The 57282-nt window shown below is 67.8% G+C and carries 43 protein-coding genes, 1 tRNA gene and 1 pseudogene (1 of these 45 running past the window's edge); 18 read left to right on the top strand and 27 right to left on the bottom strand.

Annotation, left to right across the window (positions count from 1 at the left end; all coding sequences use genetic code 11):
- The 5 genes from ligA to ugpC all read right to left on the bottom strand — a co-directional run.
- On the bottom strand, window positions 1-777 hold the 5' end (the start) of the coding sequence (gene ligA / locus ABE487_RS08270) for an NAD-dependent DNA ligase LigA (RefSeq protein ID WP_346451478.1). It extends 1728 nt beyond the left edge of the window; only the first 777 of its 2505 coding nucleotides appear in the window; the start codon lies at window positions 775-777; its stop codon lies beyond the left edge, outside the window.
- A 131-nt stretch (window positions 778-908) separates the two neighbouring features.
- Window positions 909-1331 (bottom strand): FosX/FosE/FosI family fosfomycin resistance hydrolase, encoded by a 423-nt coding sequence (gene fosX / locus ABE487_RS08275; protein ID WP_346451479.1) that lies wholly within the window; start codon window positions 1329-1331, stop codon window positions 909-911.
- A 10-nt stretch (window positions 1332-1341) separates the two neighbouring features.
- The gene (gene zipA, locus ABE487_RS08280) at window positions 1342-2088 is read right to left on the bottom strand and encodes a cell division protein ZipA (protein ID WP_346445455.1); all 747 of its coding nucleotides are present in this window, start codon (window positions 2086-2088) and stop codon (window positions 1342-1344) included.
- Window positions 2089-2101: 13 nt separating this feature from the next.
- Window positions 2102-5614, bottom strand: coding sequence for a chromosome segregation protein SMC (gene smc, locus ABE487_RS08285; RefSeq protein WP_346451480.1), 3513 nt, complete (start codon window positions 5612-5614; stop codon window positions 2102-2104).
- A gap of 215 nt (window positions 5615-5829) precedes the next feature.
- Window positions 5830-6918 carry a sn-glycerol-3-phosphate ABC transporter ATP-binding protein UgpC gene (ugpC, locus tag ABE487_RS08290; protein ID WP_346451481.1) on the bottom strand — a complete coding sequence of 363 codons (1089 nt, stop codon included), beginning with the start codon at window positions 6916-6918 and terminating at the stop codon, window positions 5830-5832.
- Between the two features lie 262 nt (window positions 6919-7180).
- Here ugpC and zwf point away from each other — a divergent pair, with 262 nt between their 5' ends.
- The 6 genes from zwf (at window position 7181) to ABE487_RS08320 (ending at window position 14428) form a co-directional block, all read left to right on the top strand.
- Complete coding sequence (zwf, locus tag ABE487_RS08295) at window positions 7181-8596, top strand: glucose-6-phosphate dehydrogenase (protein ID WP_346451482.1); 1416 nt, start codon at window positions 7181-7183, stop codon at window positions 8594-8596.
- The gene (gene glk / locus ABE487_RS08300; RefSeq protein WP_346447757.1) at window positions 8593-9594 is read left to right on the top strand and encodes a glucokinase; all 1002 of its coding nucleotides are present in this window, start codon (window positions 8593-8595) and stop codon (window positions 9592-9594) included. Before zwf ends, glk begins: the two co-directional genes overlap by 4 nt.
- A gap of 56 nt (window positions 9595-9650) precedes the next feature.
- Window positions 9651-10343, top strand: a complete 693-nt coding sequence (gene pgl, locus ABE487_RS08305) for a 6-phosphogluconolactonase (protein ID WP_346445460.1) — start codon at window positions 9651-9653, stop codon at window positions 10341-10343.
- Window positions 10344-10416: 73 nt separating this feature from the next.
- Window positions 10417-12333: a phosphogluconate dehydratase gene (edd, locus tag ABE487_RS08310; RefSeq protein WP_346447759.1), complete on the top strand. Its 1917-nt coding sequence runs from the start codon at window positions 10417-10419 to the stop codon at window positions 12331-12333.
- A 22-nt stretch (window positions 12334-12355) separates the two neighbouring features.
- Window positions 12356-13009, top strand: coding sequence for a bifunctional 4-hydroxy-2-oxoglutarate aldolase/2-dehydro-3-deoxy-phosphogluconate aldolase (eda, locus tag ABE487_RS08315; protein ID WP_346447771.1), 654 nt, complete (start codon window positions 12356-12358; stop codon window positions 13007-13009).
- Window positions 13010-13195: 186 nt separating this feature from the next.
- A complete protein-coding gene (locus ABE487_RS08320) occupies window positions 13196-14428 on the top strand; it encodes a hypothetical protein (protein ID WP_346451483.1) in 1233 nt (410 codons plus the stop codon).
- Window positions 14429-14541: 113 nt separating this feature from the next.
- Here the strand turns inward: ABE487_RS08320 and ABE487_RS08325 are convergent, their stop codons facing one another.
- On the bottom strand, window positions 14542-16443 hold the full coding sequence (locus ABE487_RS08325) for a hypothetical protein (protein ID WP_346451484.1): 1902 nt from the start codon (window positions 16441-16443) through the stop codon (window positions 14542-14544).
- Here ABE487_RS08325 and ABE487_RS08330 point away from each other — a divergent pair.
- A complete protein-coding gene (locus tag ABE487_RS08330) occupies window positions 16381-17253 on the top strand; it encodes a hypothetical protein (protein WP_346451485.1) in 873 nt (290 codons plus the stop codon). The genes ABE487_RS08325 and ABE487_RS08330 overlap by 63 nt on opposite strands.
- Window positions 17254-17268: 15 nt before the next feature.
- On the opposite strand, the gene ABE487_RS08335 is transcribed toward ABE487_RS08330, so the two are convergent.
- The 8 genes from ABE487_RS08335 to ABE487_RS08370 all read right to left on the bottom strand — a co-directional run bounded on the left by ABE487_RS08335 (window position 17269) and on the right by ABE487_RS08370 (window position 32196).
- A complete protein-coding gene (locus ABE487_RS08335) occupies window positions 17269-19398 on the bottom strand; it encodes a glycoside hydrolase family 3 C-terminal domain-containing protein (protein ID WP_346451496.1) in 2130 nt (709 codons plus the stop codon).
- Between the two features lie 173 nt (window positions 19399-19571).
- On the bottom strand, window positions 19572-22847 hold the full coding sequence (locus ABE487_RS08340) for a discoidin domain-containing protein (protein WP_346451486.1): 3276 nt from the start codon (window positions 22845-22847) through the stop codon (window positions 19572-19574).
- Between the two features lie 365 nt (window positions 22848-23212).
- Entirely contained in the window at window positions 23213-24049 is an 837-nt protein-coding gene (locus ABE487_RS08345) for a carbohydrate ABC transporter permease (RefSeq protein WP_337245540.1), read from the bottom strand.
- Between the two features lie 5 nt (window positions 24050-24054).
- Window positions 24055-24933, bottom strand: coding sequence for a sugar ABC transporter permease (locus tag ABE487_RS08350; protein WP_183426405.1), 879 nt, complete (start codon window positions 24931-24933; stop codon window positions 24055-24057).
- Complete coding sequence (locus ABE487_RS08355) at window positions 24923-26239, bottom strand: sugar ABC transporter substrate-binding protein (RefSeq protein WP_346451487.1); 1317 nt, start codon at window positions 26237-26239, stop codon at window positions 24923-24925. The genes ABE487_RS08350 and ABE487_RS08355 overlap by 11 nt, the downstream gene beginning before the upstream one ends.
- 43 nt (window positions 26240-26282) lie before the next feature.
- Window positions 26283-27944 (bottom strand): glucoamylase family protein, encoded by a 1662-nt coding sequence (locus tag ABE487_RS08360; protein WP_346445466.1) that lies wholly within the window; start codon window positions 27942-27944, stop codon window positions 26283-26285.
- Window positions 27945-28030: 86 nt separating this feature from the next.
- On the bottom strand, window positions 28031-30922 hold the full coding sequence (locus ABE487_RS08365) for a TonB-dependent receptor (RefSeq protein WP_346451488.1): 2892 nt from the start codon (window positions 30920-30922) through the stop codon (window positions 28031-28033).
- A gap of 263 nt (window positions 30923-31185) precedes the next feature.
- Window positions 31186-32196 (bottom strand): LacI family DNA-binding transcriptional regulator, encoded by a 1011-nt coding sequence (locus ABE487_RS08370; protein WP_346445468.1) that lies wholly within the window; start codon window positions 32194-32196, stop codon window positions 31186-31188.
- Between the two features lie 528 nt (window positions 32197-32724).
- Here ABE487_RS08370 and ABE487_RS08375 point away from each other — a divergent pair.
- The 3 genes and pseudogenes from ABE487_RS08375 (at window position 32725) to ABE487_RS08385 (ending at window position 36083) form a co-directional block, all read left to right on the top strand.
- The gene (locus ABE487_RS08375) at window positions 32725-33624 is read left to right on the top strand and encodes a ScpA family protein (RefSeq protein ID WP_346445469.1); all 900 of its coding nucleotides are present in this window, start codon (window positions 32725-32727) and stop codon (window positions 33622-33624) included.
- A 27-nt stretch (window positions 33625-33651) separates the two neighbouring features.
- A pseudogene (gene scpB, locus ABE487_RS08380) lies at window positions 33652-34197 on the top strand (SMC-Scp complex subunit ScpB); the annotation flags it as partial.
- A gap of 290 nt (window positions 34198-34487) precedes the next feature.
- Window positions 34488-36083 (top strand): pseudouridine synthase, encoded by a 1596-nt coding sequence (locus tag ABE487_RS08385; RefSeq protein ID WP_346451489.1) that lies wholly within the window; start codon window positions 34488-34490, stop codon window positions 36081-36083.
- A gap of 633 nt (window positions 36084-36716) precedes the next feature.
- Here ABE487_RS08385 and ABE487_RS08390 read toward each other — a convergent pair.
- Both ABE487_RS08390 and ABE487_RS08395 read right to left on the bottom strand, forming a co-directional pair.
- A complete protein-coding gene (locus ABE487_RS08390) occupies window positions 36717-37520 on the bottom strand; it encodes an amidohydrolase (protein WP_346445717.1) in 804 nt (267 codons plus the stop codon).
- 94 nt (window positions 37521-37614) lie between these two features.
- Window positions 37615-39465, bottom strand: a complete 1851-nt coding sequence (locus ABE487_RS08395) for a glycosyltransferase family 39 protein (protein WP_346451490.1) — start codon at window positions 39463-39465, stop codon at window positions 37615-37617.
- A gap of 51 nt (window positions 39466-39516) precedes the next feature.
- Here ABE487_RS08395 and ABE487_RS08400 point away from each other — a divergent pair, with 51 nt between their 5' ends.
- Genes ABE487_RS08400 through ABE487_RS08415 form a run of 4 tightly spaced genes read left to right on the top strand, consistent with a single transcriptional unit; the run spans window position 39517 to window position 43865 of the window.
- Window positions 39517-40467: an AAA family ATPase gene (locus ABE487_RS08400; protein WP_346445721.1), complete on the top strand. Its 951-nt coding sequence runs from the start codon at window positions 39517-39519 to the stop codon at window positions 40465-40467.
- Window positions 40468-40471: 4 nt separating this feature from the next.
- A complete protein-coding gene (locus ABE487_RS08405) occupies window positions 40472-41425 on the top strand; it encodes a DUF58 domain-containing protein (protein WP_346445723.1) in 954 nt (317 codons plus the stop codon).
- Window positions 41422-43374, top strand: a complete 1953-nt coding sequence (locus ABE487_RS08410) for a DUF3488 and transglutaminase-like domain-containing protein (RefSeq protein ID WP_346451491.1) — start codon at window positions 41422-41424, stop codon at window positions 43372-43374. The genes ABE487_RS08405 and ABE487_RS08410 overlap by 4 nt, the downstream gene beginning before the upstream one ends.
- Complete coding sequence (locus ABE487_RS08415) at window positions 43374-43865, top strand: Slp family lipoprotein (protein ID WP_346449320.1); 492 nt, start codon at window positions 43374-43376, stop codon at window positions 43863-43865. Before ABE487_RS08410 ends, ABE487_RS08415 begins: the two co-directional genes overlap by 1 nt.
- Window positions 43866-43881: 16 nt before the next feature.
- Here ABE487_RS08415 and ABE487_RS08420 read toward each other — a convergent pair whose 3' ends face one another.
- The 4 genes from ABE487_RS08420 to dnaX all read right to left on the bottom strand — a co-directional run bounded on the left by ABE487_RS08420 (window position 43882) and on the right by dnaX (window position 47176).
- Window positions 43882-44226 (bottom strand): histidine triad nucleotide-binding protein, encoded by a 345-nt coding sequence (locus tag ABE487_RS08420; protein ID WP_337245526.1) that lies wholly within the window; start codon window positions 44224-44226, stop codon window positions 43882-43884.
- An 85-nt stretch (window positions 44227-44311) separates the two neighbouring features.
- Window positions 44312-44911 (bottom strand): recombination mediator RecR, encoded by a 600-nt coding sequence (recR, locus tag ABE487_RS08425; protein ID WP_346445727.1) that lies wholly within the window; start codon window positions 44909-44911, stop codon window positions 44312-44314.
- A 109-nt stretch (window positions 44912-45020) separates the two neighbouring features.
- A complete protein-coding gene (locus ABE487_RS08430) occupies window positions 45021-45341 on the bottom strand; it encodes a YbaB/EbfC family nucleoid-associated protein (protein WP_047136330.1) in 321 nt (106 codons plus the stop codon).
- 2 nt (window positions 45342-45343) lie between these two features.
- A complete protein-coding gene (gene dnaX / locus ABE487_RS08435; protein WP_346452888.1) occupies window positions 45344-47176 on the bottom strand; it encodes a DNA polymerase III subunit gamma/tau in 1833 nt (610 codons plus the stop codon).
- Between the two features lie 123 nt (window positions 47177-47299).
- Here dnaX and ABE487_RS08440 point away from each other — a divergent pair.
- Window positions 47300-47392 (top strand) — tRNA-Ser (locus ABE487_RS08440).
- Between the two features lie 82 nt (window positions 47393-47474).
- Window positions 47475-48899, top strand: coding sequence for a DUF6538 domain-containing protein (locus ABE487_RS08445; RefSeq protein ID WP_071228017.1), 1425 nt, complete (start codon window positions 47475-47477; stop codon window positions 48897-48899).
- Window positions 48900-49392: 493 nt separating this feature from the next.
- Here the strand turns inward: ABE487_RS08445 and ABE487_RS08450 are convergent, their stop codons facing one another.
- The 6 genes from ABE487_RS08450 to ABE487_RS08475 all read right to left on the bottom strand — a co-directional run bounded on the left by ABE487_RS08450 (window position 49393) and on the right by ABE487_RS08475 (window position 55100).
- Window positions 49393-50961 carry a MobA/MobL family protein gene (locus ABE487_RS08450; protein WP_346452789.1) on the bottom strand — a complete coding sequence of 523 codons (1569 nt, stop codon included), beginning with the start codon at window positions 50959-50961 and terminating at the stop codon, window positions 49393-49395.
- Between the two features lie 175 nt (window positions 50962-51136).
- A complete protein-coding gene (locus ABE487_RS08455; protein ID WP_346452790.1) occupies window positions 51137-52369 on the bottom strand; it encodes a hypothetical protein in 1233 nt (410 codons plus the stop codon).
- Between the two features lie 2 nt (window positions 52370-52371).
- Entirely contained in the window at window positions 52372-53490 is a 1119-nt protein-coding gene (locus ABE487_RS08460; RefSeq protein ID WP_322535654.1) for a nucleoid-associated protein, read from the bottom strand.
- Between the two features lie 276 nt (window positions 53491-53766).
- Window positions 53767-54297, bottom strand: a complete 531-nt coding sequence (locus ABE487_RS08465) for a hypothetical protein (RefSeq protein ID WP_346445733.1) — start codon at window positions 54295-54297, stop codon at window positions 53767-53769.
- Window positions 54298-54331: 34 nt separating this feature from the next.
- Window positions 54332-54631, bottom strand: a complete 300-nt coding sequence (locus tag ABE487_RS08470; protein WP_346445734.1) for a hypothetical protein — start codon at window positions 54629-54631, stop codon at window positions 54332-54334.
- 10 nt (window positions 54632-54641) lie between these two features.
- Entirely contained in the window at window positions 54642-55100 is a 459-nt protein-coding gene (locus ABE487_RS08475) for a hypothetical protein (RefSeq protein WP_346445735.1), read from the bottom strand.
- Between the two features lie 117 nt (window positions 55101-55217).
- Between ABE487_RS08475 and ABE487_RS08480 the strand changes: the two genes are divergently transcribed.
- Together ABE487_RS08480 and ABE487_RS08485 are read left to right on the top strand one after the other, a co-directional pair.
- Window positions 55218-55553 (top strand): helix-turn-helix transcriptional regulator, encoded by a 336-nt coding sequence (locus ABE487_RS08480; RefSeq protein WP_171953929.1) that lies wholly within the window; start codon window positions 55218-55220, stop codon window positions 55551-55553.
- A 101-nt stretch (window positions 55554-55654) separates the two neighbouring features.
- Window positions 55655-56752: a hypothetical protein gene (locus ABE487_RS08485; RefSeq protein ID WP_346445736.1), complete on the top strand. Its 1098-nt coding sequence runs from the start codon at window positions 55655-55657 to the stop codon at window positions 56750-56752.
- On the opposite strand, the gene ABE487_RS08490 is transcribed toward ABE487_RS08485, so the two are convergent.
- Entirely contained in the window at window positions 56726-57112 is a 387-nt protein-coding gene (locus tag ABE487_RS08490) for a hypothetical protein (protein WP_346452791.1), read from the bottom strand. The genes ABE487_RS08485 and ABE487_RS08490 overlap by 27 nt on opposite strands.
- Window positions 57113-57282: the final 170 nt, after the last annotated feature.

Raw genomic sequence — 57282 nt, forward strand, 5'->3', positions numbered from 1 at the left:
CAGGGTCTGCGAATGGGTCTCGGGCAGTTCCAGCCCGCGCACCTCGCCGATCGAATAGGCGAAGAACGCCAGCGGCCGGCGGCGCGTGACCGCCGGGTCGAGCTGGCGCAGCGAACCGGCCGCGCCATTGCGCGGGTTGGCGAGCAGTTTCTCGTTGTTGTCCAGCGCCCTGGCATTCCAGTCCGCGAACGCCTTGCGCGGCATGTAGATCTCGCCGCGCACCTCCAGCACCGCGGGCGCAGGCGCCCCGTCGAGGCGGAGCCGGAGCGGCACCGCGCGCACCTGGCGCAGGTTCGCGGTGACGTTCTCGCCCGTGGTCCCGTCGCCGCGCGTCGCGCCCTGCACGAACACCCCGTCCTCGTAGCGCAGGCTGATCGCCAGGCCGTCGAGCTTGGGCTCGACCGAGAACACCGGGGCTGCGATGTCGAGCTTCTGCTCGATCCGACGCTCGAAGTCGGCGACCTCGGAAAACCGCGTGCGGTCGTCGGCGTCGTCGGGCAGGCCCGCGGTCTCGAACGCGTTGGCCAGCGACAGCATCGGGATCGCGTGCTGGACTTCGGGAAATCCGCCATCGGGCCGCGCGCCGACCGTGCGCGTCGGCGAATCCTCGCTGGCGAGCTCGGGGTGCGCCGTCTCCAGCGCCTCGAGCTCGCGCATCAGCGCGTCGTAGTCGGCATCCGGGATCGACGGGTCGTCGAGCACGTAGTAGCGATGGTTGGCATCTTCGATGCGTGCACGCAGCTCGGCGACGCGCTCGGCAGGAGAGGACTTGGGCATGCCCGGAATTGTAGGACGACGGGGTTGGCGCGCGAGTCGCGATCGGGTCTGCTCGGCCGACACAGCGCTCCCCCGTTCACGAGGGAAGGCGCTGGTCCCCGGCGCCGTCGAATCGATCGATCACATCGGCGTCAGCGCGTCGGCTCGGCCCCCTCGCGATAGGCACTGAGCCGCGCATCCAGTGTGCCCGTGTGCAACTCGAAGAGATGATCGTCGAAGTCGTGGAAGTACAGCGAGTCGCCCTCGCCTGCGATCCGGGGCCGTGAAGGCCGGATCTCCACACCCAGCGCTTCGAGCCGGACGCGGTAACCCGGCAGATCGTCGGCATTCACCGAAAACGCGACATGCCCATAGCTGCGTTCGGCCGGCGGCTCGCCTTCCATCACCGCAATCCAGACGCCGCCGGGCACGAAGAACTTTTCGCGCGACAACGCGTGCGGGCGGTCGCCACTGTCGTAGACCTCCGTCGCGCCCAGCCCCTCGACCAGCAGTCGCGCTGTGCGCGCGAGGTCGCGGACGACGAAGGTCAGGTGACTGATGCCGCGGATCGACATCCGCGCGTCATCACCAGCGCGGGCTGCGGGTCACCGGCGGCGCGTCGCGTTCGCGGTCCCAGGCGCGCAGTTCGTCGCGCAGGCCGGCGATGCGCTGCCGGCCCAGGGCATTGCGCTGCTCGTCGAGCAACACGCCGTCGAGCAGTTCGGCCATGCGCTCGGCGGTCGGCAGCATCGTGTCCCAGGCATCGAGCGCACGGACCGGCGCGGGCAGCGTCAGGAAGAAGGCGATCGCCGGCGTCTCCAGGGTCTGGATCTCGGCCATCTCGAAACTGCCGGGGCTGCGGATATTGGCGACGCTGAAGATCGGGCCGCGCTCGGGGTGACCGTCGACGAGGCGATGGAACACGTTCATATGGCCGTAGGTCAGGCCGGTCTTCTCGGCCGCAACGACGATGTCCGGCCCGCGCAGCACGCTGCCCGCACGCGCGGCGATGTACAGCGTGACGATCTTGTCGAAGTCGTCGGTGTTGCGCTTGCCCAGCTCACTGTTGGGCGAGACCGTGCCGACCGTGCGGTCGAGCAGGTCCATCTCCGCCTGCACCGCGTCACCGTCGCCCGGCGCCTGCGCCTGCTCACCCTCGCCCAGTTCGCGCTCGAGCTGCGCGCCGAGCGTCGGCTCGCGTCGTGCGTCCTCGGCGGGCGCGATGCGCCGCCCCTGTCCGCCGCGCGGGCGCGTCCCGAAGTACCAGATCGCCGCCATCAGCAGCGCGCCGGCGACGATGATTCCGATACGCAGCATCCACTCATCGGTCATTGGCGGTGTTCTCCTAGGCGGCGCCGGCCAGTCGCGTGGCTTCGGCAAGATCGACGGACACCAGACGGCTGACGCCCGGCTCGCGCATGGTAACGCCACTGAGTTGGGATGCGGCTTCCATCGTCGCCTTGTTGTGGCTGACGAACAGGAACTGCACCTGCTCGCTCATCTCACGGACCATCGCCGTGAAGCGGCCGACGTTGGCCTCGTCGAGCGGCGCGTCGACCTCGTCGAGCAGACAGAACGGCGCCGGATTGAGCTGGAAGATCGAGAACACCAGGGCGACGGCGGTCATCGCCTTCTCGCCGCCCGACAGCAGCGAAATGTTGGACACACGCTTGCCGGGCGGGCGGGCCATGATCGCCACACCGGTGTCGAGCAGGTCGTCGCCGGTCAGCTCCAGGTAAGCGTGGCCGCCGCCGAACAGACGCGGATACAACGCCTGCACGCCGGCATTGACCCGGTCGAAGGTGTCCTTGAACCGGCCGCGAGTCTCGCGGTCGATCTTGCGAATCGCCTCCTCCAGCGTTTCGAGCGCGGCGGTGAGGTCGGCATCCTGGGCGTCGAGGTAGTCCTTGCGCTGCGCGGCCTCGGCATGCTCGGCGATCGCCGCCAGGTTGACCGGCTCCAGGCGCCGCAAGCGCGCATCGAAGTCGACGACCATCTTTTCCCAGTCCTTGGCATTGGCCGCATCGTCGAGGCCATTGAGCACATCGTCGACGACGAAGCCCGCCTCCACCACCTGGGCGGCAAGCTGATCGGCGGCGATCACCAGCGCCTGCTGGTCGAGCCGGCGCTGGCCGATCGCCTCGCGCTGGGTCAGCGCCTGCGCATCGCGCTGCTGGCGGATCTGCTCGTAGGTGCGCAGTTCGTTGTCGATGCCTTCGACCGCCGAGCGCGCCTGCGCCAGCGCCTGCTCGGTGCGCACGCGCGCCTCCAGCGCGACCTGGCGCTGGTCCTCGAGCGCCTCGACCGGCGAGTCGCCGCCGGCCAGTTGCGCCGACAGCTCGCCCAGACGATTGTCGAGCTGACCGCGCTGGCCGCCCATGCGCGCCAGCGCTTGGGTCAGCGAAGCGACCTGCGCGCGCTGCGACTCGAGCGTCAGCGCCAGCGCATGCGCGGTATCGCGGGACTCGCGCGCGGCCGCGCGGGCGGCATCGCGGGCATCGGTCAGGCTGCGGCGCTCGGCTTCGAGCGCGGCGCGCGCCGTTTCCAGGTCGCCCATGCTGCCGACCGCGTCCTCGAGCCGGGCGCGCGCCTCGCGTGCCTGCTGCGCGGACTGGGCCAGGGTCTCGTCGAGCTGCGCGAGCTCGGCATCGATGCGGGCGATGCGGGTGCGCGCGGCCTCGACCCGGCCCTGCTGGCTCTGTACCTGGCCGGCGAGTTCGGACACGCCGCGGTGGGCCAGGTACAGCGCACGCTGCGCCTCCTCGCGCTGCTGCTCGGCGGCGAGCAGGCGGTCGCGGCCGCTGGCGAGGCTGCGCTCCAGGTCGTGTTCCTGGTCCTGCAGCGCGGCGATTTCTTCGCGCAGCGCCTGGATCTCGCGCTCGCGCAGCAGCGCGCCCTGCTTGGCCGCGCCCGAGCGCGACACCCGCACCCAGCCCGCGCCCAGGCGCTCGCCGCTGCGGGTGATGACCGAATCGTGTTCGCCCAGCCCGGCTTGCAGCGCGCGTGCCTGGTCCAGGGTGACGGCGACATGCAGACGCGCGAGCAACCGCCGGATCGCCAGCGGGCCCTGCACCCGGGCCGCGAGCGAGGTCGGCGCGAACTGCGCCGGCCCCTCGTCGGCGGCCACCAGCGCCAGGCGGCTCTCGCCCAGTTCGCCCAGTGCGTCGACCAATTCGGCGGGCACGCCATCGCCGTCGACCAGCACGCCTTCGATCAGTTGGCCCAGCGCGCTCTCGACCGCGAACTCCCAGCCGGCCTCCACGCGCAGCCGCTCGCCCACGCGCGCGGCCGAATCGAGCCCGCGCTGACGCAGCCACTCGACCGCCGCGCCCTGCTCCTGGCCGAGCGCCGCGTGCTGCAGCGTCTCCAGCGACGCCAGCCGGCCGCGGGCTTCCTGCGCGCGCTTGCGCACGCCCGACAGGTCCTCTTGCGCGACGCGCTGGCCGTCCTGCAGCTCGACAGCCGCGGCCTTGCGCGCCTCTACCGAGTCGCCGAGCGCGTCGAGGGCGGCCTTCTGCTCTTCGTGCCGGAGCTGGATATCCTCGAAGGCCTCGTTCAGCGCGTCGAGGTCGAGGCCATCGCGCTCGGCCTGCAACTGCTCGCGCCGGCGCCCGGCTTCCAGCGCCTGGCGGTCGAGATAGTCGACGCGCGTGCGCTCCACATCACCGGCGCGCGCGGCCTCGCCCTGTTCGCGGTTGTGCGCCTCCCAGCGGGCCTGCCAGTCGGCGAGCGCAGTCTCGGCATCGCGCAGCGCGTCCTGGCGGATCGCGTCCTCGTCCTGCAGTTGCGCCAGCTGCGGCTCGGCCTCGGCGATGTGCTCGTGCAGGGTGTCGAGCCGCACCTGGTCCTGGTCGATATGTGCGCCGATCTCGGCCAACTGCGCCTGCGCCTCGTCGCGGGCCTTGAGCAGGCGCGCCGACAGTTCGCGCTGGTGCTGGATCTGCTGCTCGATCCGGGCGAGCGTACCGCTGACCTCGTAGCTTTCGGCTTGGGCGCGGTTGAGCGCCTCGGCCGCCTCGTGGCGACGCTCGCGCCCGGTCTCGAGCTCGCGCTCGGCTTCGCGCTGCTCGGCGATCAGTTGTTCGAGCCGGGTCTCCTCCTGCGCCAGGCCCTCGCGCAGCGCACGCAGGCGCGAATCGAGCGTGCGCCATTCCAGCGCCTTCCACTCCGCGTCGCGGATCTTGCGCTCGGCCTGGATCGCGGTGTACTGCTCGGCCTGGCGGGCCTGGCGGGCCAGGTGCTGCAACTGCTTGCCGACCTCCTCGCGCAGGTCGCCCAGCCGCTCGAGGTTCTCGCGGGTGTGCCGGATCCGGGTCTCGGTCTCCTTGCGGCGCTCCTTGTACTTGGAGATGCCGGCCGCTTCCTCGAGGTAGATGCGCAGGTCCTCGGGCTTGGCGTCGATGACCTGACTGATCATGCCCTGCTCGATGATCGAGTAGCTGCGCGGGCCCAGGCCCGTGCCCAGGAACAGGTCGGTGATGTCGCGGCGGCGGCACTTGGTGCCGTTGAGGTAGTAGCCGCTCTGCCCGTCCCGACTGACGGTGCGCTTGACCGAGATCTCGTTGAACGCGGCGAACTCGCCGCTGATGGTGTGGTCGCTGTTGTCGAAGATCAGCTCGACCATCGCCTGGGACACCGGCTTGCGCGCGGTCGACCCGGCGAAGATCACGTCGGTCAGCGAGTCGCCGCGCAGGCGGCTGGCCGAGGACTCGCCCATGACCCAACGCACCGCGTCGATGATGTTGGACTTGCCGCAACCGTTCGGCCCGACCACACCGGTCATGTTCGTCGGCAGGTGCAGCGTGGTCGGGTCGACGAAGGACTTGAAACCGGCGAGCTTGATCGTGGATAGGCGCATGCGGGCGTCGGGGGCCTCGTGGCGCCGGCGGGCCGGCGCCGGGTCGTGGAACGGCGGGGACACACGCGGCACCCGGCCCCGGCGCTGCTGACGCACGGTGGGCCGCGCGCCGCGCGCGCGCAAGCGGCCAGTATAGCCAGCGCCTCCGGATCGCGCCGCCGGCCCCGCCCCGCGCCGGCATTGGGCCGCGGGGGCACCGCGCTGGCTTGACGCAGCTACGGCACCAGGCGGGCGCCGGTCTCCACGTCGAAGGCGTGCACGCGGCCGGCCGGGACCGCCAACGGCAGGGTCTCGCCGGGCACCGGCACCCGCTCGGGCGGCAACCGCGCGATCAGGGGGCGATCGCCCAGGCGCAGATTCACGAAGACTTCGCTGCCCACCGCCTCGACCACCTCCACCACCGGTGCCAATCCGGCCTGGGCGGGGTCGGCGGGCACCAGATGCTCGGGCCGGATGCCCAAATCGACCTCGCGGCCATCCCAAGCCTGCGGCAGCCCGGCCGCGCCCAGCGCCAGCACCGTGCCGTCACCCAGCGCCAGCGCCCAGCCGGCCTGGCCATGCTGGAGGCGGCCGCGCAGCACGTTCATCGCCGGACTGCCCAGGAAGGTCGCCACGAACAGGTTGGCGGGCTTTTCGTAGAGTGCCATCGGGGTGTCGATCTGCTGGATCTGCCCGTCCTTGAGCACCACGATGCGCTGGCCCAGCGTCATCGCCTCGATCTGGTCATGGGTGACGTAGATCATCGTCGTGCCCAGCGCGCGATGCAGCCGCGCGATCTCCACCCGCATGCCCGCACGCAACTTGGCGTCGAGGTTGGACAAGGGCTCGTCGAGCAGGAACACCTGCGGCTGGCGGACCAGCGCCCGGCCCAGCGCCACGCGCTGGCGCTGGCCGCCCGACAATTGCCCCGGCTTGCGGTCGAGTACCTTGTCGAGCTCCAGCACCCGCGCGGCCTCGGCCACGCGCGCGGCGATGTCGGCCTTGTCCTGGCCGCGCAGCTTGAGCCCGAAGGCGAGGTTCTCGGCCACGCTCATGTGCGGGTACAGCGCGTAGCTCTGGAACACCATCGCGATGTCGCGATCCTTCGGGGCTACGTCGTTGACCACCCGGTCGCCGATGGTCAGCGTCCCGCTGCTGATCGCCTCCAGGCCAGCGACCATGCGCAGCAGCGTGGATTTGCCGCAGCCCGACGGCCCGACCAGCACCAGCAGTTCGCCGTCGGCGACCTCGAAGCTGGCGCCCGCCACACCCACGTACCCGTTGGGATAGACCTTGCGTACCGCGTCGAACCGCACCTTCGCCATGGCTTCTCCCGCTGTCGGACGTGTTGTGATTGGAGTCGTGTGCCCGTGCAGCGGCCGGGCCGTGCATCGGGGACGCAATACGCTATTCTGGCATGTAATCGTTTACATGCCAGTCGGCGATCGACCGGGAACGGCGGTCGACGCAGCCCGCGCCGGCCGGCCCGTCGCCGCGCGGCCGCTGGCGGCGGGCATTGCGGTTCCGGGCGATTGCACGACACACTTCACGATTCCCTTCCGTGAACACGAGGCGAACCAGGCGTCCATGCACGACACTCTGCTGCTGTTTGGCGCCACCGGCGATCTGGCGCAACGTTACCTGTTCCCGTCCCTGCTGCACCTGCTGCGCGACCGGCTGCTGCCGGCCGACTTCCGGGTGTTGGCGATCGCGCGCAGCGAGCACGACGACGAGAGCTTCCGCGGTTGGCTGCGCGAGCGCCTGGGCGAGGACTATGAGGCCGCCACGCTCGACGAGCTGCTGGGCCGGGTGCGCTATGTGCCTGCCGATCTGTCCGACCCTGAGGCCATGGCGCAGGCGCTCTCGCCGTTCGCCGACCGCCCGGCGGTCAGCTATCTGTCGACGCCGCCCAACCTGTTCGCGTCCGCGTGCCGCGGCCTGAAGGCCGCCGGCCTGCTCGAGGCGCCGTCGCGCCTGGTGCTGGAAAAGCCGATCGGTCACGACCTGGCCAGCGCACGCGAGATCGATGCCACCCTCAAGGCCGCACTCGACGAGTCGCGGATCTTCCGCATCGACCATTACCTGGGCAAAGCGCCGGTGCAGAACCTGCTGGCGCTGCGGCTGGGCAACACGCTGTTCGAGGCCGTCTGGGAACGGCGCTGGATCGAGTCGGTCGACATCATCGTCGCCGAGACCGCCGGCGTCGACGGCCGCGAGGGCTACTACGCTGACTACGGCGCGCTGCGCGACATGGTGCAGAACCACATGCTGCAGCTGCTCGCGCTGATCGCGATGGAGCCGCCGGCGGCGATGGACCCCGACGCGATTCGCGACGAGAAGCGCAAGGTGCTGCGCGCGCTGCGCCCCATGACAGCGTCGGCCGCCGAGGCCGACAGCATCCGCGGCCGCTACCGCGACGGCGTGGTCGACGGCCGCGCGGTCAAGGGCTTCAGTCACCGCGACGACGTCGAGACTTTCGTCGGCCTGCGCGCCTGGATCGACAACTGGCGCTGGGCCGGTGTGCCATTCCGGTTGGTGACCGGCAAGCGCATGCCCTCGCGCACTACCGAGGTCGTGGTGACCTTCAAGCCGGTCACCCACTGGCTGTTCGGCGCCGACGAGCGCAAGCGCGCCCGCGCCAACCAGCTGCGCGTGCGGCTGCAGCCCGAAGAGACCATCGAACTCGGCCTGATGGGCAGCCTGGCGGCATCGGAATGGAGCGCCAACGAATTGCAACCGATGTCGCTGGACTTGGCGATGCTGCCGCCCAAGCGCCGCATCGCCTACGAACGGCTGATGATCGACGCGCTCAAGGGCGACCAGACCCTGTTCGTGCGCGACGACGAAGTCGAGGCCCAGTGGCGCTGGATCGACAGTGTCAGCGAGGCCTGGCGCCAGGCCGGCACGCCGGTCCGCGACTACCCGGCCGGTTCCTGGGGGCCGGCCGAGGCCGTGCCGTTCCTGCCGCGCACCCTGACCACGCACAACGGACGCAAGTCGTGACCGACGCTTCACTTGCCCTGCTCGCCGACATCGGCGGCACCAATGCGCGCTTCGCGCTGGCCGACACCGCCAGCGCCACGCCGCTGCAGCTCGACACCGTGCAGGGCTTCGCCGTCGCCGATTTTCCCTCGCTGGCCGACGCCGCCCAGCATTACCTGCAGGCGATCGGCCACGTCGGCGATGCGCGCATCCGCTGCGGCGTGTTCGCCGTTGCCGGACGCGTGGACGGCGACGAGGCGCGCATCACCAACCATCCCTGGGTGATCTCGCGCCGGCGGACCCGCGAACGCCTGGGGCTGAGCGACGTCGAACTGGTCAATGACTTCGCCGCGCAGGCGATGGCGATCCCGCTGCTGCAGCCCGGCGACTACACCGCAATCGGCGGCGTACAGTGGTCGGTGCCCGAGCGCGCCGACGCGCCGTGCACCTACGCGGTCATCGGCCCGGGAACCGGGTTGGGGGTCGGTGCGCTGGTGGTCCGCGACGGCCACTACTACCCGCTCGAGACCGAGGGCGGGCACGTCAGCTTTCCGCCCGGCACACCGGAAGAGACGCGCATCCTCGAACGGCTCAGCGCGCAGTTCGGGCGCGTGTCCAACGAACGACTGATCTGCGGGCCGGGCCTGGTCAACATCCACCACGCGCTGTGCGAGATCGCCGGGGTCGACCCCGGCCCGCTGCAGCCCTCCGACGTGACCACGCGCGCGCAGGCGGGCGACCCGCTGTGCGCACGCGCGGTCGACATTTTCTGCGCCGTGTTCGGCGCGATCGCGGGCGACCTGGTGTTGACGCTGGGGGCCTGGGACGGCGTGTTCCTGACCGGCGGGCTGGTGCCCAAGATGCTCGATTCGATCCGCCACTCGGGCTTCCGCCAGCGCTTCGAACACAAGGGCCGCTTCTCGCCGAACATGGGCCGCGTGCCGAGCCTGGCGGTGCTGCATCCGCACGCCGGCCTGCTCGGTGCGGCGGCGATCGCCGTGCGCAGGGCCGCGCCGTGACCGTGGCGCAGGCCGAGGGCTTTGGCAACGCGGCCCGAATCGGTCACGATGGCCGCATGCACCTGCACGCTTACGACTCCGCCACCCAGTGGACCTGGGGGGCTGCGATCGCAATCTCCTCGGCAATTGCGCGCGACCTGCGCGAGCGGCCGCGTGCGCGGCTGCTGCTGTCGGGCGGCAAGACCCCCGGTCCGGTCTACGCAGCACTGTCGAAGTCGCCATTGCCGTGGGACAACGTCGATGTCGCGCTGGTCGACGAGCGCTGGCTGCTGCCCGAGGACCCGGACAGCAATGCGCGCCTGGTGCGCGAAACGCTGATCCAGAACAAGGCACAGCACGCACGGCTGGAGACGATCACGCGCGCCGGCCGCCCGTTCGACGAGGCGCTGTCGACCGCCAACCTGCATGCGCGCCAGCCGGCCGGCGTCGTGGTGCTGGGCATGGGCGACGACGGCCACACCGCCTCGTTGTTTCCCGGCATGCAGGATCTCGACGCGGCACTGGCCGCGCCCACGCCCTACGTCGGCGTCGATGCGACCGGCTGCCCCGGCGCGCAGCGCTGGGCCCGCCGCATCAGCCTGACCCCGGCCGGCCTGGCCCCTGCGCACACGCGGATCCTGCTGATCCGCGGCGAGCACAAGCGTGCGCTGCTCGAGCAACTGTTGCGTAGCGACGACGTCCACGAGTATCCGGCACGCATCGCCTTGACCGTGCCGGGCGCAGACTTGCACGTGCACTGGTGCCCGTGATCGACAGCCTCAGCACCGTGCGTCCGCGCACCCGGGCGCCCCTTCCCTCCTTTTCGTCTCATCGCCGCCGCCAATGAGCCTGCATCCCGTTCTGCATTCCGTCACCGAGCGCATCCGCAAGCGCAGCGCCGCCTCGCGCCGCGCGTATCTGGACGGCATCGCGCGCATGCGCGACGACGGCCCACTGCGCGGCCGCCTGAGTTGCGCGAACCTCGCCCATGGCTTCGCCGGCTGCGGGCCGACCGACAAGCTGCGCCTGCGCAACGAGCCGACGCCGAACCTGGGCATCGTCACCGCCTACAACGACATGCTCTCGGCGCATCAGCCCTACGAGACCTACCCCGAGTTCATCCGCGAGACCGCGCGCGCGCTCGGCGCGACCGCGCAGGTCGCCGGTGGCGTGCCGGCGATGTGCGACGGCGTGACCCAAGGCCGCGCCGGCATGGAGCTGTCGCTGTTCTCGCGCGATGTCATCGCCCAGGCGACCGCGATCGGCCTGTCGCACGACATGTTCGACGCCAGCCTGTACTTGGGCATCTGCGACAAGATCGTGCCGGGCCTTTTGATCGGTGCCCTCGCCTACGGCCATCTGCCTGCGGTGTTCGTGCCGGGCGGGCCGATGACCCCGGGCGTGCCCAACAAGACCAAGGCCGAGGTCCGCGAGCGCTACGCCGCCGGCGAAGCCACCCGCGCTGAGCTGCTCGAGGTCGAGGCGCAGTCCTACCACTCGCCCGGCACCTGCACCTTCTACGGCACCGCGAACTCGAACCAGACCCTGCTCGAGGCGATGGGCGTGCAACTGCCCAGTGCGGCCTTCATCAACCCCGGGACCCCGCTGCGCGAGGCGTTCACCCGCGAAGCGGTCACACGCGCGCTGGCGATCACCGCGCTGGGCGACGACTACCGGCCGCTGGGCGAACTGATCGACGAGCGCGCCATCGTCAACGCGATCGCGATGCTGATGGCCACCGGCGGCTCGACCAACCACACGATCCACTGGATCGCAGTCGCGCGTGCGGCCGGCATCGTGCTGACCTGGGACGACATGGACGCACTGTCGCAGGTGGTGCCGCTGCTGGCGCGGGTGTATCCCAACGGCGAGGCGGATGTGAACCGCTATCACGCCGCCGGCGGCAATGCCTTCGTCTTCCGCGAACTGCTCGACGCCGGGCTGATGCACGGCGACATCCCGACCGTCGTCGCAGGCGGCATGCGGGCCTATTGCGACGACCCCAAGGTCGACGGCGACCGGCTGGTGTACACGCCGGGCATCGCCACCAGCGCCGACGACGCCGTGCTGCGGCCGGCCTCCGCGCCGTTCGAGGCCCACGGCGGCCTGCGCCTGCTGCGCGGCAACCTCGGGCGCGCGCTGATCAAGCTCTCGGCGGTCAAGCCGGAGTTCCGCACGATCGAGGCGCCGGCCGTGGTGGTCGATGCCCCGCAGGCGCTCAACCGCCTGCACGCCGCCGGCGCACTGCCGCGCGATTTCGTCGCCGTCGTGCGCTACCAGGGGCCGAAGGCCAACGGCATGCCCGAGTTGCATTCGCTGGCCCCGCTACTGGGCATGCTGCAGAACCAGGGCCGGCGCGTCGCGCTGGTCACCGATGGCCGCCTGTCGGGCGCGTCGGGCAAGATTCCCGCCGCGATCCACGTCACCCCCGAGGCTGCGCGCGGCGGGCCGCTGGCCTACCTGCGCGAAGGCGACATCGTGCGTCTGGATGGCGAGGCCGGCACCCTCGAGGCGCTGGTCGATGCCGACGAATGGCAGCGCCGCGAGGCCGCGCCCGACACCGCGCCGGCGCCGACCGACTTCGGCCGCAACCTGTTCGCGTTCAACCGCGCCAACGTCTCCCCGGCCGACCAGGGGGCGCTGTCGATTTCCTGCGGACCCCCGACCCTCCATGGGGCGGTGTGGGAGTACGACGCCGAGTACGATCTGGGTGCCGATGGCGCGGCCGCCGACGCGCCGCATGACGAAAAGGACAACTGACCCGATGCCCCACGTTTCCCCGATGTCCGAGCGCCAGCAGCGCGCCGCCGATCTGTTGCGGGCTGCCGGTGTGCTGCCGGTGATCACCGTCGATACCCTGGACCAGGCGCGCGCCCTCGCCGACGCCCTGCTCGAAGGCGGCCTCACCACGCTGGAACTGACCCTGCGCACGCCGATCGCGATCGAGGCCCTGGCCACGCTCAAGCGCGAGCGCCCGGAGATCGTCATCGGTGCCGGCACCGTGCTCAACGCCGAGAACATCCGCGCCTCGATCGATGCCGGCGCCGATTTCCTCGTCACCCCGGGCACGACCCCGCGCCTGGCCGAAGCCCTGGCGCAGGCCGCGGTGCCGGCGGTACCCGGCGCCGCGACGCCGACCGAGTTCCTCGCCCTGCGCGACCTGGGCTTCCGCAACTGCAAGCTGTTCCCGGCCAACGCAGTCGGCGGCCTGGCGATGCTCAAGGGCCTGGCCGGCCCGGTGCAGGACATGCGCTTCTGCCCGACCGGCGGCATCTCCGCGTCCAACGCCGCCGAGTTCCTGGCACAGCCGAACGTCCTGTGCGTGGGCGGTTCGTGGATGCTCGACAAGGCGTGGCTGGCGGCCGGCGACTATGCGCGCGTGCGCGAGGCCTCGGCCCAGGCGGCGGCGATCGTGCGCGAGGCCCGCGCCGCCTGACGCATGACCGCGCGTGGGCGCGGTTGCCGATCGGCCCGCTCATGAAGCGAGCCGGCGTGCGTGCGCAAGGATGCGCGCTTGAAGTGACATGCGCGTGCAGGCGCACTCGCCTTCGCTTGATCGAGGTCATGGCAGCCTGAATGCGCTGGGTCCAACGTGTGGCGACCCCCACACCAAGACACCGACATGTCGCCTCGCACACTCTGCCGCCGCGCACTGCCGCTGCTGCTCGCCACGCTGCCGCTGGCCGGCGTCGCCGCCGACGCCCCCGGCCCGTCCCTCGACCTGCGTTATCGCTATGAGCACGTCGAGCAGGGCGGCCTGCCTCGCGACGCCGATGCCCACACCCTGCGCGCACGCGTGGGCTATCTCACGCCGCAGTGGCACGGCTGGTCCGCGCTCGGCGAGATCGACGCCATCGCCCACCTGGGACCGGATCGCTTCAACGACACCCGCAACGGCGCGCGCGCGTATCCCGTCGTCGCCGATCCTGACGGCGCCGCGGTCAATCAGGCCTTGGTGCGCTGGGCCTTCGACGGCGGCAGCGCGACCTTCGGCCGCCAGCGCATCAACCTGGGCAACCAGCGCTTCGTTGGCGGCGTCGGCTGGCGCCAGAACGAGCAGACCTACGATGCGATCCGCCTGCAGCTCACGCCGCTCGACCGGCTGGTGTTCGACTACACGGTCATCGGCCGCATCCACACCATTTTCGGTCCCGATGACGGCGCCTTCGTAACCCGCGCCAACCCCGCGACGATCGACGGCCGCAGTCATCTGCTGCAGGCGGGCCTGCGGGTCGCGCCGGCACTGACGGCGACGGCCTACCACTACCGTCTCGAGCTGGACGGCATCGCCGTGTCCGCGACCGCGCCGCTGGGCACCTTATCCAGCCACACCACCGGCCTGCGCCTGGAAGGCACCTCCGGTGCCTGGCGCTACGCGGCCGAGATCGCCCGCCAGCGCGACCTGGGCAACAACCCCTGGGACCTCGATAGCCGCTACGCGCTCGGCGAACTGGGCTACCAGTGGCGCGGCACCACGTTCAAGGCCGGCTACGAATCGCTCGGCGGCGGCGACGGCAGCGGCAACCGTGCCTTCCAGACGCCGCTGGCAACCAAGCATGCCTTCCAGGGCTGGGCGGATGTGTTCCTCACCACGCCGGCGGCCGGCGTGGTCGACCGCTACGTCGGCGCGACCATCCCACTGGGCGGCGGCAGTCTGCAGGCCTGGTACCACGACTTCGCGCCCGAACGCGGTGGCGGCGACTACGGCGACGAGCTCGACCTGTCCTATGCACACGCGATTGCGGGCGTGAAAGGCCTCGACGGCCTGCTCAAGCTCGCACGCTATCGCAGCGACGACGCCACGCGCACCGCAGACACCGACAAACTGTGGGTGCAGCTGCAGTACACGTACTGATGCGCTGGGCGGCCGGTGCTTTGTCCGGATCTGACGCCAGGCGTACCGGACACCGTTCCGTCAACCGCGACGACTGGCCACGGCTCCTTTTCGCGACGCGTGCCGCTTCGGTATCAGCGCAGTTCGTCCGGCATCACGCCGTACTGGATGCCGAGTTCCAGGACGGCGTCGGACCGGTTGTCCGCATACAGCAATTCCAGCACCCGGACCCGATAATCGTGATTGTCATTGGCCTGGAGCAGCGCCTCAGCCTTGTCGTGAATCTCGCTGATCGTGCCGCCGCGGATGCCAGCGTAATCGCCCTCGGCGATCTCGGCCGGCGTCTTGGAAGAGCCGTCGGGCCGCGTCGCCGACGTTTCCTGACTGCGCGCGTAGGCGTGCGCATCCGGGAAGTTCTGTTCGAGGAACTCACGGGCCAACAGTCCAACGTCGACGCCCGCCTGCGGCTTCTCACCGAACTCGCGCATGAGCGCGAGCATCGCTTGCGGATCTTCGGCATGCATTCGCTTGAACAACTCGACTGCCTGATCGCCCTGCAAGCCATAGCCGTCGGCAACCGACTTGAACACGTATGGCGCGTAGGCAAGCGCAGGATCGGATGCCAGCATCGCCTGCCACTGGTCTCCTGAGATACCGAGGCCAGCCGCAACATTGTTCATCGCCTCGCCGCTTCCGAGCATCAGCTCGATCGTGTCGGCATCCATGCCAGTGGCTTCGAGATAGCCACGCAGTTCCTCGCGCGTCTGGTGCTTGTCGATCGCGTCGCCGATGCCGCCGCCGATCGCCGAGATCACTGCCCCGATACCGCTGACGATGGCGCCCGCAGCCGTCCCCGGCCCGGGCGCCAGGGCACCCACAGCGCTACCGAGCATGCTGAAGACATCGCCCATCGCAGCGACGGCGTAACCCACGTTGCCGCCGTCGGAGGCCTTCTGCAGATTGATCGCGATCGAGGTCGCGCTCGCGATCACGCCCAGTCCAGGCGCGATCTTTGCAGCGAACGTGCCAAAACGCAGAGCGTCATCGCCGTACTGCGCCAAGCGTCCCGCGTCGGCGAAATGCTTGGATGCGCCCGCCAGCAGGTTAAGGCCACTTTCGCCCGCCGACGCGAAACCCTGCACCGCCTCGAGATACGCGCCTTCCTGCCCACTCTCCGCAGCTTTGATCGCGCCCATTACGACGCCGACCCCTGACATCGCGCGCGCGAATGGCGATGCGTCGCCGAAGCCGTCGCCGAGCTTCTTCAATGGATCGAAGTTGCCAGCGGCAACCGCGTCCATCATCGCCATGCCGTCCTTGAAGCTGCCGATACCGCCTTTGACGCCGTCAAACAGCCCCTTGGCATCCTTCAGTGGCGCAAAGGCGTCCTTCAGGTCGGCGAGCGCTGCCTGCAGATCGCCATCATGCCGGGTGACGATCTCGACGGTCGCCGCGCTGGCGATCCGTTCGGAGAGCTCACCTTGCAGGGTATCGGTATGGGCCTCGAACGCCTCGGCCAGGGCCGAACCTGGCGTGCCCTGGATCTCGCCGAGCAGTTCGAGCGCCAACTCGCCATGACCCGAATCGGCCAGACGACCGAGCGTATCGACGACCTGCGTGGCGACCTGAGGATCGCGTACCGCCGCTTCGAACCCAGCCTCTCGGTTGGCCTGGACATAGTCGACGAGTGCCTGGCCGGCCTCTGCTTCGGCAGCATAGACCTCTGCATGGCCCTCGGCTTCGCGGAACTTCTCAATGAACGCCGCCCGTTGTTCGCCGTCCAGCGGACCGGCGCGCAGCAGGAACGTGGCGAGCTCCTCATCGAGCTTGTCCACCGCCTTCTTGGCGTCGTCGTAGTCCTTGCCCAGCGACTCGAGCTTCGTCGCCGCGTCATTGCTTGCCTGCGTACGCCCGACGTTGTCGATCCCCAACCTGCCGGCGACATCGGCCCAGCCCGCGCTGTCTGCGGCGGCATGCCGAATGCCGCCCTCGCTGAGCACGCCGCGCTGGACCGCGACATCGAGCGCGTGCGTCATCGCCTCGCGCGCGGCATCGCCGTCGGCGCCGCCGAATGCGTAGCCGCCTCCAGAGTCGCGGCTGTAGAGCCCGTTGATGGGGGCGACGACCGATGCGAGCAGGTCGGCGTCGTCCGCCAGCCGGACCAGTTCGGCGAGGTACGCAGGCTCGGTCGCGTGCTCGCGGGCCAGTTCGGACAGTTGGTAGGGTCCACTGATCGCGCCGCTATCGAGGCCCCCTGCCGAGAAATCGTCCTGCGCCCGCTGGCGCTGCTGCGCCTCGATCCGCGCGATGTCCATCGGCGGCAGCGCGGGTCCCGGGGCGGGCGCGGCGGGTGTCGTCCGGCCCGCCGTCGCCTGATACGCCTCGCGAACATCGGCCGGCGCGCGCATGTCGACCGCCGACGCCACCGCGTCCTGCCCGAAGACGTCGTGCAGACGTGTCAGGTTATCGGCATCGAGCCGGGTCGCCAGCTCGTTCAGCAGCCCCTGCCGCTCGCTGGCCGGCAGCGCCTGCACCTCGCCGCGCAAGGTGTCGATGGCGGCGGCGTCCATGCCGGCCACCGCAGTGTTGGCGGCGTCACGAGAGGCGCCTTGAAGCGTATCGACCGCAGGCGGCGGCGGTGGATCGAACGGTCGGTGGGTCGAGACCTGGGCATTCATCGCGAACTCCGCAAGAACGAAGCCCGGGTCTGGAACTCAGGCCGGGCCTGGACTGCCGACGGTAGCAACCACGAGCCCCCCGCTCCACTGGGGCCGACCCTAGCGCCGCAAAACCGGAGTCAGCGTGCAATTTCCAGCTGCAACGCCCCTTGCAAAAACCGACTCTGACCCCGGTGTTTCGGGTCAGTCTAGGTGGCGTTCGGGCAAGTCGAGGATGGCCGTGTCGGCGGTGTCGGCCGCCGACTGCCCGAGCACCACGCGATAGTGGCCGGCGGGGATGCGCCAGCTGCGCGTGACCGGGTCGTAGTCGGCGAACAGACGCGGGGCCAGCGCCACTTCGACCTCGCGCGACTCGCCCGGTTGCAGCTCGAGCTTGTCCCAGCCGGCCAGGCGCAGCGGCGTGGTGTGGCCCTCGGGCAGGTGCACGTAGAGCTGCGGCACCGCGGCGCCGGCACGCGCGCCGGTGTTGCGGACGGCGAAGCGCGCGGTCAGGCGCTCGCCGTCGGCGTGCACCGTCAGGTCCGACAGCGCGAACGTGGTGTACGACAGACCATGGCCGAAGGCGTAGCGCGGCGTCAGCGCTTTGGCTGAGAACCAGCGGTAGCCGACGTTGGCGCCCTCGATGTCGTAATCGATCGTGTCCTCGGGCTTCTGCGGCGGGTCGAAGCCCAGGCCCGGCACGTGCGGCCGCGGCAGTTGCGCGACATCGACCGGCCAGGTGACCGGCAGGCGTCCGGAGGGGTTGGCCTGTCCTGTCAGCAGGCGCGCGACGGCCTCGCCGCCGCGGATGCCCGGATACCACGCCTGCAGGATCGCGGGCACGCGCTCGGCCCAGGGCAGTTCGACCGGGCCATTGGTCTGCAGCACCACCACCGTCCGCGGGTTGGCCGCCGCGACAGCTTCGATCAGCGCGTCCTGGCCGTCGGCCAGGCGCATGTCCGGCAGGTCCACCGACTCGGCCGACCACTGGGTCGCGAACACGATCGCCACGTCGGCTTCGCGCGCGAGCCGCGCCGCGGTAGCGCGGTCGCTACCGTCGGCGTAGTCCACGCGCGCCTGCGGCGCCGCTTCGCGCAAGGCCCGCAGCGGCGAGGACGGCTGGAACATCACCGGCCCAGGCCAGGTGGTCGGCTTCACGCCCGGCACGGCGTTGGGCCCGCGCGAGGTCCAGCCGACCATCGATGAGCCACCACCGGCGATCACGCCGCGGTCGGCATGGCCGCCGATCACCGCGATCCGGCGCACATCGGCGCCGAGCGGCAGCAGGTCGCCCGCATTGCGCAGCAACACCGCGCCTTCTTCGGCGGTGCGCTGCGCGACCGCGAAGCCGGCCGCGTCGAGTTCGGCATCGGGCGGCTGGCGCTGCGGCGGATGATCGAACGCGCCGACCGCGATCAGGCTGCGCAGGATGCGGTGGGCCATGTCGTCGACCCGCGCCTGCGGCACGACACCGGCATCGACCGCCATGCGCAGCGGGCGGTCGAAGTACACCGCCTTGTCGAACACCTCACCCGCAGATTGCTGGTCCAAGCCCGCGAGCGCCGCCTTCGACGCACTGTGCACCCCGCCCCAGTCGGACATCACGTAACCGGGGTACTTCCAATCGCGCTTGAGGACGTTGTTGAGCAGTTCGTCGTGCTCGCAACCATAGACGCCGTTGATGCGGTTGTAGCTGCACATCACCGAGCCGGGCGCGCCGATCTCCAGCGCAATGCGGAACGCGAGCAGGTCGGATTCGTGCATCGCGCGATCGCCGATCTGCGCGCTATGGAAATTGCGATGCGTCTCCATGTCGTTGAGCGCGTAGTGCTTCATCGTCGAAAGCACGTGCTGGGACTGCACGCCGCGGATCGACTCGCCGACCAACGTGCCGGCCAGGAGCGGATCCTCGCCTGCGTACTCGAAATTGCGCCCGTTGCGCGGATCGCGCTGCAGATTGACGCTGCCGGCCAACAGCACATTGAACCCCTGCCGCCACGCTTCGCGGCCCATCGTTTGGCCGCCCAGGAACGCGACCTCGCGGCTCCAGGTCGAGGCGGTCGCCGGCCCGGACGGCATCGCGGTGGCGTGATCGCCTTCGCGCGCGCCGCCGGGATTGGTCACGCCCAGGCCCGCATCGACGAGCCCCTGCGAGGGAATGCCCAGGCGCGGAATCGAGGCCACATAGCCGGCCGCGGTCAGCGCTTCGGTCGGCTTATGCTCGCCGATCGCAAAGCGGCTGCGCAGTAACTGGAACTTCTCGTCCTGGGTCATCGCCGCGACCAGCAGCGCGGCGCGCGCATCCGGCGAATCGTCCGGATCCATCCACGGCATCGCAGTCGTTGAGTCCTGCGCCGTCAGCGCCGGGCCGGGAATGGCAATGGCCAGCGCGCACAGCAACGCGCGGCCGAGTCGGGGGGTCGTCATTGCGCCGATGTCTCCTCGTCTGGTGTGGCGGTCCCCGCGCGCATCGCGCAACGCGAGGACTTCAAAGGTGCGGTCTTGGCTCAGGGCGATGTCGGGATCTGCACGCGCACCTGCGCACCGGCACGCGCGATGCGCAGTTCGTTGCCCTGCCACTGCGCCGGATGGCCGTCGATGGTCGTCGGGCCAGGCACGTTCGGATACGGCCACTGCAGCACCAGGCCCCCGGGCGGCAGGCCGGCATCGGCATCGACGTCGAGCGCCAGCACGTCGTGCTCGCGCCGCAACCGGTAGCCGAGCTTGCCCTGTGGGGTGCGCATGCCGTGTAGCCGCACGCCGATGCCGTCGAACCAGTCGGCCGGCACGCCCGCCGCCAGCACGATGCTGTCGTCGACCTCGCGCACGTAGGCGAACATGTCCAGCGCCGAGCGCACGAAGTCCGAGCCCACCCAGGCATGCGGCAGGTCGCCGAGGAAGAATGGCTTACGCGGCGTCGGCGTGACGACCTCGCCCCACTGGTTCCACGCCAGCGGCGCGCGATGGCCGAAGAACCACTCGCGCACTTCATTGGCGCGCTCGCGCCAGCCCAGCCGCACGAACGCGGCGACGTTGCGCCACTCGTAGGGCGTGTAGTCCTTCCACGGCTTGCGGCCGTCGCGACGATCGGCGAACAGCGTCCAGTAGCGCTCGAAGGTGTTGACCAGCAGGTCCTCGGGCAGCCGCCCCTGCTCGCCGCCGGGCGCCAGCGCGATCGTCGTCGAGGTGGGATCGAAATCGCCGAGTTCGGCCGCGCCGGGGAGATAGTCGATACCGTGCAGTCGGGCTGCGGCACGCAGCGAGGCATCGAGATCGGTGCGGAACTCGTCGCGCGCAGCGGTCATCCGGGCCACGTCCTCGCTCTTGCCCAGCGCCTGTGCGATCTCGACCGCATCCTTGTAGCCGCGCAGCGCCCAGAAGTTGTCCCAGTACGAGTGCATCGGCTTGGCCGAATAGCCCTCGTGGCTGATCGAGACCGGCATCATGCCGTAGAAGGCCGCGTTGACCTGGCGGTTCTCCTCGGTGCGCTCGCTGGCGCGCAGCGTCTCCATGTAGTCGAACGCACCGACCACGTGCGGCCACATGCGCGCGAGGAAGGCGTCGTCGTGGGTGTAGCGCCAGTACTCGGCGATATTGAAGATCAGCTCGCCGTGGCTGTCGTTCTCGGGCACCGGATCGCTGCCGCGGTCATCCACGCAGCACGGCACCATGCCGTTGTCGAACTGGTACGGGGCATACCACTCGACGTAGTCCTTGACGACTTCGGGCCGGCCCATCCGCAGCAGCCCTTCGGAGATCATCGCGCCGTCGCGGATCCAGCTGCGCGCATACGAGCGTGTGCCCGGCTGCAGGCGCGGGCCAATGCGCGAGATCAGCATGTGCGCCAGCGAAGTGCGCAGCGTGTTCGCCAGATCGCGCCCCGCCTCGGGCACCTCGATGCCGACCTCGCCGAGCTTGCCATACCAGATACGCGCCATCTCGTCCTGCCAGGCCTGCGGCTGCCACTGGTCGGCGGTGAGCGACGGCGCCGCGCCGGTCATCGGAATCAGCAGGTCGAACTCGCGCGCCTGGCCCGGCTCGAGCCGCACCCTGTAGACCAACGCGCCAGAGGCCAGCCCTTGCGCATCCTCGACCTCGGTGGTCGCCGGCAGCGCAGCGGCGGCCAGATGCTCGATGTCCATGCCGCTGTCGAAGGTCGTGGCGAACACCTGCTGCGCCGGCTCGCGCGCGAACACGCGCGGCACGCCGTCCACGCTGACCCGGTCGGGGGCGAGTGCCAGCGTGTGCAGCGGACTCACACCGCCGATGACATTGAGGAACTGCGTCGGCGGATTGACCTGCATCGGCCGCACCGCCAGCGCGAACTCGAAATCGCGCGGCTGGCGGCCCGAGTTGGTCAGCCGATAGCGGGCGACGAGCTGCGATGCCTCGGGCGTGCCGCGGGCAAAACCGGTCACGCGCAGCGACACCGCGTCGTGAGCCCAGTCCACGCTCGGAATCGGCAGATAGCCGTCCTGCAGCGATTGGGTGATCCGGGCATCGGCCCAGGTCACCAGTCCATCGCCGGCGCGGATAAAGGGCTCGATCGAAAAGCCACCGGCCGCAACCTCGATCGCGCCGTCCTCGCCGATCAGGCCCTGCTCGGTGCCGCCGTCCAGGCCCAGGATCGTCCAGTACGGCTGCTCACCGCTGAAACCGCGCGGAAACTGGCCCTTCGGCCTCTCGGCCGCGACCGCCTTGAGGAAATCGTTGGGATGGTTCGAGACCGCGACCGGCTGCAGCGCCGCCTCGGCGAGCGCGAAGCCCTGCCCCGGACCGGCCCGCAGGTCGAGACCGACATAGCGGGCCTCCGACTCGGGCAACGACAACCAGTCCACGCCGCCATTGCCGCCGTCGACCTTGCGCACCTGCGTCCACTGCTCGCCGTCGGTCGACAGTGACACCGTGTAGTCGGCCGCATGGCGCCCGTCGAGCCACTGCAGCCGCAGCGCGCCGAACTCACGCACCTTACCCAGATCCAACACCAGCTTCTGCGGCGCGGCGCCGGCCTCCCACGCGGTCGCGGCCTTGCCGTCGACCGCCTTGCCGGTGCCATCGGGCGTGGTCGTCGAGGCCGCACTGGCGGTCAGCGGCGAGTCGTCGTCGGCCGGCAACGGCTCGAAGGTCAACGTATCGAAGCACACGCTGCCCTTGCCGCCGGCATTGTTGTAGATCGTGAACTCGACCTTGTGGCTTGCACGCAGGGTCTTGTCCGGATCCGGTCCCCAGGCCTTGTCGATATGGCGCTTGCGGTACTGGATTTGCGTCCACTCGGTCGGAAAATCGTACTTGGGCCGGTTCACCCACCACACGTTGTTGCCGCTGGCGTCGATCAGCTTGAATTGCAGGTCGTTGGCCGGCGACTCGCCGCGCAGCCGAAAGCCGAAGCGATAGTTCTCCGGATAATCGAGCGGCAGTTCGCGCTGGATGCCGACGTGCCCGGACACCCCGTTGTAGTCGTAATCCAGGCACAGCGCGCCGCCATCATCGCCGTCGATCTTGCGCAGCGTGCCGGTGACCTGGTTGGAGGTGACCACCGTCCAGGCCGACGGGTCCTCGAAGTCGTCGAGCACGCGGGCACCGGCATCGCCCGTCGCGGCGGCCTCGCTGCCCGGCGTCGGCGCCACGGAACAGGCCGCCAACGCGGCGATCAGCGCAGCAGTACCGGTGGCGCGCAGCGGCAGGACTGTGCGGGTGCGGCCACCGACGGCGGGGGCATCGCCGGCAGGCGTCATGTCGGTGTCGGCAGGCGCGCGGTCGGCGCGGGTGTCGAGGATCTTCATGCGGGGCGGTGACTCCGTGGTTCGCGTGTTGCGGTGGTCGGATCAGACGCGCGCGTGCGCGTGTCGCGGCGGCATCCACCTTGCGGATGCGCGGGACGCAGCCCTCCCTGACTGCTGAGGGACGTGCGGTGGACGGCGGCGAACGCGCGGCCGTGCCGCGCAAGCGCTCCCACATCCCAGATTGTTCCTCGGCCATCCATGGCGCGACAGGGTCGGCTCCGGAACGTCCCGCCCGGCCAGTCCGGCCTCGCGCAGCACGCGAGGCGTTCGATCATGGCGCGAGGCAATGCCTCGCAAGCGCCCTGCTCTCACCCATGGCCGGGCGTTCGGGCGTATGCGAAGCAGTGCTTCGCAGGCATGCGCCCTCACCCCTTCACGCTGCCGAGCAGCAGGCCCTGGATGTAGTAGCGCTGCAGCGCGATGAACAGCACGAGCACCGGGATCACGGTGACGACCGCGCCGGCCATCATCATTTCCACGTCCTGGATGTGCTCGCGCGACAGCGCCGCCAGCGCCACCGGCAGCGTGTAGTTGCTCTGGTCGGTCAGCACGATCAGCGGCCACATGAAATCGTTCCAGGCGGCCATGAAGGTGAAGATCGTCAGCGTCACCAGCACCGGCTTGAGCATCGGCAGCACGATCTGGAAGAAGATCCGCAGCTCGCCGGCCCCGTCGATGCGCGCAGCTTCGAGCAGCTCGTCGGGGATCGAGCGCGCGTACTGGCGCACCAGGAAGATACCGAACACCGTCGCCAGGCCCGGGATGATCACCGCACCGAAGCTGTTGACCAGGCCCATGCCCTTCATCATCAGAAACAGCGGCAGCATCGCGACCTGCGCGGGAATCACCAGCGCGGCCAGCAGCAACTGGAACAGCCGCTCGCGCCCGGCAAAGCGCAGTTTGGCGAAGGCGTAGCCGGCCATGGTGTTGATCAGCAGCGCGCCGAGCGTGATCGCGCCCGAGACCAGCAAGCTGTTGGTGAAGTAGCCCACCATGCCCCCGCGCAGCAACAACTGCTCGTAGTTGGCCGTGGTCAGCGATGAAGGAAGCAACGGCGGCGGAAAGCTGCTGGCTTCACCGGTGGGCATGAACGAAACCGACAGCATCCACAGCAGCGGCGCCAGCGCGATCAGCGCCAGCACGACCAGGCCACCATTGACCAGCCAGCCCGACCAGCGCGACGCGCCGACTTCGCGTTGCACCGCGCTCATACCATCTCCTTGCGCCGGCCGGCGCGCAGCAGCAGCGTGGTCACGCCCAGGATGATCAGAAACAGCATGAACGCCACCGCCGAGGCGCGGCCCAGGTTCCACCACATGAAACCTTCCTCGTACATGAAGTACAGCACGCTGACCGTGCTCTGCAGCGGATCGCCGCGCGTCATCACGTAGGGTTCTGCGAACAGCTGGAAGTAGCCCGAGACCGTGATCACCGCCACCACCAGCAGCACCGGCCCCAGCATCGGCAGCGTCACGTGGACAAACTGCTTCCAGCGCGATGCGCCGTCGATGCGCGCCGCCTCGTACAGATCTTCGGGAATCGCCGCCAGCCCGGCGACGAAGATCACCATGTTGTAGCCGAAGTTCTTCCACACCGCGAACAGAATGATCGTCGGCATCGCCCAGGTCGGATCGCCCAGCCAGTCGATCGGCGCAATGCCGACATGGCCGAGCGCCCAGTTCACCAGGCCGTAGCTGGTGTGGAACAGATAGCGCCAGATCACCGCGACCGCGACCAGCGTGGTCACCACCGGCGCAAACAGCGCGGTGCGGAACAGGCCCTTGAAGCGCGCGACCTTGGCATTGAGCAGCAGCGCCGCACCCAGCGACACCGCGATCGACAGCGGCACGCCGATGACGACGAAGTACGCGGTATTGCCCAGCGATTTCCAGAACAGCGGCGTCTGCAGCAGATCCAGATAATTGCCCAGCGCGACGAAGCGCAGGTTCGAAGTATCCGACAGCGCATAGAGATCGAAATCGGTCAGGCTCAGCAGCAGCGCCGAGGCCACCGGGATCCCGAAGAACACCCCGAGCAGGATCAGCGCCGGCCCGGCGAACACCCAGCCTGCGGTACTAGCGCGCATCGGTGGACTCCGCGCCCGCGTGCGTTGAGGCGTCCGCTTTCGCCGCCTGCGCGCGCACCCAACGCCGCTTCTCGAGCAGCGTGTCCACACGTGCGTCCAGCGCCTGCAGCGCCTGGTCCTGCGGCATGCCGCCCCGTACCACGCGCTCACTGGCCAATCGCATCTCCTGCACGATCCGCTCCCATTCGAGGACCTTCGGCGTGGGCCGCACGCGTTCGAGTTGTTCGCGGAACGCCAGCGCCTCCTCCCCGTACTGCATCTCACCCGATGCCCAGGTGCTGCGTCGCGGCGGCAGGTTGCCGATCATCTGGTAGAACCGCGCCTGGATGTCGGGCCGCGACAGGAACTCGACCAGTTGCCAGGTCGCCTCCTTGTTGGGCGAATCGCGGAACATCACCAGCGACGTGCCACCGGCAATGCCCACGCCCGGACCATCGGGCCCGGGCAGCGGCGCGGTCGCCCACTTGTCCTGCAACTCGGCCGGAAGCCGCGTGCGGAACTCGCGGATGTTCCAGGGGCCCGACACGTAGAAGGTGAAAAAGCCGCGGCCGAACTCGTCCCAGACATTGGAGATCTGCGTCTCCGACATCCGCGGTGCCCAGCCTTGCTCGAACATGTTGGCGTAGAAGCCCAGTGCCCGGCGGAAACCCGGACTCTGGAAATTACCGCGGCCGTCGTCGTCGCGCAGCAATGGATCGCCCTGCTGCAGGCCGAACGACAACAACTGCTCGAACTCGTTGAGCGGCAGCATCACCGCATAGCGCGAAGGCCCGACATGGCGCTTGACCGCCGCCATTGCCGCTTCCCACTCGGCCCAGGTCTGCGGGAAACGCGTCACACCGGACGCCTCGAGCAGGTCGCGGCGATAGAACACCAACCGCGTGTCGACATACCACGGCACGCCGAGCAGCGTGCCGTCGACGACATTGGTGTCCCAGATGCCGGGGAAGTAATCCGCCTGGTCGATCGTTGCCGAGGCGTCGACCCGCGATTGCAGCGGCTCGAGCGCGCCGAGCACCGCAAACTCCGGCACCCAGGTGTTGCCGAGCTGGCACAGATCGGGCAGCGCGTCGGCGGCATAGGCGGTGAGCAGCTTCTCGTGCGCCGAGGTCCATGGGATCTGCTGGATCTGCACCCGGATGCCGGGATGCTGGTCCTCGAACTCGCGCACCAATTCAGCGACGACCTCGGCCTCTCGGCCCATCGCCCAGAACCGGATCACGGTCTCGTCGGACCGCCGCGCGCAACCGGCCAAGACCAGCACCAGTGCGCACAACAGCCAGGCACGGCGGATCACGGTCGTCATGCCCGTCCTGCCCGTGCACGCCACGCGCGGCGCCCGACGCGACTCACTCGACCGGCACCGGGTCGGACGCGCGCGCGGGCGCGGGCGCCGGCGCCGGCGCATCGCGCGGCGGCGTCTGATTGGCACCGCGCGACTCGGCGATGCCGACTGCACGCGCAGTCGCCGCATCGGCATCCGGCGGCCCGGAGTCCTTCGGCTCGTCCTCGCCAGCGAGCCAGCCACCGGTGAACCCTGCCCGCTCCAGACCGGCGCGGATGTAGGGGTTCTTCTTCATCACGTTCCAGACGAAGTCATTGCGGTAGTTGGCGATCATCGCCAGGATCGGGCCCTGGTCGATGGCGATGTAGTCGCTGGCCACCCACCCCTTGCCCGGCACGATGCGGCCGGTCTTCAGCGGCACGTCCTCGTAATTGAAGCTCGGGTTGAACGCGTCCAGGAAGCCATAGCTCGAGTACAGGAAGTCGCCGTAGCGGCCGTGCATTTCCTCGGTCGCCGGGATCACGATCTCGGGCGCGAACGCGATCGAGGCGATCGCTGCGGTCGGCGCGATCGTACCGTCGTCGAACGCGCCGTCCAGGCCTGCGCCGCGTGCGCTGTAGTGACGGAACTCGCGCTGCTCGCCGTTGTAGTCCTGATCGGTACGCTGCGGCCCGTCGCTGGCGGTCAGACCCCAGACATTCTCGCCGTAGTCCTTCCAACCCATCGGATTGTCGATCGCATACTGGCGCTGCGCATAGGTCGCGCGGCGGCTGTTCTCGAAGTAATCAATGCCGCGACGGCGCATGTAGTCGTCGCGGATGCCGCGGAAGTCGACCCAGACATGGCTGTACTGATGACCGAAGTGCGGCGCGAAGCTCAGGTACTCCTGGCCGCGGAACACGCCCCACAGCCGATCATAGGTACGCGTCCACACCTCCCATGCCTCCGGACCGACCGGATGCGTCGGCGAGCCGAGCGCGAGGATGTACACGAGCATCGCTTCGTCGTAGCCGGTCCAGTCGTGCTCGATGAAGCCGCTCTCGGGGTACCAGCCCATCGAGATCAGCGGCTTGCGCTGCTGCAGGAACGGCCAGCGCACATTGCGGTAGAGCTGGTCGGCGAGCTTGCGGATCTCGGCTTCGCGCGGATCGTCACGGTCGTAGTACGACTGCGCGAACAGCACGCCCATCATCATCAGGCCGGTGTCGACGCTCGACAGTTCCACCCACGGCTCGACCCGGTGGCCCTTGTCCATGTCGATGAAGTGATAGAAGAAGCCCTGGTGGCCCCCGGTACCGGTGGCCTGCGGCCCCATCTTCACGTCGCGGAAGAACCGCAACGTGGTCAGCGTGCGGTCAACCGCCTGCGTGCGGCTGACCCAGCCGCGCTCGATGCCGATCGGATACGCCGTCAGCGCATAGCCGACCGCGGCGACGCTGGAGAACGGCCGCGACGGGAAGCGATCGGGCGTCAGGCCGTTGACCTCGTTCGTGGTGTCCCAGAAAAACTGGAACGTCCGCCGCTCGATATCGGCGAACAGCGGCGGCAGCTCGGGCGGTCCTTTTTCTTCGGGTTCGGGCTCAGGTTCGGGCACCTGCGCGATGGGTCCCGGCTTGGGCGGCGGCACCGCCGGTTCGGCGGGCTCCTGCTTGCCGCAACCGGCCAGGAACAGGGCCGCAAGCGCGACGAGGAGCAGGAGTGAGAACGCACGGAGACGGGATCGCATCGTGAAGGAAACCTCGCGGTGAAATCGTTTTCAGGGTGGAGTATAAAACTGCCGGTCTCCCGAGGGAGGCCGGCAGCGGGGGTGACTTACCAGTCGATGCCGAACGACAGCTTGAAGGTGCGGGTCGGCAAGCGGATGGCGAGGTTGTGCTGACCGAATTTTTCGCTCGTCCAGTCGTCGTTGTACGACTCCCAGTTGTAGCGATTGGTCACGTTCAACACGTCGGCGCGCACGCGCAGGCTGATGTCGTCGGAGGCGTGCCACACCTTCTGGGCCGCCAGATCGAGCTGCAGATGGCCGAAGGTGCCTTCGGGGCGATACGAATCGAAGAAGGCCTCGCCCTGGCTACGATTCACACCGACGCGCTCGCGCTGGCTTTCGAGCGTCAGCTTGCCCGAGTACGTGATGCCGCCAGGACCATCCCAGATGCCGGTCGTGACGAAACGGTGCCGCGGAATCTGCGAAACCGGCAGGTAGCCGTAATAACCCGCGTAGGGCCAATCGAAGATTCCGGCGCCGTCTTCATTCGAGTTCCGCTCGGCATCGGTGTACGTGTACGCGGTCGTGACGCCCCAGCCCGATGCATTGGTGTAGGGCTTGTCGAACTTCACCAGCAACGAGTTGGTGCGGGTCTCGAGCCCATTGTCCAACAGCACCAGGCGGCCGAACGGCGGATCGTAGTTCCACGGCGGACCGAAATTGCTCCCCGGCTCGAAGAAGCTGCCGTCCGGGCGACGGTTGCCCAGGCGCACGGACAGGCCGTCGCGACTACGGACATGGGCGACGGCGACCTCGCTGTTCCACGTCGTTTCACCGAAGTCCCACGCGTTGCGAATGCCGAGGCTGAACTGGTCGGAGTACGGCACCTTCAAATCGTTGTTGATCAGGTAGTACTCGCGCGAGACCTGGCCCGAGTTCACCAGCTGGTCGCGGCCGGCCTCGGTCAGATAGCTGTCGTCCCACGCGACGCATCCGCCGCCATTGCGGCACTGGCCATCGACATCGGTGAACCACACGCGATACGGCGCTGCGTAGGAGACCGTCTGCTCCTCCTTCTGCAGATTGGTGAACAGGTTGCGGTCGTACGACCGACCTGCACCACCGAAGATCACATGCCGCTGGTCGCCCGCTAGATCGTAGGAGAAGCCTAGGCGCGGCTGCCATGCGCCCTTGTAGGCGCTGCGGTTGCTGCCGTTGCTGATGTAGTTCTCGACATTGATGTCGGAGTTCTGCAGGTTCGGATAATTGCGCAGGTTGGCGGCCAGGCCAGCCGGCGTCACGTAGTCCTCGTAGGCCGGCGTGGTCTCGTAGTCGTAGCGCAGGCCGAAATTCAGCGTCAGGTGTTCGTTGACCTCCCAGTCGTCCTGGACGTAGATGCCGAATTGCTTGTTGTCCGACCTCAAGACGCCGCCAGGCGTTCCGGGAATCGCGCGACCGAACTCGATCCGGTACGGCTGGTCGGTGCTCTGCGCGATGTCGTAGTACAGCTGCGGGTTGGTGAAGTTGCGCTCGGTCGACAGCAGATCCACCTGCTTGAACTTCACGCCCATCTTCAGGGTGTGCGCATCCCAACCACTGAACGTCAGATCGTTCTGGAACGACCAGCCCTTCTGGCCCTTGTCCTGGTTGCCCGAGCCGGGACCGGAGCTCACGATGCTGCGAGTGTTCTCGCGGAACCCGCTCGTGGCGTTGTAGTCGGACACGGTCAGGATGTAACCGTTGCCGCCGACCAGCGGCTGCTGCACCCAGGCCGAATCCTCGTAGGTGAGGTGCATGTCGTTGAGCCAGCGGTCGCCGCTGTACTGCCAGCGCAGGTCGTAGCGGCTGACATCGTTGTCGATGAAGCTGGCACGGTCGACAGTGAACTCGCCGTTGTTGCGGATCGTCTCCTCCTCGCGGCGGATCTGCGTCGACAGCTCGATCAGGTTGTAGTCGTCGACCGACCAGCTCAACTTGCCGAAGTACATGTCCTGCTTGAACGGCGAGTTCGCCGGCCCGATGCCGGCGACGAGTTCGGCCGGAACATCGGCCTCGTCGTAGCGGCTGTCATCGAGCAGCTCGAGCGTACGCGGCGTGTTGTATTCCTTTGCCTCGTAGGCGACGAAGAAGTGCAGGCGATCCTGCAGGATCGGGCCCCCGAACGACACACCGTACTGCTCTTCCTTGGACTCGGACTTGGTGCCGTTGTCGAGCTCGGCCGGCGTCCGGGCACGCCATTCGGCGGCGGTGTGATCCCAGAAGAAGCTGCCTTCGAACTCGTTGGTACCGCTACGGGTCGCAGCCACAACCGCAGCGCTGCTGATCTGGTCGAACTCGGCCTTGTAGTTGGACGTGATGACCTTGTACTCACCGATCGCCGACTGCGGGAACGGGTTGCCACGGCTCGAGTCCTGGCCGGGCACGCCGCCGGGCATCGTGTAGCTCTTCTGGCCGACGCCGTCGATGAAGACATTGATGTTGTTGGCCGACTGGCCGCCCGAACGCAGCTTGGCGTTGCCGTTGCCATCCTGCTGGAACACCATGCCCGGCACGGTGTCGGCGAAGGCGAGGAAGTTGCGCGTGGCCTGCGGCAGCGACTCGATCTGCTTCTGCGACACGTAGGTCGCCACTTCCGAGGTCTTGGTCTCGACCAGCGATTGCGCGGTCACACGCACCGCATCCATGTCGGTCGCCTCACCCGCGGTCGCCGTCTCGGCAACACCGCCCACGCCCAGGTTCAGTGTGGCGGTCTGGCCGACGGCCACGGTCACGTTCTGCGAGCTGCTCTGCCCATTGGCCTCGACCTGCAGCCGGTAGGTGCCCGGCGGCAGGCCGGCGAGGTTGTAGCTGCCGTTGGCGCCGACCGCGACGCTGCGGGTCAGGCCGGTCGCGGTGTTGATCGCGGTCACGCGCGCCTCGCCTGCCGGCGCCGAATCGACCGTCACCTGGCCGCGGATGGTCGCCGCGGTGGACTGTGCCAGCACAGCCGGCGCGGTCATCGACAGGCAACCTGTCAATGCGATGCTGAGAAGGGAACGCGAGATCAGGCGCGAGCGTTGGCGAAGGGGTTTCATCTGGGATTCTCGAAGAAAGGATCGGGGGATTCGGATAGCGGAAACCAAAAGACGGGGCGATGGCCGGGCGCGGTCACGCGCGGGGCGCGCACGGCCCTCACCCGGACAGGAGATGGCCGGGCAGGTCTTGTGCGGACGTGCGGATCGTCATCGGCCCCCCTCCCAAGGTGCCTTGCATGGCGCGGCGGTCATTGCGGCGACCGGCTGCCGCATGAGTCGCGGACCACCAGCACGGGACGCAGCAGCGCGTCGTCGCCGGGCGGCGCGCCATCGACATGCGCCTCCAGAGCCACGAGCGCCTTGAGCGCGCGCGCGCCGAGTTCAGCGATGTCGACGCGCATCGTCGTTAGCGCCGGGTGAACGTAGCGTGCAAGCGGGATATCGTCGAAACCAACAACTGCGACCTCATCGGGTGTGCGGACGCCGCCCCGTCCCAGCGCGTACAGGCAACCGATCGCCATCATGTCGTTGGCCGCAAACACCGCGTCGGGGCGTGCGTCCATCGCCAGCAACGCCTCGCCGGCCCGGTGTCCGGAGTCCTCGTCGAACTGGCCCTTCAGCTCCCAGGGCGCGTGGCCAAGGTCGGCCGCGGCCAGGCCGTCGCGATAGCCACGCAGACGCTCACGCGCATCGTCGTTGTCGTCGGGACCGGTGATGAAGGCGATGCGGCGGTGCCCCGCGGCAGCCAGATGGCGGACCATCTCGCGGGCGCCACCATAGTTGTCGATGCCGATCGAGCGGTAGGCGCTCTCGCCCGCGGCGTTCATCAGCACCAGCGGCAGGCTGACGTCGACGTTGCGCTCCAGGAACTCCGCGTCGTGGACATAGGGTGACATCAGCAGCAGTCCGTCGACACGGCCGCGCATCGCCCGCAGCGCCGCGCCCTGCGCCTCGGGGTTGCCGTGGTAGCTCGACACCAGCAGGTGCAGTGCCCGCGTGCGCGCGACCTGGTCGACACCGCGCATCAGCTCGGAGAAGAACTCGCCATGCAGGTCGGGCAGCACCACGCCGACGGTCTGCGTGCGCCGGCTGCTCAGGCTGCGCGCGGCGTGGTGCGGGCTGTAGCGCAACTGGGCCGCCGCCTCGGCCACCCGCCGACGCACCGCCTCGGCCACGTTCTGATGACCGTTGAGGGCGCGCGACACAGTGGCCACCGACACGTTGGCGGCCTTCGCGACGTCCTTGATGGTGACGCTCATCCCCACTCCGCTATGCGCGATTGCCGCGGAATGTAAGCGTTTTCATCGGCGCGTGTAATGCTGCAACGCAACAGATGCCCGGCGCGCGGCGGATGCGTGACGACGCGTGGCCTGTCTCCTGTTCGTGCGTTTCTTGGCCTCGACACCCGAGCGCCACGACCTGCGATCGCCCATGGAACATCGGGACGCTGGACATGGCCGGGGCGCTGCGCGTACCCTGTTGCCCAGCAACCCCGGCCCCGTTCCGCCGCGGCGGCGCGTCGCTCCAGACGCCAGCCCGCCCGCGGTCGTCGCACCGGTCCGGGTCCGACGCCTTCCGATCTCCGCGCCTGTCAGCTGCAGACGCGCTTCGCGCTTGGCGTACGGTCCGAAGACGTCCTCGCAGCACCGTTGTCCCTATCGCGCCGGCCGATGCCGCGCACCCGATCGGACCCGCGCCGCAGTGGCCGCCGTCCTGTCGCCACGCCCTGCCAATGATGCCTCGCCAGTGATCCCGCTCCCGAGCGACCCGATGGGGCCGCGCCCCGAATGAGCCAGCCCGAGACCGCGCCCGCGGCCCCCGGCCCCTCGCCCCAGCAGCAGGAAATGCCGCTGGCGCTGGTGCATGGCCAGCCGGTGCTCCAGATTCCCCAGGATCTGTACATCCCGCCGGACGCGCTCGAGGTGATCCTGGAGGCCTTCGAAGGGCCGCTCGACCTGCTGCTGTACCTGATCCGTCGCCAGAACCTCGACATCCTCGACATCCCGGTGGCCGAGATCACCCAGCAGTACGTCGACTACATCGGCGTGATGCAGGAGCTGCGTTTCGAGCTGGCCGCCGAGTACCTGGTCATGGCCGCGATCCTGGCGGAGATCAAATCGCGGATGCTGTTGCCGCGGCCGGCAGTCGAGGAAGGCGACGAGGGCGACCCGCGCGCCGAGCTGGTGCGCCGGCTGCAGGAGTACGAACGCTTCAAGCAGGCGGCCGAGGACATCGACCGCCTGCCGCGACAGGACCGCGATACCACGCCGGCACAGGTCGCGCTGCCCGAGCGCCCGGTCAACCGCGAGCCGCCGCAGGTGGAACTGCGCGAAATGCTGCTGGCCCTGCACGACGTGCTCAAGCGCGCCGAGTTGTTCACCGGGCATGCGATCCGGCGCGAGGCGCTGAGCGTGCGCCAGCGCATGGGCGAGGTGCTGACCCGGCTGGCCGGCGGCGCGTTTCACCGCTTCGAATCGTTGTTCGAGCCCGAGGAAGGCCGGCTGGGCGTCGTGGTGACGTTCCTGTCGATCCTCGAGCTCACCAAGGAACGCCTGCTCGACATCGTGCAGGACGCGCCGCTGGCGCCGATCTACATCAAGTCGCTGGCCAGTGCCGACGGCGAGGCACCGCCGACGCGCTTTTCCAGCGAGTTCGACGACGACGTCCCCGACCCGCCCCAATCCTGACCCTTTCCGGATCCTACGACCGTCCCGATGGACCAGACCCTGATCAACCGCATCGTCGAGGCCGCCCTGCTCGCCTCCACGCAGCCGCTGACCGTCGCCCAGCTCGGCGCGCTGTTCACGCTCGACGAGGCGCCGCCCGACGACAGCCTGAAACAGGCCCTGGCCGAGTTGCAGGCGGCCTGCGCCGAGCGCGGCGTCGAGCTGGTGGAGCTGGCCTCGGGTTGGCGCTACCAGGTCAAGCACGACGTCCACGGCTGGGTGGCGCGGCTGTGGAGCGAGCGGCAGACCAAATACACCCGCGCCACGCTCGAGACACTGGCGCTGATCGCCTACCGCCAGCCGATCACGCGCGGCGAGATCGAGCAGGTCCGCGGCGTGGCCACCAACAGCAACATCATCAAGGCACTCGAGGAGCGCGAGTGGATCCGCGTCGTCGGCCACCGCGACATGCCTGGCCGCCCCGAGCTGCTGGGCACCACCAAGGCCTTTCTCGATTACTTCGGCCTCAAGCGGCTCGACGAATTGCCGCCGCTGTCCGAGCTCAAGGATTTCGCCGAGCTCGACCCGCAACTGCGCCTGGCCGGCGCCGAGAGCGACAGCGATGAGGGCGCGCGCGACATCGGCGGCATCGCCGGGCATGACGACGCGCCCACCCCCGCCTCCACCGACGAGGCCGACGCCGACAGCGCCACAGCGCACGAGGCGTCGGACGCCACACCCGACCCAATGGACGAGGCCCCGGTCTCGTCGCAAGACGCACCGCAAGACCTTCCGCCGGACGCCCCGTCCGACGCCACACCTTCCACGATTCCCGACGAAGACCCCGCCCTCGCCGCCGACGGCGACAGCGACCGGAGCCCCACATGACGCAGCAACGCAACACCGAAAAACCCGCACGCACCCTGTCGCTCAAGCGCGGCGAGACGCCCGACGCCGAGGCCGCACCGCGTCTGGAAGAACGCCTGCACAAGGTGCTCGCGCAGGCCGGGCTGGGCTCGCGCCGCGCACTCGAGCAGCGCATCGCCGACGGCCTGGTCAAGGTCAACGGCGAGGTCGCACAGACCGGCATGTCGATCAAGGGCGGCGACCGCATCGAGCTCGACGGCAAGGTCTTCGTCGCCAGCGCGCTGACCGAGCCGGCGCGCGTGCTGATCTACAACAAGCCCGAGGGCGAAGTCACCACGCGCGAAGACCCTGAAGGCCGGCCGACGATCTTCGATGCCCTGCCCGCACTGAAGGGCGCGCGCTGGATCGCGATTGGCCGCCTGGACATCAACACCACCGGCCTGCTGCTGCTCACCACCGACGGCGAGCTCGCCAACGCGATGATGCACCCCTCCTACGAGGTCGAGCGCGAGTACGTGTGCCGCGTGCGCGCGCCCGAGGGCGAGGACACGGTGTCGGAAAAGATCGTCGACCGGCTGCGCCGCGGCGTCGCGCTCGAGGACGGGCCGGCGAAGTTCGACGAGATCGAGCGCATCGGCGGCACCGAATCGCACGACTGGTTCCAGGTGCTGCTCAAGGAAGGCCGCAACCGCGAGGTCCGCCGGCTGTGGGAATCGCAGGGCTGCCAGGTCAGCCGGCTCAAGCGCGTGCGCTACGGCCAGGTCGTGCTGCCGCAGCCGCTGCTGCGCGGCCAGTCGCAGGAACTGCCCGACGCGCAGGTCGAGGCGCTGCGCAAGGAGCTCAAGCTCGAGGAAGGCCCGCCGCCGGCACTGACGCTGCAGCCGGTGATCGGCCAGCGCAAGGCCGCCAAGTCGACAGTGCACCTGGGCAGGGGCGGCGCCGGCAAGGCCTACGTCAACGGCCACACCAGCGGCGCCGACGAAGGGCGCGAGCTGCGCCGGTTCGACCACGTGCGCGAGGATCGCGGTCGTGGCCGTGGCGGCCCGCGCAAGCCCCATGGCGGCCTGACTGTCAGCGGCGACGCCGCCGCCAAGCAGTCGCAGAAGCCGTTCAAGCAACGCGCAGACAAGGGTGCGCGCGCCCTGCCCGAGGGCAACCCGGCCGCGTTCCGCACCTGGTATGTGCCCGATGGCGTGGAGACCGGCCCCAGCGGCCATCGCAACGCCGACGGCCGCGGCCCCAAGAAGCCCTACGGCGGTGCCGGCGCGAAGAAGCGCGGCCCCGGCGGTCCGGGTGGACAGGGTCCCCGCGGCGGCGGCCAGGGCCCCTGGTCCTCCAAGCCGGCCGGTGCCGGCGCAGGCCGGCCGCGCGCGCCATATGGCCACCCCGACAGCGCCCCGACGTTCCCGTCCGACCACGCCAACCCCGGCAGCTTCAACCCCAACGCCGGCCCGCGCGGCCCGCGTCCGGGCGGCAACCGCGGCACGAAGGGCGCCGGCGCCCGGGGGCCAGGTGGCGGCAATCGCGGACCGGGTGGACCGGGCGGTGGTCGCGGCCCCGGCGGTCGTCCGCCCGGCGGCGGCAACCGCGGTCCGCGCGGTGGCGGTCGCTGAGGCCAGTCGCCAACATCGTGTCGAGCACGGGGCCTTCGGGCCCCGTGTCGTGTCCGAGCATCGGGTCAACGTCAGTAACCAACGCGCCATAGGCGTGCGTGTCGCCCTCCCCCGCTTGCGGGGCATTGCGCCCTTTCCGGGTGGGGGTTGGGACGGGGGGCCAGCTTTCCAGGCAAAGCCCGTGCCCCCACCCGACGCGCGCTGCGCGCCGGCCTCCCCCGCAGGCGGAGGAGGCGAAGAGCGTTGTGCGTCATTTCTCCATGCGCGACTGGAGCGCCCCACGCGCACTACTACGCGACCGGAACGCCCTTCTCCCTCCCCCGCTTGTGCGGGGGAGGGTTGGGGTGGGGGCAGCTTCCCTGGGAAAGCCCATGCCCCCTCCCGACGCGCGTTGCGCGTCGGCCTCCCCCGCGTGCGGGGGAGCGAAGAGCGTTGTGGGTCGCCTTCTCCATGCATGGCTGAAGTCTTCCACGCACACCACTCCGGACACCTCAGCGACCGAATCACTCTTCTCCCTCCCCCGCTTGCGGGGGAGGGTTGGGGTGGGGGCGGCTTCCCAGGGAAAGCCCCCGCCCCCTCCCGACGCGCGTTGCGCGCCGGCCTCCCCCGCATGCGAGGGAGGCGAGAGGCTTGTCAGGCGTCGAGAATCTCGAAGCGGTCGGCGTCGAGCATCGCCGGGAAGCGTTCGCGATGCGCGGCCAGTTCCGAGGCCAGCAGCGTCGTGGTCGAAACGACTTCGGCGTCCGTGCATTCGCTCAGCGGGGTGCCAAGGAAATCGAGCACGGCGCTGTTGCCGCTGTAGTCCAGACCGTTGCCGTCGCGGCCGACGCGGTTGACGCCCACCACGTAGCACAGGTTCTCGATCGCACGTGCACGCAGCAGCGTCTTCCACGCATAAGCACGCGCCGCCGGCCAGTTCGCCACGAACAACTGCAGGTCGAAGTCCAGTTGTCCCGGGCGCTCGACATCGAAGCGGTTACGGCAGAACACCGGAAAGCGCAGGTCGTAGCAAACCTGCGGATTGATCCGCCAACCTTTGAGTTCGACCGTCAGCCGCGCCCGGCCCGGCGCGTAGCGCTTGTGCTCGTTGGCGTAGCGGAACAGGTGCCGCTTGTCGTACCACTGCAGTTCGCCATCGGGCGTGGCCCAGAGCATGCGGTTGTAGACGCCGTCGCCGTCGCGCAGTTGCACGCTGCCGGTCACGGCCGCATCGAGCGCGACCGCCTGCGCGCGCATCCAGGCTACGGTGGGCCCGTCCATGTCCTCGGCCCGTTCGATCGCGTCGTTGCTGAAGCCGCTGGTGAAGGTCTCGGGCAGCACCACCAGATCGCTGATACCGCGCAATGGCGCGATCAGGCCGCCGTAGTAATCGCGATTGGCCTCCGGATCGTGCCAGATCGTGGCGCCCTGGACGATGGAAACGCGGAGGTTGTGCATGGTGCGGCCTTGTCGACGACCGCGACGCGGCCGGACTCCCGATTCTCGTCCGCGACGCCCGCCGACTCAAGCCAGGCGCTGCCGGCGCCTGCGATCACTCAGGCGCGGCGACGCGCAGTGGCTGCTCGGCCCAGCGCTCGACCGAGCCGTCGCGACCGACGATCTCCAGCCCCAGCCAGTACAGGCCCGGCGGCCGGTCGCGCAGATCGAGCGTCGCGGTGAAGGCGATGTCCGGCTGCCCGGGATCGCGCGACCGGCCCCGCAGGAAGCCGCCGACGAACGCGTTGCGCAGCCCATAGCGGGCGCTGGCGACGGGCGCCCCATCCAGGGTCACGACGACCGATTCGACACCGGTCACGTCCTTGATCGCCCAGCCGGACACCTCGACCTGCCCCGCCACGCGCGCGCCCGGTGTCGGCGCATCGACATGCGCCACGACCGGCGTCACGCACGCGGCATCCGGCACGGCGTCGCGATCGAGACGCAGCAGCAGGAACCGCTGCCCACCGCGATCGACGTTGACCACGCGCGATACCGGCAGGCTGCCCAGCCGCGCGCACAGCTGCTGGTAGCGCTCGAGCAGCGCGCTGAACTTCACGTCGGTCGCGCCGACCACCACCAGCGCCGGCCGCCCCCCCAAATCGGCGCGATCGTCGAGCTGCAGCCCCCACAGTTGCAGCTGCGGCGCGCGGCCGTGATGGCGGTTGAGCGGATGATCGAGCACGCGGATGTCCGGATCGCCCAGCGCGAAGCCGAGTTCGGCACCGATCTTGAAGTTGTCGGCGACCAGCACCGTGTCGTCGGGCATGTCGGCGCGCATCTCGCGCACCGCATCGGCCAGCTGGTCCCAGCCGGCGAAGTTCGACGGATACCACTTCAGCGCGGTGGCGCGCTCGCGCACCTGCGGCGACGACACCGCGACGTAGTAGCCATTGACCAGCAGAAACCCGGCGACCAGCGTGACCCAGGTCAGCGTCCGCAACCAGCGCGGCCAGCCGACCAGCACGAAGCCGGCCAGCGGCAGCAATGCCAGATAGCCCGGCAGCGGCCAGTGGAAGCTGACGCGCTCGGTATCGGCGACGAAGCCCAGCGCGAAGAACCCCACGACGATCAACACGCCGCACAGCGCGAGAAACCGCGCGGCATCGTCGGGCATGCGGCGCATGCGCCAGGCCGCGAGCGCGAGCACCGCGAACACCAGCGGCGTCACCAACCCCGCCTGGATCACCAGAAACTGCCAGCCGTCGAGGTGGAACGCCCACGGGTGACGGTCGACCATCTGGAAGCGCAGCCCGGCCTCGGCGTTGGCCAGATTCCAGGCCAGCAACGGCCCCCAGGCCGCGGCGCCGAACGCGATCGCGATCCACAACCGCGGGTCGCGCAGGGCCAGACGGCCGGACGGGAGCGATGCCAGCGCGACGATGCCCACGGCGATCACCGCGATGAAGCGGTAATGGCTCAACGCGCCCAGCGCCAGGCCGAGTGCAAGCAACAGCGACGCACCGTAGGTCACCCCCCGCAGCAGCCGCGTGCCGGCGTCCAGGCACAACACCGTCGCCAGCGCCAGCACCGCATCGGGCAACGCCATCACGCCCAGCGAGCCCAGCAGCGGCAGCAGCAATGCCAGACAGCCGGTGGCCCAGGCCACATCGGCGTCGAACTCACGCGCGGTCAGGCGCACCAGCAGCCACGGCACCAACGCCGAGATCGCGACAAATGGCAGGCGCACTGCCAGCAGCCCATCGCCGAAGAGCGCGGTACCCAAGCGGATCAGCCAGGCGGTCAGCCCCGGCAGATCCGAGTACGCCCAGGCCAGACGCTGCCCCTCCAGCCAATAGAACGCCTCGTCGACGAACAGCGGCAAGCGCATCGCGATGCCCAGCTTCAGCGCGACGACCAGCACCCACAGCGCAACGAACACCGTGCGCATTTCGATCCGCCGCATTGAACCCGACCTCGCTACACTCGGAAAAGAACGTCGCAGGGAAGACCGCGCATGCCCGATCCGTCCACGACCCGCGCCATGCTAACCGACGCACAGCGCAACGCCCTGTCGTCGGCACGCGCCCAGGTCAATCGTCTGGTGCTCGGCAAAGAGACCGCGGTCACCATGACCTTCGTCGCATTGCTCGCCGATGGCCACCTGCTGATCGAGGACCTGCCCGGCCTGGGCAAGACCACGCTCGCGCACGCGATCGCCGCGACCGTCGGGCTGGGATTCCAGCGCGTGCAGTTCACCTCCGACCTGTTGCCATCCGATGTCGTCGGCGTCTCGGTCTACGACGGCGCCGCGCGGCGCTTCGAGTTCCACGGCGGCCCGGTGTTCACGAACGTGCTGCTGGCCGATGAGATCAACCGCGCGCCACCGCGCACACAGAGCGCGCTGCTCGAGGCGATGGCCGAGCACCAGGTCACCGTCGACGGCACCACGCACGCCCTGCCCGACCCGTTCTTCGTCATCGCCACGCAGAATCCAGTGGACCTGTCGGGCACCTATCCCTTGCCCGACTCGCAGCTCGACCGGTTCTTGATGCGGCTCAACCTCGGCTATCCCGACCGCGACGCCGAGCGCGCGCTACTCGCCGGCGAGGACCGGCGCGTCCTGATCGCCGGCACGCTGCCGCAACTGGGGGAAGCCGACCTGCATCAGATGCGTGCCGCCGCCACCGCCGTCCACGCCAGCCCTGCGCTGATCGACTACGTGCAGGCGCTGCTCGCGCGCAGCCGCCACCACCCCGGCGTCCGTGTCGGCCTGTCGCCGCGCGCCGGGCTGGCCCTGCTGCGCGCGGCACGCGCACTGGCCTTGCTGGAAGACCGCACGCACGCCTTGCCCGACGATGTGCAGCGGCTGTTTCCGTTGATCGCCGCGCACCGGCTGGTCGCCGACGACGCCGGCGACGGCGATGCGCTGGCGACCGGCATCCTGCAGGCCGTGCCGGTCGACTGACGCGATGGCCGCCACCGGTCTGCGCCGCCGCCTCGAACGCTGGATGCGCCCGCGCCACGCCGAAGCGCTACCGGTCCGCATCGACCGCAGGCGCATCTACGTGCTGCCCACCCCATTCGGCGGCTTCGTCATCGCGCTGCTGGCGACGATGGCGGCCGGCGCGCTGAACTACAACAACAACCCGGCGCTGCTGCTGTGCCTGCTGCTCGGCGGCGCGACGCTGTCCAGCCTGTTGTGGACGCAACTGCAACTCAGCGGCCTGGAGGTGCGCGCCGTGCGCGGCGAGCCGGTCCCGGCCGGTCGGCCGATGTCGCTGCACGTGCACGTGGGCGCAGCGCCAGGGCGCGAGCGCCGCGGCCTGCGGGTCGATTGCGAGGACGCCGTCGCCGCGCCGCTGTCGCTGGACGAGACCGGCGGCGAGGCCACGCTGACACTGCCGACGCAGCGCCGCGGCTGGATGGCCTCGCCGCGCATCCGCATCTCCAGCACCCGGCCGCTGGGTCTGGCCCGCGCCTGGGCCTGGGTGCGCCCCGATGTGCGGCTGCTGGTGCATCCCACACCCGAGCCGCACGGCCCGCCGCTGCCGCGGGGCGCCGGCGAGGATGCACAGGCGCGCCTGCACCCGGCCGGCGACGACCTGCATCACCTGCGCGACTGGCGCCAGGGCGATGCGCGGCGCGCGATCGCCTGGAAATCCTCGGCCCGGCGCGATGCCCTGGTTGTGCGCGAGTTCGAGCGGCCGCAGGGGACCGACGTCGTGCTCGACTGGGCGACGCTGGGCGGCCTCGCTCACGAGGCACGCATCGGCCGGCTCGCGCGCTGGGTCGACGCCGCCGAGCGCGACGGCGTGCGCTCGCTGCTGCGCGTGCCCGGCCATCCGCCGCTCGGCCCCGACCGCGGTGCGCACCACCGCCAGGCCTGCCTGCGCGCGCTCGCATTGATGCCCGAGCGCCCATGACCCGCGCCACGGGCCAACTGTTGGACGACCGCGGACGCCGCCGCACCCTGCTCGCCGCGGCGGTCTGCCTGCTGCCGCTGCTGTTGCAGCTTGCGCTGCCGGTGGCGATCGCCGTCGCCGCGGTCGGCGTGCTGGTCACCTCGGTTTCCGGTCGCCGCCAGCTGCCGGCCTGGCTGCGCGGCGGCGCCGCCCTCGCCCTGCTGGGCTGGGTGCTCGCCCAGGCCGGCGGCACGGTGGGACGCGAGACCGGATGCGCCCTGCTCGCGGCGATGCTGGCGGTCAAGCCGTCCGAGCTGCGCACGCTGCGCGATGCCCGCAGCCTGCTCGGCTTCGCGCTGTTCGCGCCGTTCGCCACCTTCCTGCTGGATCAGGGCCCGCTGTCGCTGCTGCTGGGCCTGGCCGGCACGCTGCTGGTGGTGGTCGCCCTGCTCGCGCTGTCGGATGCGGAATCGGGCCTGGCGCCGGACAGCGACCGCCGCCGATGGACGACCGCGCTGCGGCTGATCGCGCTCGGCCTGCCCTTGGCGCTGGCGGTGTTCTGGTTGTTCCCGCGGCTGTCCACGCCCCTGTGGGGCGTGCCGGACCGCGCCTCCGCCACACCGGGGCTGTCGGACGAGATGGGCGCAGGCCAATGGCTCGACCTGCTGGCCGACGACGCACCGGCCCTGCGCGCGGCGTTCACCGGCCCGGAGCCGGCGGTCTCGCAGATGTACTGGCGCGGGCCGACGCTCACCGACTACGACGGCCGGACCTGGACGCGCTCACGCCGGCAGCCGCCGCCCACGCCGGACCTGGTCGTCCACGGCACGCCGACCTGGGACTACGAGGTCGTGATCGAACCGACCGGCCGCGACCTGATGGTCGCGCTGGATCTGCCCACGGCATTGCCCGACGGCGTGCGCGGGACGCGCGACTACACCCTGCGCAGCCCGCGCCGGCTCGACAGCGTCAGCCGCTGGCGCCTGCGCTCGGCGCCGCCGCTGCAGTTCGAGGCCGAGCTATCCGCACTCGCACGCACCGAGGCGCTGCGCGTGCCGGCCGGCCTGAACCCGCGCACCCGCGCGCTCGCCCGGCAGTGGCGCGCCGACACCCCCGACGACGCGACGCTGGTCGCGCGCGCGCTGGCCTGGATCGAGCGCGATTTCGCCTACACCCTGGACACCCCGCAGCCCGGCCGGCACGCGATCGACGACTTCCTGTTCGACCAGCAGGCCGGCTTCTGCGAGCACTTCAGCTCGGCCTTCACCGTGCTGATGCGCGAGGCCGGCATCCCCGCGCGCGTGGTCACCGGCTACGTCGGCGGCCGCCGCAACGCCTACGGCCACTACTGGCTGGTGCGGCGCATGGACGCCCACGCCTGGAGCGAAGTCTGGCTCGCCGGCCGCGGCTGGGTGCGCGTCGACCCGACCGCCGCGGTCGCGCCCGAACGCATCTACGACACGCTCGAGGACCGCCTCGCGGCCGGACGCATCGGCGGCGCACGCTTCGCACCGATCTTCGACCTCGGCGACTGGGCCAGACGCGGCTGGAACGATTTCGTCCTCGGCTTCGATGCCGACCGCCAGCAGACGATGCTGCAACGGCTCGGCCTCGGCGCCCTGGGCGCGAGCGGCCTGGTCGTGCTGCTCACCGTCGTCGCGCTACTGGCGCTGGGCGCGATGGGGTGGGTGATCGCCCGCAGCGAACGCGAGCGCGACCCCGTGCTCCGCGCCTGGCACCGGCTGGGCCGGCGCTATGCCCGCCGGGGCCTGGGCCGCCTCCCGCACGAGCCCGCCTCGGCCTGGGCGGCGCGCATTGCCCCGGCCACCGGCGACGCCGTCGCATTGGCTGCACTCACCCGCCGTTTCGTCGCCGCACGCTACGCTGCGGTCCCGGCCGACCCCACGCTGGCGCGCGACCTGCGCGCACATCGCCCCACCGCAACGCCCGCTGCGAAGGAGACCTTGTGATGAGCCCCGCCCGTCTGTTGCCCATCAGCGCCGTGGCGCTGCTGCTGGGCGCCTGCGCCTCGCAGCCCAAGCCGCTGCAGGGCGGCTTCGCCGAATCGCCCACGCCGCATGCCGCCGTGCAGGGCGACTACACCGGCACCGCGGTGCGCTGGGGCGGACGCATCGTCCAGGTCGAACCGCGGCCCGACGCCACGTGTTTCGAGATGATCGCCACCCGGCTCACCGCGACTGGCCGCCCGTACTGGGCCAGCGACGACACCAACGGCCGCTTCATCGCCTGCCGCGCCGGCTTCTACGACCCGGCGGTGTTCGAGAAGAACCGCGAAGTCACCTTCACCGGCCGCATCGCCGGCTACGACACCCGCCGGATCGGCGAGTACGACTACCGGTTCCCGCGCCTCGATGCCGACGTGGTCTACCTGTGGCCGGTACGCGAGACGGTCGACGTGCTGACCCGCCCCGCGCCCTGGCCGTGGTGGGGCTACTGGTAAGCCCGCGCCCGCGCGCTTACGCGGGCGTGCCGAAGCGCCCGAGCGGCGCGCCCGCGAGCAGATGCAGATGGATCTGGTACACCGTCTGCCCGCCGTGCTCGTTGCAGTTCATGACGATGCGATAGCCGTCCTTGTCGAAGCCCTGCGCCTTGGCATAGCGCGCGGCGGCGAGCGCGAGCCGGCCAATGACCTCCGGCGCGTCCTCAGGCACGTCGTTGAGCGTCGCGTAGTCCTGCTTGGGCACGAACAGCACATGCACCGGCGCCTGCGGGCCGATGTCGCGGAACGCGATCAGGTGCTCGTCCTCATAGACGATGTCGGCCGGGATCTCGCGGCGGATGATCTTGTGGAAGATGGTCATGGAGCCGTCACTCGTGATTCGCGATGGCGCAGAGCATACCGCTGTCGCGCCTTCGGCTCAGACCGAACGCATCCCCGCGCGTGGATCACGAATCGCCGATTTCGCTGCGGCTGCCGAACGCATGCGACAACGTGCCGCGATCGACGAACTCCAGTTCGCCGCCCAGCGGCAGGCCATGCGCGGGGCGGCTGGGCCGCACGCCGTGCTGGCGCGCGATCTGCGCCAGGTAATGCGCGGTGGCCTCGCCCTCGACCGTGGGATTGGTGGCGATGATCAGCTCGCGCACCTCGCCCTCGGCCAGCCGCGCGGCCAGCAGATCCAGGCCCAGCTCGCGCGGGCCGATGCCATCGAGCGGGCTCAGCCGGCCCTGCAGCACGAAGTAGAACCCGCGGTAGCCGGTGGCCTGTTCGATCGCCAGCCGGTCAGCGGGCGTCTCGACCGCGCACAGCGTCTGCGCATCACGCGACGCGCTGGCGCAAGTCGCACACACCGGCGTCTCGCTGAAGTCGCGGCACCGCGCGCAGTGGCCGATCTTCTCGACCGCCTCGGCCAACGCCGCGGCCAGCCGCGCACCGCCCTCGCGCCCACGCTCGAGCACGTGATAGGCCATGCGCTGCGCCGACTTCTGCCCAACCCCGGGCAGCACGCGCAACGCATCGATCAGTTGTTCCAGCAATGCGGACATGCGCGATGGACGCTAGAAGGAAGGGCCACGATGCGCACGCCGCACTGAGCCGCGGGCCACATCGGCGAACGGGGCGCACCCAGGCGCCCCGCCCTGGAGACCGCGGGTCTTAGAACGGCAGCTTCATGCCCGGCGGCAGCGGCATGCCGGCGGTGGCGCCGGCCATGCGCGCCTTCGATTCCTCGTCGACCTTGTTCGACGCGTCGTTGAACGCCGCCGCGATCAGGTCCTCGGCCATCTCCGGGTCCGACAGCACCGACGGATCGATGCGCACCTTGCGGCAGGCCTTGGCGCCGGTCAGCGTGACACTGACCATGCCGCCGCCGGCGCTGCCCTCGACCTCGAGGTTGGCCAGTTCTTCCTGCACGCGCTGCATGTTTTCCTGCATCTTCTGGGCCTGCTGCATCAGCTGGCCGATATTTCCACGCATCATCAAAGTCCTTGTTCGTCGTAGGGGCGAATGGAATCCGGCACCACGCGCGCGCCCTGTTGCGACATCAGGCGCTGCACGTCCGGATCGGAGAGGAAATTCTGCTCGGCCGCCGCCTGCAGCGCATCGCGCTGCTGCGCATTGCGCTCGTGCAGCGTCGGCGCGGTGCGCGCGGCCGCGGTCTCGAAGCGGATCTGCGGCGTCGCGCCCAACGGCCCGGCGAGCGCCGACGCCAACTGGTGGACCATGATCGGCGCCTTCAGGTGCTCGTCGGATTCGGGCAACGCCAGCTTGAGCACATCACCGTCGAGCGCGACGAAGGCCGCACTGGCCGCCAACTCACGCACCGGGCCGCGCAACGGCAGATCGGCCACGAGGTCCAGCCAGCCGTCGGCATCGAGCGTCATCGACGGCCTGGCCGCCGACGGCGCCGGTTCGGCGCGCGGCGCGGGCGCCGCAGGCGGCTCGGCACGCGGCGCAGGGCTAGGTTCGGGGGCAGGTGCAGCCGGAGAGGCCGGCGGCGCCTTGCGCGGCACGTCGATGCCCTGGCCGGCGGCCGCCATCGGCACCGCATCGACCGGTGCAGGCGGCGTCGGACGCGCCAGCATTGCGGCCTCGGGCGCCGGTGCGGCCGCCCGCGGCGGCGCGGACGCTTCGCCCAGCGCGGCCCGCGCCGCAGCCGGCCCGGATGCCCGGCCCTGCCCGGCCCCGCCGCCCGCCGGGGCACCGGCGTTGCCGCCTTCGGTCGGGCGGAACGCGAACATCCGCAGCACCGTCATCTCAAAGCCCGCACGCGGACTCGGCGCCAGGCCCAGGTCGCGGCGGCCATTGAGCGCCATCTGGTACCACAGCTGCACGACCTCCGGCCGCACCGACGCCGCCAGCGCATCGAGATCCAGGCCATCGGCCTCGATGCCGACCTCCGGCACCAACTGCCGGACCTGGATGCGGTGCAACGCTTCGGACAGCGCATCGAGCACGCCCGACCAGTCAGGCGAGAACTCGGCCAACGCCGCGACCTCGGCCATCAGCCGCGCGCCATCGGCCTGCGCCAGCGCCGACAACAGGTTGCCGACCCGCGTGCGGTCGACACTGCCGAGCATCGTCGCCACCGCCGCATCGGCGAGCGCACCGCCCTCGCCGCCCGCACCGGTGTAGGCGATCGCCTGGTCGAGCAGCGACAGCCCGTCGCGCAGGCTGCCATCGGCCGCCTTGGAGAGCTGCCGGATCGCCGCCGCATCCGCCGCGATGCCCTCGGCCTCGAGGATCCGGGTCATCTGGCCCTGGATCTGGTCCTCGTCCAGCCGCTTGAGGTTGAACTGCAGGCAGCGCGAGAGCACGGTGACCGGCAGCTTCTGCGGGTCGGTCGTCGCCAGCAGGAACTTCACATGCCCCGGCGGCTCCTCGAGCGTCTTGAGCAGCGCGTTGAACGCCGACTTCGACAGCATGTGCACTTCGTCGATCAGGTAGACCTTCACCCGACCGCGCGAGGGCATGTACTGCGCGTTGTCGATGAGCTCGCGCACATCGTCGACGCCGGTGTTGCTGGCCGCGTCGATCTCCAGCAGGTCGATGTAGCGCCCCGCGTCGATCGCCAGGCAGGTCTCGCACTCCCCGCACGGGTCCGACGAGGTGCCCCGCTCGCAGTTCAGGCTCTTGGCGAAGATGCGCGCGATCGTCGTCTTGCCGACGCCGCGGGTGCCGGTGAACAGGAAGGCGTGGTGGACGCGGCCGGTCTCCAGCGCGTTGGTCAGCGCACGCACGACGTGCTCCTGCCCGACCAGCTCGGCAAACCGCTTCGGACGCCACTTCCGGGCGAGGACGAGATAGGACATGCCGCTATTCTGCCACGGCCATCCCCCTTCCTTGTGACCGGGCCCCGGCCCAGCTAGAATGGCCGGCCCGCGGCGGTCCAGCCGTCGCAGCGTGCCGCCCCGCGGCCCGCGCGGGACAGATCCGGAGAGGTGTCCGAGTGGTTGAAGGAGCACGCCTGGAAAGTGTGTAAGCGTCTAAACCGCGCTTCGGGGGTTCGAATCCCCCTCTCTCCGCCAGACTCTGCAAACCCCTGAGAAATCAGGGGTTTTGCTTTTCTGGGCCTAGCAAGGGGCAGGACACAAATCGGGACACATCCCGATGAGAGTTCCCCATCACTTGATCAAGACGCCAGCGGGCTTTTCGTTCCGTCAGCGCGTGCCCGTCGATCTACAGCCCCTCTTGGGCTGCCGAATTCTCAAGCGAAGCCTTCGAACGCGCGAAATGCGCAGCGCCCAGGCTTGCGCCCTGGTCCTGGCCGCCCGCTATGCTGAGGTCTTCAGCGCCATCAGGAAGAACGGCATGGGCGAGAAGACGGGAGATCAATGGCTCCAGGAGCTTCGGGGAAAACGGCTTCAGGACTACACCCTGGAACGAGACGCCAATGGCACCCTGCGTATCCAGGCAGAACCAGGCGAAGACACCGAGGCGCTGACTCGCGCCATCGAGAGTATCGGACGGGTCAATCCTGCGTTCTTCGGCGCAGTAGCCGCCGCCCCAGCAGCCCCCTCCAAGCCCCAGCCCAGCAAGATCCTGTCGCTGATGGAAGCGCGTGATCTTTGGCTCAAGGCCATCGCCCCAGACACCATCCCCAAGACCTACAGCATCAAGAAGTCGGCGATTGACGGGTTCGTGCGCACGACCGGCCCTGACTATCCCTTGCCGAGCATCAACCGGATCGACCTGTCGAACTTCTATCAGTCACTGGCCGATGCTGGCATCTCAACCCCGACCCGAGTGAACAAACAGTCCTACCTGGGCGGCTTCTTCGACTGGTTGATTGCCGCTGGCTACTACACAGACAGCAATCCGGCCCGAAGCCATGTCTCATACGGCAATAGCGCTAAGCGAAAGCGGCGCAAGCTTGGCTTCAAGGCCTTCGACCTGAAGCAGATCAGCCTCCTCTTTGCCCCATCGGCCTTTGCCACCTTGTCACCTGCCGCGCGCTGGGCAGCCTTGTTGGGCCTGTATACGGGCGCCCGTGCCTCTGAAGTTGGGCAGCTGCTGGTGAGCGATGTGCAAACGGAGGGAGGGGTGGCCTACATCCATATTAATGACGACGGCGAGCACCAGCGCCTCAAGAGCGAGGCCAGTATCCGGACTGTCCCGATCCACGCCGACCTGATTGCCCTGGGCTTCGGCGACTATGTAGCCAGCCTGCCCACCTCAAGCCGCCTCTTCCCCCAAGCGAAGGCCAATGCCGTCAATGGCGCGGGGAACTGGATTTCCAAGGCCTTTACCCGCCACCTCGCCGAGCACGGGAAGACGTGGCCCAAGGCCAAGCGCGGTTTCCATTCCCTGCGTAAGACGGTCATCCAGCAGATGCAGGGCTTCGGTGTCGCCTCAGAAATGCGCGCCCAGATCGTCGGCCACGAGCTTGATGATGAGCACCATCCCGTCTACAGCCGGGAATTTACCCCGGCAGAAAAGCTCAATGGGCTGGTCACCCCTGAATTCAAGACAGCAGGGCTCTCATCCTTGAGCTTCAATCTTGAGCTCGCTGCACTGAAGAAGTTGCTGGGGTAGCGGATCTCCGCGCCAGGAAAATTACATGGAACGTCTAGGAGTATCTCTAACGGGCCAACATTGGCACTGACAAACGCCGCGACTATTGCGATCAACGCAAATGATGGTTTTATGAAAGCTCCCCCACGTTAGGAGCTTCATATGCCCTTAGAAAGAAAGCTGGCTATCGCAAGTCGAGTGCTATGCCCTTTGATTGCCCAAGACCGGACACGAGACACGCAAGAGCGGATCGAAGACATCATCCATGCCCTCGAAATTGCCGACGAGCTGATCAACCGATGCATGGCTCCAAAGCCCCCGGCTGACGACCACACCCTGAAACCTGCCGTCAGGGTCAGAGAAGCCGTGGTAGAACGCGACCAGGTGCAGCTTAGTGACATGATCTCAGAGCGTCGTGGCGCGGTGTCCAAGCCCACTCGCGGACCTACCTACCACTGAGTTTTCGAAACGAGGTTAGCTAAAGCCCCGGCTCGCCGGGGCCTTCGCCTGTATATCAGTGCAACCGTGCTCCAGGATCTCTGACAGGATTCATTACGAGCAAGGGGTCCGCTGGAATAGGGGCTTCAGGAGCGTCAATGGGCGCATCCTCCACCGGATATCTACGCAACAGCACTTCACTCCAATTCTCCAGTTGCGACAACGACTCGCCTGTTCGACGGTTGTAGTCTTCCTGGGCCTTGGTTCCGGTGGCTTCGTGAGCGCGTTGATACTCCTTGCGTCCCAGCTCAACAGCCCGAACCCGGCGCGCCCGACGACGCGACCAGTCTGAGCGATTCAAGAGGCCCGGCCTTGGGTTTTGGCTTTCGAAGTTCTCCAAGGCAAATTCTGCTTGGGCCAATACGTGCTGGGCACGATCTTCAGCTTTCAGCCTACGCTTGAAGCGTAGAGCGTCCCGCTTCAACTTCTTCAGTCGCGCGAGCAGTTCTTCCAAGTTGCCACGGAGCCTGGGCAATGTCCCATGAGCCGATATCAGAGCAGTGCTGTTGCGCAGCAATCTGCGCGTGAATTTGAGCTTCTCTCGAAGCGCCTCTATCCACGCCTCGGCCCACATCTCCAACACTTCCTTCAGGGTCTGCTTGGATGCTGTGGCCTCCGGTTGCCGATGAAGGGGCGCGGCAACCGCCTCAACCGTCATGACTTCCCTGGCCAGGTTACCCAGACGAGTCTCTCCACCAAGAGACAGCATTGGTTGCGTGGCGGGGATCAGTGGAACCTGACGCGAGCCAACCGGCACGGCTTGATCGGATGCGGCTTCCATCAACCTGCCCTCTTCTGCCATCTGAGCCACGGCGCGATCCCAAGCAGCGTTGTTGGCCTGATCAATCTCCTCATTGCCTTGGTTCAAATCGGTATCCACGCCTCGGCGGTGTAAGGCAGTGGCATCTTTTCCCATATGAATCCCAGGAATGCGGGAAAGCTCCGCTGCTGTGAGCTCATCCCCTTGCTCTGCGGCCTCAGCCGCTTGGTCCTTAAGGCTACGATGATCGACACGGGCCGAGACACCTGCAGCAGCAAGATGGGCATTGATGGCTTCCCCTACCATTGCCCGGATCCATTCGACTTCCCCTCGGCCTGAAGGGCCGCCATCCAGCTCCCTGGTCTTGTCCTTCAACCCGTCTGCGTCCATCCGCCTGGTCGTGGCTAGGATGTGGACGTGATAGTTGAGCCCGTCAGCGGTCTGCGGCTCATGGATGCTGGATTGGACAGCGAACCTGTAACGCTGGACCAAGCAGCGCGATATTTCAGCTGCCAGGTCTGAACGCTGCTCATTGCTCAATTCGTGTGGCAGAGCCACCTCGAACTCACGAGCAACGGTAGCGTCTTTGCGCCGCTCTGAAGCCTCGGCTGCAGGCCAAAGCTGCCGAGGATCGAAAGCCCAATCGGGAGCGTCGTCGGGAGCGAGGCAACGGGTCTCAACGACCCCGCCGCGCCTTCGGTAGTCGTGCCGGAGACCGGTGCGGCCATCGATGATGAGCAGGCCTGCGCGATAGGCTGCTGCAGCGGTGGATGCATGCCCTTGGGCACGGCTGAAGGTCTTTACTCTGGTGTGATAAATGGCCATTGATGCTCCTTGTTCCGGCCCCCGCACCTGCCTTTATGCCTACGATTTAGGCTTTGGCAAGCGCTTTTTTAGGGGGTCAAGGGGCACAGCCTCTTGCGCACGCATTGCCCAACGGGCAATGCCTAAGTGCGCTCTTGCTTGTGACTCTCGCGCTTAGTTTTAGCCCCGGGAGGCCCTATGCCCACCCGATATCAGCGAGCAACCGCGTAAGCCACAGCGGGGGAAACTTCCAAACCACCACAGCCACGCCCAGCAGCGGGGGCACCCAAGCCAGCGCATTGAACGTCCCGATCACTCTGCTCGCGAACGCGCGCCGTTGGCGGAAGGTACCTTCCAGATCATCAAGGCTTTCCGAGACACCACCGCCAGCCGAAGCGCGGGCACGCATACCAGCGAGCGCAGCCTCAAATGCCGTTGTCGTTGTTGCCATCTGCAAACGCACAGCTCTCGCTACACCGCTTACAACGAGAGCAACGATCACAGCACCCGCACAAACAAGCAGGTCATTGCCGATAGAGCTCCCCCCAACCACCGCAGCGACGGCTACAAGGGATATAGGTATGCCCAAGAACTTCGTGGCATTCTCTACTACCGCAGTATTCATCCGTCCAACAAAGTTTAGCTCGGCCTCGACTATCTCGCGCCGAAGCCCTTCAAACGAAATTCGATCCACCAGGCATTCAACGTCATACCGGAATCGACGTAGAACGCCTCCCCAGTGATCCAACAAAACTCCAAATCTAGCCTCTGCGGTAGGCTCATCTGCACACGCACCGGCAACCGCGAGCCGGAAAATGGCTTTGTACTCCTCCGTTCGAACCTTCCCCTTCCCACTCTCTGTTAAGAGATCGCTCAAGACAGCCAGATCAGGGAAATCTCCTTCGAGCATCTTCGCTTGGATGCGCGTAGTGATCTCAACCGTGACCGGAGGTGAACCGGACGAGGCCGGCTTCACGAACACTAGGTGTGATGGTCGCCCGGCCTCGGCGGCAAGGTCCCCACTCACACTTAACTCGCTTAGCAAGCGGATGAGCTCACAAAGATTCTTCAAAACGAGCAGCTCACGGTTCTCTTCCCCTAGCTCTTCGCCAGAAAAGAAATCAAGCGCGGCGATGTAGAAATTTTCAGGAAACTGGCCGCGATGTATTGACTCGCATCTAGCTACAAGATCATCCACTGATCCGTAGAAGCGCCCTGACTCGTTAACGGCGAGAGCCCAAGTGAACTCAAGCTCATCGCCGTCATAGTCAGGGCCGTCCGCGAAGTGACCAAAGCCTGCACCAAGCTCCTGACACCGCTGAACCGCGCTCCTTAATAGCTCATCTGCCGAACCCTCGAAGGAAAACCGCCCCCCTGAGATCAAGGGCATGCCCGCCGCTCGATAGAGTTTGACAACGTCGGAAAACATGATTACAGCTGCCCACGAGCGCGAAGCGCTGCTTCGATACTATCAACGGTCTCTGGCGGCAGGTCGGTCAGCATAAGACTCTTTCGCGCAGCGTCGTAGAGAAGTTCTGAATTGCTGGTACCGACTATACCCGTCTCAAACCACAGCCCCCAGTTCGCCTTCTTGGCGTTGATCCGGATATGCGGCCGGAGCGCCTGGCGGCTAAGGGAGAACTCTTCAGGAATCTGGCATTCGTCCGAATTAAGAAACACTTTCAGAGGATCGAGATGCTGGGCAAATGTGGGATGAACCTTCGCCTTCGCAGCTTGAACAACTTCGTCGAGCTTAACGACTTGGCTGCTATCGAGTGACTGCATGTAATCAACCACCCCTTGCTTGATCTCAGCATGAGAGTCAGCGATCTCCGGCACATTCCGTACGAACTGCTTGACGAACCTCAGCAATTTAGTGGTCAGCTGGGAAGAAGACGTTCCTTTTACGCAACCCAGCGCATCCACGAAATAGTCCGCGACATCCTCTCTACCCTTTCGATTCACAAAGCAGAGATAAGTCTTCTCCTCAGTCTCTGTAGCCTTCGTGCTTTCCGCATCGTCGTTTCCACTGGGGGCGCTAAGGTGAACTTGGTAGCGCGCCAAGTTGATGCGAGCAGCTTGATGAAGCTTAGACATGTCGATCTCTTTGATCTCCGTAGGTCGAAGATCCTCAGATAAGGTGATCGCGCCCTTCTGCTTGATCATTGCCACCAAGAGGAAATCTGAACCCTTGCTCTGGTATTGACCAAAGAAGATATGACCTCCCGTTGCCCCAGTCTTTTTCTCAGCCTGCTCGCGCAGTTCCTTCATAGCGACTAGCGAAAGATCCATCAGCAGCGTTGGACAGAACTCTGCCGCAAGCAGAGTTCGAACCGAACCTGGAAAGTCCCCCTCCCGATTGGCTGGGGCAAATTGCCCCCATAGCACTGCGCTGCCTTCCTTGCCGACGAGATCTGCCAACTGTTGGGCCAAGCGATTCACCATCTTGTCCGACACGTCTAGCGGATCATTGGCTTTCCGCACCGTCGTCATCGAGTCGTGCGCTTCCTTCTCCAGACTGTGAATCACAGCCCCCTTCAAAACATCCATTTCGCCCCCTGCTCCTCCGGCAAACCGCCGACCGGCCAATAGTACGGCAAGCGCAGCAGTCGAAAAACTATACCTACGGTCAATCTCATAGAGTGAGAGCCTCCCCGGTCCCTTGCTAGACCGGCAAAGTTCCGGGATCCGCCCTCCCCTTAGGTGTTGGCGACGGGGGAGTCAATCACGCCTGCGAGCAAAGGGCATGGATCCCGTATGGGAGGACTGCGACAGTATCGCTAACGGACAAAATAGTGGTTACCTCAGACCCTCCCAACTCGCCGATTACAAGGTCTGAGAGATCCATGCCTTCATCCTAGCGAACCACTCGTCCCGCTCAGATTCATTGACTGCAGTGCTTTTGAGCCAACGATCAGAGTGGCGCACGAAAGGAACCAGCCAGAGCGGGTGAACGACATCCCGCACTTGCACTTCCAGGCGATGAGTGACAACGCCTTTGTAGTTGTATTCCCCAGTGCGGATGGAGAGCACTTCAGCCCGCCGCAGGTAGCGCTCGCCCTTCACGGGGTCCCGAACCCAGATAGTGTCCCTGCCCAGGTCCAAGGCAATGTGGTCATGGGAAACCGTGGGCTCGAACTCTTCAGGCCTATGCTTCTTCAGTTTGGGCGTTCGGCGACGGAACAGCCACGGCAAGCCCCACAGTAGCGCAAGGGGCCAGAAGACCAGCTGCCCGAACAGCACCATCCCGAAGACTGCTCCGTCAGCCGTCGTGCCTTCTTCGAACACCACACCGCACAGCCACCAAAGCGCGAGACCGGTGATGATCCAGCGGATTACCTTGAACAAGGTCCACATACGAGCTTCCTAGCTTTGGTTGGCGGGCTTCAATTCAGCGACGGTCTACGACGGTCCAAGTGCCATCGACCTTGTCGATGACGAAAGTGCCGACAAGCTGCTGTTGCTCGGTGCGAGTGCCGATCTGGTAGCGGGCGGTTCCAGTGACACTGCACGCGTAGCCGGGACTGTCCCCACGCACGCACTCTCCTACCTTCAAGTGCTCAAACGTCATCGTCGTTCCCGTAACTTCTTTGAAATGCGCCGTCAGCGCCTTCTCAACATCGCCATTGCCGGGCCCACCAGAACAAGCCGCCAGCAGCACTGTTGCGGAAACCATCCAAAGCTTCTTCATGTGTGTTCCTTCAGTCGATGAGCAAGCAGTGCTTGCCCGGGTTGAGGCTCGCGCCAGGGAGCACTTCGCTATCGATCACTGACCCGGGCTTATTGATGACCACGACGATCTGGCTAGGCCGGGCGGACGAGTCCTCCTCACGCTCACCGAGGTAAGCCAAGGCAACGACTCCCCCGAAGTCGTAGACCTTGCCGAAGCCAACCACGCTATGCGCTTCCGGAGGCAGCAGAATGGGCTTGCCATCGAGCTTGATAGCGCGCTTGTAGTTCCGGCCTTCCACAGGTTCGATGCGGCCGATCCTGGTTCGGATGGGTCCAGTGGGCGTGGCGGAGCCATGACCCGTGGCCCAGACGAACTCGGAGACTTTGGGATGCCCTACCCCGCCCGCACTGAACTGGCCGCTCTGCAGTTGGCACGACAGGCTTTGCGCAGCCTCGGCAGAAGCAGCGAACGCCAGGAGACCCACCACTGCCCAGCACCTCATACCCATACGACAGCCTCCAGATTCAATTTTGCGTTGAACGCAAATGACCAGCTAAGCTTATGCGGTCAAACTCTGGAGAGTCAACGTGTTTGTTTCTACTGGATGCCCGCTCCTCAGCCCACGCCTACAACCCTTGGTCATCGCCTACGCGCTGCACGCGTGGCTAAGGGCTGGACCCAAGCCCAGCTAGGCGAAATGCTCATGGGCGTGGATGACTCAAACACGACGGCGCCTCGGATCAGCCGATATGAACGAGGGATGCACAAGCCAGACCTAGAGACCATCGAGAAGCTCGCAGGGCTTCTAGACCTTCCTGCGGCCTACTTCCTGGCGGCATCGGATGTTGTCGCTGAGGCCATCCTGCTGCTTTCTCAGCTTGACGCCAAGAAGCAGAAGCAAGCACTTGGGCTGATTAAGAGCCTGATAGACGCCTCATAGCAGCCGCAACGTACTTCTGAAATAGCTTCAACGATTACTACGCTACAGATGCACCGTTAGACCTTCACCTGCGATGGGCATGAAGCCCAAGGAGTGATCGTATGACCTGCGAGATAGTGAACGTCGGAAAGAGGCGAGACGGGGGAAGCCGATACTGGTGCCTATCCCATCATGCAAACGCCACCGCAAAATATGGCGTGGCGGCAGAAGAATGCGTGGCCGCGCATGACGCACCCATTTCGGAGAGTGAGTCTCTCGATCTAGAGGTTGACCGTTACGAGGGAGGGATAGCTCTTTGGGGGTCAGTGCCCGCGTCATACGACACTACCACCCTGCCCACCGATAGAGGCATCCATGTCCATGCCAGGCGCTTGGGCCGAGACTCAGTCAAGGACATCGACAAAACCTATCGAAGGCTGAGGATCCCATTCACGACAGACCTATTGTCCTCGGATTGGTTTGTAGTCGATGAGATCGACGCAATCAATTACATGGTGTCGGGGGTCTTCGGCTTTGGAACCATCAGTGTCCACTGCAGCCACTGCGGGTTCGCCCATCTCGACCGCGACTGGTTCGCAGTTCATCCTCACAAGAAGCATCAATGTCATGGATGCGGCCGACAGTTCTCCGACTCGGAAATCGCAATAGGAAACCCGCTTTCACAGCTGCGGAGCCACCTTGAGCCGGGCACGCGGTCCCAGATAGCTGCGCCGAGAACCATAAAGATACGCCAGCAGGACTACCCAGGAGGGATACAAATCTGGGGATCAAATCCTGCCATCCTTTGGACCTCCACAGCTCCTGAAGAAACCGGAATCCATCTGCATGCGCTAAGCGAGGAAGGCCAAGAGTGGCCCAAGGTGGACGACACGTATGAGTCTGTCGAGATAGATGGCATCGAGCTTGATGCCGAACAAGTGCGCTACTACATGGCGCAAACAGCGCTGCCACACATCGAAGGACGCGTCGTGGCTCTGTCATGCCCGCAGTGCGAAGAGCCTCACTTCGATAAGGGGAAGTGGGCATATACGCCCCACATTGACCACGAATGCCATTTCTGCGGAGCGATCTTCCAGAATCCGTCGCAGATCAAGAAGACGATATCGAACCCGTTTGTCGAGACACGAGCACGCCTTTCCAAGCATACGAATCGAATTCTTCGTGAAGACAAGCTAGGGTTGCGCCCCGAAACCATCTAGCAGGGTCACTTCTTTGGTGAAGAAGTCCACATCGATCTGTGGAAGATAGCCACCGAGCTTGCGCATCTCTTGATAGGCAAGATGCGCAGCTTCAGTTGTGATCAGTCCTTGGCTACAGGCTCGTTGCATCAACCCCAAAGAGCCGGTCACCAGCGACTCATGCCCGAGCCGCTTGATAGCCGCCTTCCGGGCCCGGCCGTCATCACAAGCGATCTGGCACTGGATGGCGGAGGCAATGAGGATGCACTCGGTCTCGCCATCACCGAGCCCCATATCATTCTTCGCCGCCAGAAATGCCGAATATGGGACCAATCCGTCGTCAGCAAGGGTCAAAGATCCCTTGGCAAGCTCCAGGTCCAACACTTCGGAGGCGGATGAAGCCTCATCTCTTACCAGGCTTCCGACTTGGAACCGTACACGGCGGTCTCAAGAATCAAGTGCAACACGTGATTTGAAGTCGATGATTTCCCTCTCCATCACCTGGGCTGGTGTTGCCCAGCCGAGCGTCTTGCGCGGTCGCCCGTTCATCA

Origin of the sequence: Luteimonas sp. TWI596 (genome assembly GCF_039674105.1) — a bacterium.
In the GTDB taxonomy this organism is placed as follows: domain Bacteria; phylum Pseudomonadota; class Gammaproteobacteria; order Xanthomonadales; family Xanthomonadaceae; genus Luteimonas.

Excerpts from the sequence above, each read along its gene's own strand:
- ABE487_RS08465 (WP_346445733.1), bottom strand. The coding sequence starts at position 54,297 with ATGTGGACCTTGTTCAAGGTAATCCGCTGGATCATCACCGGTCTCGCG.
- recR (WP_346445727.1), bottom strand. The coding sequence starts at position 44,911 with ATGTCCGCATTGCTGGAACAACTGATCGATGCGTTGCGCGTGCTGCCC.
- ABE487_RS08415 (WP_346449320.1), top strand. The coding sequence starts at position 43,374 with ATGAGCCCCGCCCGTCTGTTGCCCATCAGCGCCGTGGCGCTGCTGCTG.
- ABE487_RS08320 (WP_346451483.1), top strand. The coding sequence starts at position 13,196 with ATGTCGCCTCGCACACTCTGCCGCCGCGCACTGCCGCTGCTGCTCGCC.
- ABE487_RS08385 (WP_346451489.1), top strand. The coding sequence starts at position 34,488 with ATGACGCAGCAACGCAACACCGAAAAACCCGCACGCACCCTGTCGCTC.
- ABE487_RS08360 (WP_346445466.1), bottom strand. The coding sequence starts at position 27,944 with ATGCGATCCCGTCTCCGTGCGTTCTCACTCCTGCTCCTCGTCGCGCTT.
- ABE487_RS08485 (WP_346445736.1), top strand. The coding sequence starts at position 55,655 with ATGACCTGCGAGATAGTGAACGTCGGAAAGAGGCGAGACGGGGGAAGC.
- ABE487_RS08460 (WP_322535654.1), bottom strand. The coding sequence starts at position 53,490 with ATGGATGTTTTGAAGGGGGCTGTGATTCACAGTCTGGAGAAGGAAGCG.
- zipA (WP_346445455.1), bottom strand. The coding sequence starts at position 2,088 with ATGACCGATGAGTGGATGCTGCGTATCGGAATCATCGTCGCCGGCGCG.
- fosX (WP_346451479.1), bottom strand. The coding sequence starts at position 1,331 with ATGTCGATCCGCGGCATCAGTCACCTGACCTTCGTCGTCCGCGACCTC.
- ABE487_RS08400 (WP_346445721.1), top strand. The coding sequence starts at position 39,517 with ATGCCCGATCCGTCCACGACCCGCGCCATGCTAACCGACGCACAGCGC.
- eda (WP_346447771.1), top strand. The coding sequence starts at position 12,356 with ATGTCCGAGCGCCAGCAGCGCGCCGCCGATCTGTTGCGGGCTGCCGGT.
- ABE487_RS08370 (WP_346445468.1), bottom strand. The coding sequence starts at position 32,196 with ATGAGCGTCACCATCAAGGACGTCGCGAAGGCCGCCAACGTGTCGGTG.
- ABE487_RS08350 (WP_183426405.1), bottom strand. The coding sequence starts at position 24,933 with ATGCGCGCTAGTACCGCAGGCTGGGTGTTCGCCGGGCCGGCGCTGATC.
- edd (WP_346447759.1), top strand. The coding sequence starts at position 10,417 with ATGAGCCTGCATCCCGTTCTGCATTCCGTCACCGAGCGCATCCGCAAG.
- dnaX (WP_346452888.1), bottom strand. The coding sequence starts at position 47,176 with ATGTCCTATCTCGTCCTCGCCCGGAAGTGGCGTCCGAAGCGGTTTGCC.
- ABE487_RS08395 (WP_346451490.1), bottom strand. The coding sequence starts at position 39,465 with ATGCGGCGGATCGAAATGCGCACGGTGTTCGTTGCGCTGTGGGTGCTG.
- ABE487_RS08420 (WP_337245526.1), bottom strand. The coding sequence starts at position 44,226 with ATGACCATCTTCCACAAGATCATCCGCCGCGAGATCCCGGCCGACATC.
- ABE487_RS08340 (WP_346451486.1), bottom strand. The coding sequence starts at position 22,847 with ATGAAGATCCTCGACACCCGCGCCGACCGCGCGCCTGCCGACACCGAC.
- ABE487_RS08325 (WP_346451484.1), bottom strand. The coding sequence starts at position 16,443 with ATGACGCACGCGCTCGATGTCGCGGTCCAGCGCGGCGTGCTCAGCGAG.
- ABE487_RS08330 (WP_346451485.1), top strand. The coding sequence starts at position 16,381 with ATGCCGAATGCCGCCCTCGCTGAGCACGCCGCGCTGGACCGCGACATC.
- ABE487_RS08430 (WP_047136330.1), bottom strand. The coding sequence starts at position 45,341 with ATGCGTGGAAATATCGGCCAGCTGATGCAGCAGGCCCAGAAGATGCAG.
- ABE487_RS08455 (WP_346452790.1), bottom strand. The coding sequence starts at position 52,369 with ATGTTTTCCGACGTTGTCAAACTCTATCGAGCGGCGGGCATGCCCTTG.
- ABE487_RS08480 (WP_171953929.1), top strand. The coding sequence starts at position 55,218 with ATGCCCGCTCCTCAGCCCACGCCTACAACCCTTGGTCATCGCCTACGC.
- ABE487_RS08445 (WP_071228017.1), top strand. The coding sequence starts at position 47,475 with ATGAGAGTTCCCCATCACTTGATCAAGACGCCAGCGGGCTTTTCGTTC.
- ABE487_RS08365 (WP_346451488.1), bottom strand. The coding sequence starts at position 30,922 with ATGACCGCGCCGGCTGTGCTGGCACAGTCCACCGCGGCGACCATCCGC.
- ABE487_RS08470 (WP_346445734.1), bottom strand. The coding sequence starts at position 54,631 with ATGAAGAAGCTTTGGATGGTTTCCGCAACAGTGCTGCTGGCGGCTTGT.
- ugpC (WP_346451481.1), bottom strand. The coding sequence starts at position 6,918 with ATGGCGAAGGTGCGGTTCGACGCGGTACGCAAGGTCTATCCCAACGGG.
- ABE487_RS08450 (WP_346452789.1), bottom strand. The coding sequence starts at position 50,961 with ATGGCCATTTATCACACCAGAGTAAAGACCTTCAGCCGTGCCCAAGGG.
- smc (WP_346451480.1), bottom strand. The coding sequence starts at position 5,614 with ATGCGCCTATCCACGATCAAGCTCGCCGGTTTCAAGTCCTTCGTCGAC.
- ABE487_RS08335 (WP_346451496.1), bottom strand. The coding sequence starts at position 19,398 with ATGCCGTGGATGGATCCGGACGATTCGCCGGATGCGCGCGCCGCGCTG.
- pgl (WP_346445460.1), top strand. The coding sequence starts at position 9,651 with ATGCACCTGCACGCTTACGACTCCGCCACCCAGTGGACCTGGGGGGCT.
- ABE487_RS08410 (WP_346451491.1), top strand. The coding sequence starts at position 41,422 with ATGACCCGCGCCACGGGCCAACTGTTGGACGACCGCGGACGCCGCCGC.
- ABE487_RS08375 (WP_346445469.1), top strand. The coding sequence starts at position 32,725 with ATGAGCCAGCCCGAGACCGCGCCCGCGGCCCCCGGCCCCTCGCCCCAG.
- ABE487_RS08405 (WP_346445723.1), top strand. The coding sequence starts at position 40,472 with ATGGCCGCCACCGGTCTGCGCCGCCGCCTCGAACGCTGGATGCGCCCG.
- ABE487_RS08390 (WP_346445717.1), bottom strand. The coding sequence starts at position 37,520 with ATGCACAACCTCCGCGTTTCCATCGTCCAGGGCGCCACGATCTGGCAC.
- zwf (WP_346451482.1), top strand. The coding sequence starts at position 7,181 with ATGCACGACACTCTGCTGCTGTTTGGCGCCACCGGCGATCTGGCGCAA.
- ABE487_RS08355 (WP_346451487.1), bottom strand. The coding sequence starts at position 26,239 with ATGACGACCGTGATCCGCCGTGCCTGGCTGTTGTGCGCACTGGTGCTG.